Genomic DNA, 57671 nt, shown 5'->3' with positions numbered 1-57671 from the left:
GCACCGGCGCGTGAGGGGCGAGCAGGGCAGCGATCCGGCCGTCCCGGACCACGACCGTGCCGTCGCCGACGCCGTCGGGGGTGACGAGCCGGCCGCCCTCGACGACCAGGTCGGCGGGAAGCTCGGAGAGAAGGTCGGCGGATGCGGGATTCAACGGTTCCACGTCAGACTCACCAGTTCCTTGCAGAGGTCGTTGGTCGGTCCCATCAGGGCGACGGCGCGCGCGTCGCGGCCGTAGCGGTTGATCTCGTTGGAGGCGACGTAACCGGCCGAACCGAGCAGCCGTTCCACCGCGTTGACGACCCGCTCGGCCGCGGAGGAGGCGAACAGCTTGGAGTGCAGCGTGGCGATACCGGGGTCCGGAGCGGTGCGCCGGCCGGTCCGCTCGACGACCGCGCGCGCCGCCTCGACCTCCCCCGCGATGTCCACCAGCCGGTGGCGCACCGCCTGTTGGGCCGTCAGACCGCGTCGCTCGGCGTGCTCGTGCGCCAGGTCCAGCGCCGCCTGCGCCAGGCCGACGGAGACCGCGCCGAGCGTGGCACCGCTGTCCCGGACACCGGCGATGATCGAGGCCGCCGCGCCCACCGGGCCCAGCCGTGCGGTGTCCGGCACATGGCAGTCGTGGACGGAGACGAAGCCGGTCGCCGAGCCGCGCATGCCGGTCAGCCGCAGCGAGGTGTCCGGCTCCAGACCGGCCGTGTCCGCCGGTACGAGGAAGAAGGTCTGGCCCGCCGAGCCGTACCCCGTGTCGGGCGCGGCGGCCGGTGCCGGCTCCTCGGTCTGCGCCAGCACCAGGTAGATGTCGGCCAGACCGGCGCTGGTGGTGAAGGACTTGGCGCCGTCCAGGACCCAGCCGCCGTCCGGTGTGCGGCGGGCGGTGGTCGACAGGTGCTTCTTGTTCGCGCCCGCGCCCGTCTCGCTCCAGGCCGAGGCGGCGAGCCAGTCCCCGTGGGCGAGTTGGGGCAGCAGCCGGCGGCGCAGCGCCGGACTGCCGTGTTCGAGGATGCGCCGGCTGACGGCGTAGTGCTGGAACAGCATGATCGAGGCGGAGGCGTTGACCTGGGCGACCTGTTCGACGGCCGTGTTGAGCCCGTGCGCGTCGGCACCGGTCCCGCCGTACTCGTAGGGGAGGGCCAGTCCGAGCAGACCGGACTCGCGCAGCAGGGCCAGCGCCCGCCGGTCCGGTTCGCCGCTCAGGTCGGCGTCCCGGGCACAGGCCGCGAGGCGCTCGCGGATCGCCGTGCCCAGTCCCGCGGCCGGCCGCGGAAGCGGCGGCCCGGCGAGGGCGGGCGCGTCGGGCACGGTCAGGCTGTCTGCGGAAGCCATGACAACTCCTGGGAGGTGGGGGCGGGCAGGAAGTGGCCGCGGTAGTCGACCTGCTTCTCCGCGACGGAGATCCAGGCGAGCCGTCGGTCGTGCGGACCGCCCGTCGTGCGGGCCGAGGCGCGGACGGTGGCGCCCGGCGTGCGCAGCGCGAGCATGCCGTTCTCCGGCTGGTCGGCGGCGCCGGACAGCAGGTGCGGGAGCGTGCCCGGCACGGCGGCGCCCGCGGCCAGGCAGGTCGCGCCGGTGAGGGCCACGGTGGGGTGCCAGGACGGTACGGAGATGGCGCGCACCGCGAGGGCGCCGGGACCGTCGGGAAGCAGCGCGGCCACCTTCGGGAAGGCCCCGGTGCTGTCCCAGCCCTGTGCGGCGCAGACGGCACGGCGCAGCCGGGACATCCGGTCGAACAGCAGGACGTCGTCGGCGAAGAGGTCCTCGACCGCGCGGACGCCCAGCTCGGCGGCGTTCACGAACAGGTACGGATTGCCCATCGAGACGAGGGAGACCGGCACCGTACGGCCCTCGAAGCGGATGCCGGTGACCGGTTCACCCGTGATCAGGAGCTCGCCGACCGGGCGTGGGGGTGAGCAGAGGAAGTGCGCCGTGAAGCGGGTCCCCCCGTCGGAGGTCTCCTCCGCCTCGCACACCACGTTGTCGCCGTTGTTGAGGACGTTGACCCGGACCCGGCAGCCGGCCACCAGCGGCTGGATCATGCCGGTGCGCGCCGCCGCCTCGACCGCGGCCAGGATGGAGTGCCCGCAGGAGCCCCGCAGGTCGAAGCTGTCGAGACGGTCCGGCATCGACTGCACGAAGCGGTAGTCGAGGTCGAACAGGGGATGCCGGGACGGCTGGACGAGCGCGTTCTTGAGGACGTCCGACGCGCCGTGGTCGGCGAGCGCGGCCCGTAACTCCGTGAGCCGGGCGAGCAGTTCGGGCTCCGAGGACGGCAGGGTGCGCGCGTCCAGGACGGCGGTGGGGCACGGTGTGCCGTGCGCTCGGGCGAGGCTGACGGTCATGCCGCAGCCTCCTGCAGGACCCGCGCCGGCGTGGGCAGCGCGAGCGGGGCCCCGGCCGTCGCTCCGGCCGGCGCGAAGAACTCCTGGCGCCACAGCTGGTGCGACATCAGGGACCACAGTGCCAGCGAGACGGTGTCGCCGGGGCGGGTGGCCTGCTCCTCGAAGAGCGCGTCGACCCGCTCGGGGCGGATGCGCCCGTCGGCGCGCAGCGTCCGCGGGGACAGCACGTCCCGGGCGAGGGTCCACAGCCGCTGGCCGGGCGCGAGCATCGCCGTGACGGGCAGCGTGAAGGGCTGCTTGGGGCGCTCCAGCACGCTGCGCGGCAGCAGTCCCCGAGCGGACCGGTACAGCGCCCGCTTCACGCCGTGGCCGGGCACCAGCCGCTGCGCGTCGGTCAGGGTGGCGGCGAACCGGACGACGGAGGGCTGGCAGAACGGCAGCCGCACCTCGACCGAGCTGGCCATCGACAGGTGGTCGACACGGCGCAGGTGGTAGGCCGGCAGCCGGTAGCGCTGCTCCACCGCGCCGATGCGCTCGAGCCGGGTGCCGGGGCTGCTGCGCAGGATGCGCCGGATGCCGGCGGGCAGCGAGGAGCCGACCGCGTTCACGGCGAAGGCGTACTCGTCGGTGTACAGGCTCTGGCGCAGGGACCGCGGGACGGCGGCGAGGTGGTCGAGGTAGTCGTCGATCCAGTTCGCACCGTGGTGGGCGGCGACCGCCTGGGTCATGCGGGCGTACCCGCCGAAGAGTTCGTCGGCGGCGTCACCGGTGAGGGCGACCTTGAACCCGGCGTCGCGGACCGCGCGGAAGAGGGAGAACGTGGACAGGGTGATCGGATCGGCGTTGGGCTGGCCGAGGTGGCGCACCACGTCGGTCATCAGGTCGGGGAAGGTGGCGGGGTCGATCTCGACCTGGTGGTGGCGGGTGCCGGCGGCGCGGGCGACCTCGGCGGCGTAGGCGCGTTCGTCGCCGGGCCAGGTGCCGGTGTAGGCGATGTTGAAGGTGTGCAGGCTGCCGTGGCCCCCGCTCTCGCGCAGCGCGTGGGCGGCGAGCGCCGTGACCAGGCTGGAGTCGAGCCCGCCGGAGGTGACGGCCGCGACCGGCGCGTCCGCCACCAGCAGGCGGGACACCTCCTCGGACAGCAGGGCCCGCAGCTGCTCGCCCGCCTCCTCCAGGGGGCGGTCCTTGTCGGGGCGCGGGACCCGGTCGTGGGCCATGGGCCGCTGCTTGACGCGCAGTCCGTCGCGGTGGCTGAGCACAGCGGTGGCGGCCGGCGGCATGACCTGTACCCCGCGGAACATGGTGCGGCCGCCGAACGGCGTCTTGGAGGTCAGATAGGCGTCGAGTCCCATCTCGTCCTCCCGCGCGCGCACCCCCTCGAAGCCGAGGAGTGCCGGCAGTTCGGAGGCGAAGTGGAAGCGGCCGGAGCTCCGTTCCCAGTGGTAGTAGAGCGGCTTCATGCCCGAGTCGTCGGTGGCCAGCACCATCCGCGGGGTGCTCCGCAGGTCCATGACCGCGACGGAGTACATGCCGTCCAGGTGCTCCGCGAACCGGTCCCCGTAGGTCAGGTACAGCGCGGGCAGGATGGAACCGTCGCACCGGTCGTCGAAGTGGAAGCCCAGCCCCGTCAGGCGCTCCCGCAGGTCGCGGTGGTTGTAGATCTCGCCGTTGAACACGACGGTGACCCGGCCGAGGTGGTAGGGCTGCGCGCCTCCCTCGGGGTCCATGATGGACAGGCGGTTGTTGCCCAGTGCCCAGTCGGACCGGAACGTGACGCCCCGGGCGTCGGGACCGCCGTGGTGCATCAGGTCGGCGACGCGGCGCAGTTCGCCCTCGTCGGAGTGGATGTTGAAGGTTCCGTATATGCGGCACACGCTGCGTTCACCTGACCTGGGAGGAGTAGCCGGCGGCGGAGTAGAGCGCCGGGTCGTAGGGGCTCGGGCCGCCGCAGGTGACGAAGCGGCGGGCGGTGGGACCGGTGTGCGGGTTGCGGGCGCCGTGCAGCACGCCGGGCGCGGCGTACAGCACGTCTCCCGCGGCGACGTCGATCCAGCGGTCGCGCAGGTACATCTGGCCGACGCCCTCGAAGGCGATGAACGCCTCGTCGCTGTCGGGGTGGAGGTGGACGTTGAAGGTCTCGCCGGGCTGCTGGATCCCGCAGTGCAGGCAGAGCCGGCTGCTGCCGCTGCCGGGCCAGAAGACGAAGTTCATGGTCGCCCGGCGCTCGGCGGCCTCGATCTGCCCCGTCCCGCCGAAGCCGCGCAGCTGGGTGGTGTCGTCCCAGAGGGAGGAGTGCAGGACGGGGGCGCCGCCGACCGGGGCGCCGGCGAGCGGGGTGCGCCACACGTACGCGGTCATCCCGGCGCCGTCGGCGCTGAGGGTGAGCGTCCGTCCGGTCGGGGCGTAGGCGGCCGAACCCCGTTCGACGGGGTGTAGGTCGTCTCCCACGGCGGCGGCTCCGGTCCCGGAGAAGACCACGACGGTGTTCTCCTCGGTCGCGCTGTGCTCGGGGGTGTACGACTCACCGGCGGCGACGCGGACGACGTGCAGGGTGACATGGGTGGCGCCCGCGGCCGGGCTGACCGGGGTCGCCACCCTGGTGCGGGCGGTGGGGTCGGCCCCGGCGGCGGGGAGGAACGTGAAGTCGGCCGCGGTGATGATGCGGGCGTCGCCGAGGGCGGTGGTGGTGGGAGTTTCGGTGGATGGGGGCATGCCGGTGGCTGCTTCCTGTGTTCGAAGGCCGGCGCGGTGGCGTCGGCCTGCCGGTGCTGTGGGGGAGCTCGGGCGGCGGGCGGCAGGGCCCCGACGGGGCCCGCGGCCCGACGACGGCGGGTGCCGGCCGTGCGGTCCGTCGGACGACGACCGGAGGGGTGCCGGTGGGCCGGGGTGCCCCCACTGCGTGTTCGTCGTCGCGGACGGTCGGTTCGACGGAGAGGGGGCGCGGCGGCCGGTGTGGTCGCCGGGGTCCTTCTTCCTTCTCCTGCGGAAGGTTCGCGCGTGGGGTTCCCGGTCGTGTCCTGCGTCGCTCCCGGCCCTGGGGGCGGCTGCGGGAAGAGGGGTGAACACGCCGCACCCGTATGGATGGTGGGCCGTGACCGCGTGACCGCGTGACCGCGTGACCGCGTGACGGCTTTGCGGCGTGACGGCGTGATCGCGTCACGGCGTCCGTGCGCCGTACGCGTGTGTGCGTGCCTGTGGTGCCGGACAGTGGGCAGGTGCCCGGCGTCGGTCTGCTGCCCGGACCCGTGGACGGCGCGCGAAACGCCGCACGGCGCGCCCCCGGGATCGGGAGCGCGCCGTGCGGCGTCGAACGGTGGAGGCCGGCCGTGCGGCCGGTCGGTCAGCAGGCCTCCTGGGGAACGGTCTGCTGGGTCCGGTCGCCACCGGCGGGCGGCGTCGTGGCCGCCGCGGACGGCGCCGTGGCGGTGGTGCGGCGGGACGGCAGCGGCAGCCGGCCCTCGGCGAGGGCGAGCGCGGTGATGACCACGGCACCGCCCACCGGAACGTTCCAGGTCACGGACTCGCCGAGGACGGACGCTCCGACGATGACGGAGAACACCGGGACCAGGTAGTTGACGCCGGACGCCGTGGTGGGACCGGCGTCCGCGATCAGCCGGTTCATCAGCACGAAGGCGATGCCGGTCGAGGCGCCCCCGAGGACGAGGAGGGAGAGCAGCGGCCCGGCGGTGAGCTCGCCCGGCAGGTCCCAGCCGATGGTGAAGGTGGTGATCAGACCGGTGATCACCATGGCGGACGTGAGCTGCGCGGCGGTCACGGCGAGCGCCGGGATCTTGTGCGGGGCGACGAAGCGGCGCAGGTAGACGAAGCTGACGGCGTAGCTGACCGCCGCCCCGACACAGGCCAGTTGGCCGCCGATGGAACCCAGGCCGTGGGTCCGCCAAGGACCGACGACCACGATCAGCCCGACGAAGCCGATGACGAGCCCCGTCACCTTGCGGGCCGTGGGCTTCTCCGCGCGGATGGCGAGGGCCGCGAGCCCGAGCGTGACCAGGGGTGTGGCGCCCTGGACGACGCCGGCGACGCTGGCGGTGGTGTGCTGCTCGCCGACGGCGAAGAGGGTGAACGGCACGACGTTGCCGAACACCGAGGCGACGACGATGTGGCCCCAGACCGCGCGGCCGGGGAAGGCGCCCTTCGTCACGGCCAGGATGGCCGACACCACGAGGGCCCCCACGAGGAGCCGTCCGAAGGCGAGTTGGAGGGGCTCGAAGGCGTCCAGAGACACCTTGATGAAGGCGAAGCTGCACCCCCAGAGGGCGGCGAGCAGCCCGAAACGGGCCCAGTTGACGGAACTCATGCGATGACTCCTGGAAGGTGTCGAACGGGTTGGGTGCGGGGTGAGGTGCGTAAGGACGGGGGAGGAGGGGATGCCGGCCATGGCGTCCGAACATGGCGCCTGAACGGGGCGCCTGAACGGGGCGTCCGGCCGGGGCGTCCGACCGGGGGCGGCGACCGGGGGCGGCGAAGGTGGTTTCGGATGTCTCCTGGGACCGGCGTACGCGCGCGAGGTCCCGGGTGGTCAGGGTTCGTCGATCTCGAACTGGTCGTACTTCTCCATGAGCGCCACCATCTCGGCCCGCGTCGGGACGTTTCCGTCGGCCAGCAGTTCCGCGAGTCCCGTGAAGTAGCCCTCACGGTTCTCCGCCGGCGTGAAGATGATCAGCATCTCCGCCGGAGCGTCGCTGTCGTTGCGGAAGCCGTGCACCGCGTTCTCGGGCACGTGCAGCAGGTCGCCGGTGTGGGCCTTGTGCCAGCCGGTGCCGTCGTGGACGGTGACCTCCCCGGCGAGGACGTAGAACGTCTCGGAGATGCGTAAGTGGTAGTGGGGGGCCGCTCCGGCGGCGCCCGGGAGCATGTGGTGGTGGAAGATGCCGAGGCGGCCGTCGGTGGTCTCGGCGAGCGCGATGTAGCGGGTGGTCGTCGTCTCCCCGATCCGGACCCTGACCGCGTCGCCGAACCTCTTCAGCGTCGAGACCAGCAGGGTCACGAGACCTCCTCCCACATGCTCAGATAGCGCTCGCCGGTGTCGGGGAGGACGGTGACGACGGTCCGGTCGCGGTGGTCGGGGCGGGCGGCCACCAGGCGGGCGGCGTGCACCGCCGCACCGGACGAGACGCCGACGAACAGGCCCTGGCCGGCGGCGAGTTCGCGGGCGGTGCGCAGCGCGTCGGTGTCACCGACCGCGATCACCTCGTCGATCAGCGAGACGTCGGTGGTCGGGGCGACGAAGCCGCCGTTGAGGCCGGGGATGCGGTGCCGTCCCGGCTGCCCGCCGGACAGCAGCGGGGACCCCTGCGGTTCGACCGCCACGATCCGCACGCCCGCGTCCCGCTCGCGCAGGTGACGGGCGATCCCGGTGAGCGTGCCGCCGGTGCCGACCGCGCAGACGAGCGTGTCGGCACGGCGCCCGGTCGCGGTGAGGGCGGCCGTGATCTCGGGGCCGGTGGTGGCGTAGTGGGCCTCGACGTTGTCCGCGTTCTCGTGCTGGCAGGGGAACCAGGAGCCAGGGGTGACCGCGTGGATCTCCTCGGCCTTCTCGATCGCGCCCGGGTAGCCGCGCTCGGCCGGTGTCTGGACGACCTCGGCGCCGAGCGCTGCGAGCAGGCGGACCCGCTCGGTCGTCGCGTTGTCCGGCAGCACGATGACGCACCGGTAGCCGCGGGCGGCGGCGAGGGCGGCCAGGGAGATGCCCGTGTTGCCGGAGGTGGCCTCGACGATGGTGCCGCCCGGCGCGAGATCACCCCGGGCCTCGGCCGCCTGGAGCATGTAGAGCGCCGCCCGGTCCTTGCTGCTGGACATCGGGTTGGCCGCCTCCAGTTTGCCCAGGATCTCCGCGCCCGCCGCCAGCCCGTCGAGCCGGAGGCGGATCAGCGGGGTGGCGCCCACCAGGTCGTCGATGCCGTCGGCGACCGCGGGCCGTTCCAGCGCGGGCCGGGAGGTGTGCGGTGCAAGGGTGCGCATGATGTGATACCTCGTCATATCTGTTGCAGCGGGGGGTGTTTCGGCCAGTGGGGCGGAGGGAGGGGCCGGCGGTCCGGGGTGCGGCACTCTCGGGTGTGATGTCCCGCGCGTGATGTCCCGCGCGTGATGTCCCGCGCGTGATGTCCCGCGCGTGATGTTCCGGGCGTGATGTTCCGGGAGTCATGGCCGGGGCGTGATGCCGGGCTACCAGGAGCCGGCCGAGGCGATGCTCGCGATGACGTCCTCGGACGGACGGCTCGGCCTGCCCTGCGTCGCGGTGGCGGCCAGCATCCGCCTGCCTTCGGGGACGTCCTTGTTGACCAGGGCCTGCGCGCCGATGACCGCGTCGTCGCCGACCGTCACCGGTCCGAGCACGGTGGCGTTGGTGCCGAGGACGACGTTGCGGCCGACCACCGGGTGGCGGCGGGCGCCCTCCGGCCGGTTGTTGTCGCTCCACCAGCCGACCGCGCCGAGCGTCACCTGGTGGTAGATCGTCACGTCGTCGCCGACCGTGCACGTCTCGCCGATGACCACGGCGGCTCCGTGGTCGATGAACACCCGCCGCCCCAGCACCGCACCGGGGTGGATCTCGACCGCCGTCAGCCGCCGCGCCCAGCGGGCCAGCAGCCGGGCCCCCATCCGGTGTCCCCGGACATGCAGCCGGTGGGCGACCCGATGGGTCCACAGGGCGGTCAGCGCCGGATGCAGCGCCGCTTCGAGGCGGCCGCGCACGGAGGGGTCGCGCTCGACGACGACGCGCAGGTCCTCGCCCATCAGGCGCAGCAGGCCGGTGCCGGTGAGGTCGGGTGCGGTGGCGGTCGGCACGGGTCGGCCGGTGTCCGTACCGGCCCGACGGAAGGGCAGTACGGAGGCGGGCTCCTTGGGGGTGGCGGTCACGGGGGCTCCAGTCGGGGGAAGGGCGGCGGCCGCGGACGGGGTCCGGGACGGGTGGGCGGGAGCCGCGTGCTGCTCCCGGTGGGGCGAGGGCCCTGGCGGCCGCCGGTACAGGTCGAGGTCCCGCACAGAGCCTCGCGCGGCCCGTTCCCGATCCCCTCCCGTCCGGTTCCCCGGTCACCGGCGGACGGGAGCCACGATCCGGCCGGGGTCGGGAACGCGCGGGGAGGGAACCGGGAACGGTCGCGGGGACACTCCCGTGGAGCGCCACTCCGCGTCGGCACGCGCGGGGGCACGGCCAGGGAGCCGGTCGGCGCCTTCACGCCCGAGGAAGCAACCACCTATGTACGAACGATCAGTTGTCCGGGGCACGTGGGACATCGGCGGGCTCGACCCCCGCAGGGACCTGCCCGCCGTCGAGGAGACGAGGAGCCAGCCATGAGTGCGACGGCCGACCGCCACCGCGAGCCCGACCCCCCGGACCGTTCTCCGCAGCGGCTGCTGCTGATCCGCCCCGCGCCCCGCCTGGTGCGCGCTGCCGTCGCGGCCGGCTTCGCGGTACGCGTCCTCACGGACCCCCCGCCGCACGGCGGGGACGCCCTGCCGCCCGGCGTGCCCGTGCGGCACGTCGACTTCGCGGACGACGCCGCCCTGGCGGCGATGGTCGAGGAATCGGTACGCGTCCACGGGACCCAGCGGCTGCTCGCGTGCGCGGGCACGGCCGAACTCCCCGCGGTCGCCGACACCGCGGCCCGCCTCGGCGTGACCCCCAACCCGGCCGACGCGGCCCGCCTGCTGGGCGAACCCGCGGCCATGCGGGCCCTGCTCAACGGCAGCCATCACTCGCACGTCCCCGCCGCCCGGGCCCGCACGGCGGAGGAACTGCCCGCCGCGGTCGAGGAGATCGGGGCCCAGGTCACCGTACGCACCCTGCCCGCCTGCCCCGGGATCGCCGATCCCCGCAGCGGTACCGCGGGCCGGCACTCCTACCTGGTGGAGCGCTATCTGGAGGGGCCCGAGTACGGTGTCGTGACCCTCACCGTCGACGGGATGCACCGGGCGGTGGGCGTCGTGGCCCTGCACGGCGCCTGGCACCCGAGCAGTCGCCTCTTCCCCGCGCCGCTGGGAGAACGGGACGAGGCCGAGGTCCGCGCGGTCGTGACCGAGCTCCTCGACCTGGCCGGCTACGAGTTCGGCTACGCCTACACCGTGGTCGTCCTCACGGCCGACGGACCCCGTGTGCTGCGCTCCCGCGCCACCTGGCCGGACGAACCGGTGGCCTCCCTGATCGAGCTGGCGACGGGATTCGACCCCGACGACGAGCTCGTGCAGGCCCTCGCCGGGAAGCCGGTGACCGTGCCCGCGGCCGACCGGTACGCGGCCGTCGCGTCCTACCGGCTGCCGGCGGGGCGGCTGTTGTCGGTGTCCGGGCTGGAGGCGGTGTCCGAACTGCCCGGGGTTCACAGGGTGCACTTCCCGTACACGTCCGGCGACGACATCCCCGCCCACGGCGCGAGCGCGGACGGACAGGTGATGCTGACCGCGCCGTCGGCACAGGAGGCCGCCGAGACGGTCACCGCCGTCGGACGTCTCCTGCGTGCGGAGGTGAGCCGGCGGCCCGACCACTTCTAGGACCGCCCGTCGGCGCGAACCCCGCGCACGATGTCCGACGACCGCCCGCACGGCCCGGCCGGGGCCGCGCGGGCGGTCCTTGTCGATCTCACGGAGGGCCTCACGGAGAGGGCGCGAGACGGGTGTCCACAGCCCTGCCGATCGGGTTCCCGGGCGCTTCCCCGCGCCGCCCGGGGGGCCGGTAACGGACGCGGAACAGGCCGGGAGCGCCGGCCGCGACCTTTCTTTCTGTCAGCACCGCACCGCGACGACAGAAGGCGGACACCATGATCAGCAAGGGCTTCGGAACCTCGGCGGGCTTCTTCGCCTACGCGGCGATCACCCTGGCCGTCGGCGCCGGTATCGCCGTCGGCCCCACGGCCGCCGGCCCGCTCTCGGACGAGGGTCCGAACGCCGTACCGGGCCTTTCGATCCCCTGGGACACCGCGCGGTACGGAGCGTCCCTGACACCCGTCTCCGACGAGGGCCCGAACGTGATCACGGCGGGTGTCGCCGGTGACGAAGGTCCGAACGTGGCGGCCGCGGGTGCCGAGGGCGACGAGGGCCCGAACGTCGTCGCGGCGGTCGCGGCAGGCGACGAGGGGCCCCACGTGATCGCGGCGGGCACCGACGGCGACGAGGGCCCGAACGTCGTCGCGGCCGGCCCCCAGGGGGACGAGGGCCCCAACGTGGTCGCCGCCTGAGCAGGCGTCATGCCGCGCCGGTTCCGCGTGCGCCGGGAGCGGAATCCCCTCCCTCGGACCGTGCGCGCAGCGCGGGCGGCCCGGCGGGAGAGGGTCAGTCCCCCCGGCGCACCCGCCCCGGAATGGCCATGGACCGGAAGGCCTCCTCGGCGGCGGCGCCCTGGTCGGCGGCCCCGGCCGTGTCCCCCAAGGCCGCCAGCGCCTGGGCGATGCCGTCCAGGGCGTAGGCCTCCTCGACCCGATGGCCGAGCCTGGCCGCCGAGGCGTGGGCCTGCCGGTGCAGATCCAGTGCCCGCCGGTGATTCCCGCCGCGCCGGAAGAGCCGCCCGGCGGTGTTCCACACGGTGGCCTCCCGCACGGGCGCGTCCTCCAGGCCCTTGGTGGCCAGCGCCTCCTCCACCCAGTGCGGCACCTGCTGCCGGCGCCCGAGCCGGTCCTCGGCCTCCGCGGACAGGACGAGCTGCAGCGCCCGCTCGGCCGGGGCCAGCACGCCGGGAGTGCGCTCACGGGCCGTGGCGAGGGTGCGGGCCGCCGCCTCCACGTCGCCCATGGCCAGCTGGATCTGCGCGAGGTCGTTCAGGCCCACCATCTCCTTCTCGAACGCCCCGATCCGGCGGGCGAGTTCGATGGAGCGGGTGGCCGCCTGCACCGCCTGCGCGAAGTGACCGCGTTCCATGTACACGCCGCTGACGTTCGACAGGGACTCCGCCTCGGCACGCTCGGCGCCCAGTTCACGCTTGAGGGCGATCGACTGCTCCAGCCGGGGGAGTGCCTCCTGGAAGCGGCCGGTGGTGGCGAGCAACAGCCCCAGCACCCCGGTGTCCTTGGCCTGTCCGCGGAGGTCGCCGAGGTCGACCGCCAGCTGGTGGGCCTCGACCGCGGACGCTATGCCGTCCTCGAACCTTCCGCGCTTCCAGCAGGCGACCGCGAGGTTGGACAGACTCAGCCGCAGCAGATCGGCCTCACCCAGCCGGCGGGCCGCGGCGAGCGCCGTGTGGCACAGCGCCAGGAAGTCGTCCAGTCTGCCGCGGAGGTCGAGATGGAAGACGACGTTCGCGGCGAGCAGGGCGACCTCGCGGTCCAGGCCCCGCCGGAACGCCAGCGCGATCGCCGCGAGGAGGCTGTCCTGCTCGCGCTCGAACCAGTCGCGGGCCGCCTCCGGTGTGGTCAGCGGGGCCAGTTCGGGCTGGAACGAAGGGGCCGGGCGCGTCATCCGCAGCCGGCCGGGGAAGAGCAGGTCGCAGGCGGCGTCCGACGCGGTGATCGAGAACTCCAGCAGCCGGCGCACCGCCCCCTCGGCCTCCTCGCTGAACTCGCCGGTGCCGCCCGAACTCCGGCCCCGCGACAGCATGTGGGCGAAGCTGCGTACGAGGTCGTGGAAGGCGTAGCGGCCCGGTTCGTGCTGCTGCACGAGGTGCATGTCGAGCAGGTACTCCAGGACGTCCTCCGCATCGCGGACTCCGAGATCCAGCAGGGCCGCGGCCGTGTAGACGTCGAGATCGGCGCCCGGGTACTGGCCCAGCAGCCGGAAGGACTTGCGGTAGTCGGCGTCCAGTCCCTCGTACGACAGGCGCAGCGTGACCTCCACGCTGCGTTCACCGGCACTGAGTTCGGCCAGACGGTGCGCGTCGTCGCGCAGCCGGTCCACGAGATACCGCACGGTCCAGCGCGGCCGTTTGCGCAGCCGGGCCGCCGCGATGCGCAGCGCGAGGGGCAAATGGCCGCTGAGGTCGGCCAGTTCGGCGACGGCGGCGGCCTCGGCGTGTGCCCGCCGCTCCCCGATGATCCCGACGATCAGGGCGATGCTGTCGGACGGTGCCATGGTGCCCAGCGACACCGAGTGTGCCGCGTCCAGGTCCACGAGCAGGGCCCGGCTGGTGACGAGGACGACGGTGCCGGTGGGGGAGGCCAGCAGCGGTTTCACCTGGGCCTCGTCGACGACGTTGTCGAGCAGCAGGATCATCCGGTGCTTGGTCATGGTGGAGCGCCACAGGGCGATACGGCCCTGCGGGTCGTCGGGGATGCGTTCGCCCGGGACGCCGAGCATGCGCAGCAGCGCCTCGGCCGCGGCGGCCGGCGCGAGGGGTTCCTCACCGGGGGTGTAGCCGCGCAGGTCGAGGTGGAGCTGCGCGTCGGGGTAGCGCTCCGCGAGCCGGTGGGCGGCGCGGACGGCGAGGGAGGTCTTGCCGCTGCCGCCCATGCCGTCGATGGCGATGATGAGTGGTCCGGAGCCGGTGGCGTCCTCCACGAACCCGAGGAGCTTGTGCAGTTCCTCCTCGCGGCCGGTGAAGTCCCGCAGGTCGTAGGGGAGCGTGGAGCGGCTGCCGGTCACCGCCGCGGTCGCCGCGGCGGTGGCGGGCACGGGCGCGGTCAGTGCCGCGTCGTTGCGCAGGATGGCCTGGTGCAGCTCGCGTAAGGCGTCGCCGGGCTGGATGCCGAGTTCCTCGTCGAGTACGGCGCGGATGGTGCCGTACTCCTCCAGCGCCTCGGCCTGCCGGCCCGACCGGTACAGGGCGAGCATCAACTGGCCGCGCAGCGTCTCGCGCAGGGGGCTCCCGCCGATGGCCTCGCGGATCTCGGCGATCAGTTCGGCGCCCTCGCCGGCGTCCAGCCGGAGGTCGAAGAGCTGCTCCACGGCGGTCATGCGCCGCTCCTCCAGGGAGGCGGAGGCCGCGTCGACGACCGCGCCGCCGCTCCCGGACAGCACGGGACCGCGCCACAGGGAGACGGCCTCGCGCAGCAGCGCGGTGGCCTCGGCGGCCAGTCCGGCGGACGCGTGGTCGCGGGCCCGGCGCAGGGCGTCGGTGAACTGGAGCAGGTCCAGCTGTTCGGTGGTGACGGCGGCGCGGTAGCCGGGTCCGTCCGTGGCGATGAGGTTGCGCCCGTCGGGGATGCGCTGCCGTAGTTCCGCGACGGCCTTGCGGACCTGGTGCGCGGCGGTGGCGGGCGCGTCCTCGTCCCACACCGCCTCGACGAGCCGGTGCACCGGCAGCACGCGCTGCGGTTCCAGCAGCAGGGTCACCAGGACCCGTTCGCTGACGGGCCCTCCGACGTGGACCCGTTCGTCCCCGTCCCAACATTCCAGAGAGCCGAGGATGCGAAAGCGAATCGGCGCTGGCTGGCGCATGGCGCGGGTCCTCTCCTCGGTCCGGGTGCGGCCGCCGTGCCGCCGCTCGCCTGCAGAGCGGACCGCGCGGCCGGACCGGGGACGGCGTCCCGTTCCTTCACGTTCTGCAGGGAACGGCACAGAGCGGCCGTCGTCGACGTTCACATTCTGACTCACGATATGTACAGACGGTCGCGGCTTCGTGGCTCTTACATGTGCCGAAGCAGGCGCGCTGGCGCGTATCGGACAAGTTTCCGCAAGGGTCTGGACCAGGTGTGGACCTGGGACGGGAGCGACGGCCCCGGTCGACCGAGGTCCGGCCGGCGGGTGTCACGGCCCGTGTGCAGCCGCCGCCCGTCGCGGGTGCCCGGCGCGAGCACGCCGATCCGCGGAACGGGACGGTCCCGTACAGGAGTTGTGACCGTGCGTAGTGGCCCGTCGGGGGTGCCGACGGGGCGCGTCGGTGACGGGCGAACCGGGCATGCGTGTGCCTGTTCACGGTGGAGGCGTGCCCGTTTCCTGCCCGATCGCCGCCCGGCCGGCAGGGGCGGGGCGGCCGGGGAAGGGCTCCGCACGGCATCGGCCCGGTGCGGTGCGCGCCTCGGGCGGCGGGTCCCGGCGCCCGAGGCGGGCGCACCGCCGTTCGGGCCCGTGGCGGGGACGGGGGACCAGTTTGTGAACGCGGCGCCCTCCCGCGCCGGGCCCTTTCGCACACGACGAGCGGCCGGCAGCGGTGCGCTGCCGGCCACCCACCGTGTCCACCACGTCCGGTCAACGGGCCCCCGCCGCGGCGGGTTCGGCGCCCGACGGGCGGAGCGCCGGGTCCTCGGCGGGAGCGTCGGCCAGCACACCGCCACGCCCCCAGTGGTCCTGCTCGACGTCCCGCACCAGCACGGTCACGGCCTCTCTCGGGCATCCCGCGATCCGGGCCACCGTCGTGGTCACCTCGTCCACGAGATCGGCTCGTTTCCGTCGGTCGTTGCCCTTCCACCAGTCCACGGTCACCACAGGCACGGATCTCTCCTCACTTCTCGGGGGCCACGAGGCCCTCGGTCGCGGGGAACTGGTCGAATCTGCGGGCCAGTTCCGCCAGCATCTCGGGGGTGGGTTCGGGCGAGGAGTCCAGCAGCTCGCCCAGTTCGCGGAAGTACGTCTCCCGGCCGCCGTCCGGGGTGAACATCACCAGCAGCGTCGCGGGATCGGCGCCGGGGTTGCCGAACGCGTGGGTGGTCCCGGGCGGCACCGTCATGAACGTGCCCGGACCCGCCACACGCCGCTCCCCGCCCAGGGTGAGCAGCACGTCGCCGCTCGCCACGTAGAACATCTCCGTCAGCTCGTTGTGGAAGTGCAGCGGCGCTCCCGGGGCGCGGGGCGGGAGCCGGTGCTCGGTGAGTCCGAAGCGGCCGGCCGTGTCGTCCCCGGTGACGAGGAAGGAGACCGGGGTGCCGCCCACGACGGTGGTGGGGCCCGTACCGGGTTCGATCACACGGGGCAGCGTCACCGCTCGCCTCCGGCATCCCGCTCGGCCCCGGCGGCCGGGTGCGGCGTGAGCGTCCGCAGGGCCACCGCCGCGGCGACCAGGGCGAGTACGGCGGTCAGCGCGTAGGCCCGGCCGAACGCCCCGCTCCCCGGCGCGTCGCCCAGTACGAGCACCAGGACGGCCAGCCCCATGGCGCCCCCGGTGTACTGCGTCGTCGTCAGCACGGCCGACGCGGTGCCCTGGTCGCTGTCCGGTACGTCCTTGGTGCCCGCGATGTACATGCCCGCGAAGGCCATCCCCTGGCCCAGTCCGCTGACCAGCAGGCCCGGCAGCACGGCGGTCCAGTAGCCCGGGCCGCCGGTGCCGAGCCCGAGCAGGGCCAGCCCCGCCGCGCCGACCGTGAACCCGGTGGCGAGGGTGGGACGGATCCCCCAGGAGCCGGCGAGCCGGCCGGTGACGAGGTTGCCCGCCACCACGCTGAGCGCGAGCGGCAGGAAGGCGATGCCGGCGCCGAGCGGGCCGTAGCCCCACATGTTCTGGAGGAAGAGGGTGATCAGGAAGAACTCCGCGCCGACGCTCGCCATGTAGAGCGCCGACATCGCGCTGGCGCCCGCCAGTGAGCGGACCCGCAGCAGGGCCGCCGGGATGAGCGGGGTGGCCGCCGGCCGCCGGTCGTACGCCGTCCAGGCCGTGCCGAGCGCGACCGCGGCGGCGAGGCAGCCGAGGCAGGAGGGGGAGGTCCAGCCGTCGACCGCGGCCTGGGTGAGCGCGGCGACCAGGAAGAGGACCGCGCCGGTGAACAGGGCCGCGCCGGGGATGTTCAGACGCCGTACCGACGTCTGGGCGCGTTCCCCGGTGGGCAGCACCCGCAGGGCGAGGACGACCGTGACGAGGATGAGCGGCACGTTCACGAAGAACACCCACCGCCAGGAGAGGGCGGAGGTCAGCACGCCGCCGATCAGCACCCCGGCCGCGAGCCCCACCGCGCCGATCGCACCCCAGACCGCGAGCGCCCGGGAGCGCACGGGACCGGCCGGGAAGGCGGCCCCGATGAGCGCCAGCATGGCCGGAGTCAGGGCGGCGGCCCCGACGCCCTGCGCGGCACGGGAGGCGACCAGCAGCCACGGGTCGCCCGCCAGTCCGGCCGCCAGCGAGCCGGCGCCGAACAGGCCGAGGGCGCCGAGGAAGAGGCGGCGCGGCCCGGTCAGATCGGCGGCCCGGCCGCCGACGACGAGGAAGCTGGCGAAGAACACGGCGTAGGCGGACACCACCCACTGGAGCCGTTCGGGCGGCAGCCCGAGTCCTGAACCGATGCTGGGCAGGGCCACGTAGATGATCGAGTAGTCGAGTGCCACCAGGAACTGCGCGATGGACAGGGCGAGCAGCGCGGCCTTCATCCGGCCGCTGAATGAGGTGACCTCGGGGGAGGGGGCGGGTGCGTGGGCGTGGGGGGAGGTGCGCGAGGTCTGGACGGTCATGAGAGGGCTCCGGTCGGTTCCGGGCGGGGCCCGGCGTGGTCGGGGGAGGTGACGGTGGTTTCGTGCAGGAGCACGCGGATCACCGAGGGGAAGTCGGTCACGACGTGGTCGGCGCCGGCGGCGGTGAGGGCCGCGGCGGAGTCGACCCCGTAGGAGACGCCCACCGTGCGCAGGGCCGCGGCACGGGCCATCGCCATGTCGGTGACGGTGTCGCCGACGTACCAGGACTCCGCCGGCGATGCGCCGAGGTCGGCCAGTGCGCGCAGCGCCATGTCGGGGTGGGGCTTGCCGCGTTCGACCATGTCGTGGCAGACGACGGTGTCGAACCGGTCGACGACGCCCGTGGCCTTCAGCAGCGCGAGCGCGCCGGCGGAGATCTTGGAGGTGGCGATCCCGAGCAGGTGCCCGGCCGCCCGCAGCCGGTCCAGGCCCTCGGGCACGCCCGGCAGCAGGAGCGCGGGGCCCTGGCTCAGGACGTCCGTGGCGAAGCGGGCGCGGTAGCGGGCGGCGGCCTCGGCCGTCGCCGCGTCGTCGACGGCCACGCCCAACAGGCCCGCGAGGGAGGCTTCCAGGGGCTTCCCGACCGTCGCCAGCACCTGGGACCGGCCGGGCGACGCGCCGAGACCGCGCACCACGTCGCCGATCAACTCGGCGATCGCGGCGGGGGTGTTGGCAAGGGTGCCGTCGATGTCGAAGACGATGGCGGAGGTCATGCGGCCTCCCCGGCCGGTTCCGCGGTGGTGGCGTAGGCGACGGCCAGATGTCCGGCGAGCCGGGCCGTGCTGATCAGGACCTCTCGGTTGGCGGCGGCCGAACGGCCCTCGGTGGCCCGCGAGACGGCCTTCATCAGATACGGGGTGGCGGCGGGACCGCGCACCCCGTCGCCCTCGGCGGCCCGCAGCGCCTGCTGGATCACTCCTTCCATGACCTCGCTGTCGAGGGCGTGTTCCTCGTCGATGGGCGCGGTGATCAGGGGGCCGCCCGGCAGGCCGGCCGCCCAGTGCATCCGCACCGCGCGCGCCACGTCGCCGGGGTCGTCGATCCGCCGCGGGACGCGCAGACCGCTGGAGCGGCAGTAGAAGGCGGGGAAGTCGTCGAAGCGGTAGCCGATCACCGGCACGCCCAGGGTCTCCAGGTACTCCAGGGTCATCCCCAGGTCGAGGATGCTCTTGGCACCGGCACACACGACCGCCACCCGGCTGCGGGTGAACTGCACGAGGTCGGCGGAGATGTCGAAGCTCTCGCCCGCGCCACGGTGCACGCCGCCGATCCCCGCCGTGGAGAAGAACGGGATGCCGGCGAGGTCGGCGGCCACGAGGGAGGACGCCACCGTGGTGGCCCCCATGCCGCCGCCGGCGAGCACGACACCGACGTCCCGGCTCGACACCTTGGGCACATCGGTGCCGACCGCGAACCGCTCCATGTCGTCGGGGGACAGGCCGACGGTGAACCGGCCGTCGTCCAGCCCGACGGTCGCCGGCACCGCTCCCGACTCGCGGACCGCCTTCTCGATGGCCAGCGCGGTCTCCACGTTGCCCGGATAGGGCAGACCGTGCGCGATGACCGTCGATTCGAGGGCGACGACGGGCCGCCTCTCGGCCAGCGCGTCACCCACTTCCTCACTGATGCGCAGCAGGGGGTGCATGAAGGGTCTCCTGAACGGTCGCGGAACGGAGGGGAGGAGCCCGCGGAGTGCGGACGTCCGAGTCACCCGGACTGTCCCTGACTCCGTTCCCGTTCCGTTCCCTGACCGGCGACCACGAGGCCCTTCCGCCCTGCGCGAGGTGCGGCGCGTACCAGGTCGGTCAGTAGCTCAGGCTCGTCGTGTAGGCGCACTCGGTGTAGATGTAGCCGGACCTGAGTTTGGCGGTGTCCGAGGCAGGGGTCTTGCCGAGCCCGCTCTGGGACTTGTGGACGAAGTAGGTGGTTCCCGCGGGCAGGCGGATGGTCTTCTGCGGGTAGTTCTTCCCGCTGTCGCTGCACGGCTTCGAGTTGAACAGGGAACTTCCCAGCGCGGAGTAGGTCGTACAACTGCCGCAGGCCTTGAGGGAGAAGCTCCCGGTCACCGGGCCGGTGTACAGGACGGTGATGTTGTCGGGGCTGTCGTTCTTGACCGTGACGGCGATGCTGCCGCCGGAGCGGGTGGTCGGCAGACGCTTGCCGGCGGCGGGCACCGTCTCGGCGACCTCCGCGGCGATGGCGATCTTCCGGGCGCGGCCGCTGTGCGCGCTGCCGGGGTTGTCCTTGACGAACTTGTCCATGCTGGTGACGGCTTCGCTGAAGCTGCCGTCCTTGTACTGGGCGACACCGCAGTTGTACGTCCCCGACACCGCGCTCCGCTGCGCCCGGTCGGCCGACTTGGCGAGCGTGTCGGCGATTCCGGCCTGCTCTCCCGACACTCCACGGATCTGCGTGGACAGGGAGTCCAGGCGCCGGACGGCCGCACAGGGGTCGCTGCCGCCCACTGCCTTCACGGCCTTGCCCACCTCGGCGTCGACGGTGGGTCCCACCTTCCTGGCCTGCTCGGACTTGGGGAACGTCGCCAGGAGATCGTTGACCTGCGTGGTCCAGGTCTCGCTGCTCATGGACGCCGCCGCGCACGCGTAGAGCGAGGTGGCCAGCCTGTCGTCGGGCCATGTGGACAGGGTCCCGAGGGTCTTCTTGCCGATCGTGCGCGGCACGGTGCGGAGGTACTTCAACGGCGGTACGGCGTCGCAGTAGTTCTGTTCCGCGTAGGGGCCGGCGACGGTGGTGTAGTAGGTCTTGAGCCGGCTCGGCACCTTGGCGGCGGCCCGTGAGTGCGGGTGGTCCGCAGCCAGACCGTGGTAGACGGACAGGGCCTGGCGGTAGTCCGCCTCGGCCACCGCGAAGGACTGCGCCCCGGCCCGGCTCACCTTCTCGTCGGCCCGCGCCAGCCGGTCCAGGAGCATCTGCTCGGTGGCCTCGTCCCGCGCGTGGTCGTACAGGACGGCCCCGCCGGCGGGTACGGCCAGGAGCACGATGCCGAGCACGGCCGCGACCAGGGCGTTCGGCGGCCACGCCAGTCGCGTCCGCAGGCCCAGCCGCGCACCGTGCACGGCCGCGGCCACCAGGACGATCAGATACAGGACGAGCAGCGCGCCCGGGACGCCGTCCGGGTCCGCGGGCAGTGCCACCAGGAGCAGGATGCCCGTCGCGACCAGGCAAGCGATCATCAGGACCCAGCGGCGGACGAGGGCATAGCCGAGACCCAGTCCGCTGAGGTTGAGCAGCGCGACGGCGACGGCGCGCAGCGGGTCCGCCGGAGCGGGCGGCGGTGCGGTCGGCATGGGTGGAACGACGAAGTCCGGATGCGCGTTCTGGTCCCAGGACATGACGGCTCCCCCAGTCAATCAGCCCTGAACTCCCCTGAGTTGGCAGTGTACGGCCGGTGTCCGAGTCAAGACAGAGGGTGAGTCGAAAAGGGGTGCGATTCAAGGCCGTGCCGTGCGGTGTCCGTACGTCGCGTGGAGCGGGTCCGTCGGCAGCGCCCGTTCTACCGTGGCGCCTGACGTTCTACGGCAACGGTGCCCCGCGTACCTGTCAGGTTCGGCTCGACTCCATCACCCGGAGCCAACCTGCGGACACCGCCGCCGCGTACGACGCCCTCCTTCGTCGAGGACGAGGAACGCCTCAAGAAGATCGGCCTCAAGGAGAAGGGCCGCAGTCAGCGGCCCATCCGGCGCTGCTGGTCGAACCGAAGCAACACCCGTACCAGACGCCATACTCCGGCCGCCGTCCCGAGGAGCGCACCAGCCACCAGCGCGTCCTTCCTCGCGGCCCCGGAGATGCCGAAGGCCAGCACGAGGGTCAGAGCGACGGCGAAGACCGCGGCCGCCAGCACGATGGCAGTGACCAGGGCGAAAACGATCTCCACCGTCATTGCGTCCTTTTCCCACCGCGACTCACGGCCCATGTCCATGCCGCAAGTCTCACATCGCGGCGCGCGCTCGGCGGACGCGGATCACGTGACCGTCCAGTCGCGCAGTTGGCGGGCGATTCGGGGGACACCGACAGCTTGGGAGGCCGCGTCGTGTACGAGCGCGACCGCTGCCTTGGGCGGGTAGTCGAGCGGGCGTCCGTTGAGGATCAGATAGGCCTCGGTGGCGTGCCAGGCGAAGGCTTCGTTCGCGTGCTCAAGGCTCGGCAGTCTCGCCAGGGTCTGCAGCAGTGCGGCGGCTTTGAGGTACGGGGAGCCGTAGATGTCGCGTTCCATCGCCTTGGCGTTGACCCGGGCGACGGCGGCGTAGAGCGGGCCGTAGTCGTCGACCTGTGGATCGCCGTCGAGCAGTTCGGCGGCGTGCAGAAGGAAGGTGACGTCGAGCGGGTGGAGCGGTTCCGGCTGGGTCACGCGGCGTGGCCTCGCTCCCGGTCCTCGAGCTCGCGCAGCGCGGCCTGCTCGGCCGCCCGCTGCTCGGGGCCGGGGTCGAGATTGCCGGGCTCGGCCGCGAACGCCGCGCCGCTACGGTCCATGGAGGCCTTGAAGCCGTCCAGGAAGTGCCGTTCCACGGCGGTCGCGCGGTCGTAGGCGGCGGAGAGGATGTACTCCTGCATGCTGACCCCCGCCTGCTTGGCCGCCGCCGCGATGGCGGCCCGCTGCGCAGGGTCGGGAAAACGCAGGCTCATCGCTTTGGGATCGGACATGGTATCTACGGTATCACTGACACCATGGGTGCGTCAGAGGAAGGGTGCCGGAAACCAAGCGGGGCGTCGCGCGGCGGGCCCCACGCCGGACGCGCCGGCCTTGAGCGACCGGATCGTGCTTCAGCGGGAGCAGATCACCGTGATGAGAGTGAAGGAGGCGTAGAACTGGCCCGTGGAGAGGCCGGTGAACCAGCGATGGCCTCGTTGCTGGTCAATGTGATGCTCGTCGATGGCCAGGTGCATGGTGCGGCCCAGCCCCAGGGTGTGGTCGGCGTCGTGAAAGTCCCGGAAGACGGGAGTGGTCGTCACCACGGTGCGGACGTCGAATCCGACGCCGTCTGCGAGGCGGGCCAGGCTGCGTCCGATGGTGGCGTTTCGGACGACGTGGTCGGTGGTGTAGCGGGTGAAGGCTCGGCTGGTGTCGAGGTCTTCGGCGTCGACCACCAGGGTGTCCCAGTCCGGCTCGACGAGACCGACCACTCCTCCCGGGCGGGTGACGCGGTGCAGTTGCGCGAGTACTTCGGCGGGATCGGCGACATGCATGAGGACCCGGTCGATCTTTGCTCGATCCACCGACTCGGCAGCGACGGGAAGGGCGTGGACGTCGCCCTCTCGGATCTCCACCGCCGGCAGTCCGCTGGTGCGTTCCCGGGCCTTGGCCAGCATGGCGGGGTCACGGTCGATGCCGATCACCCTGCCGTCCTTGCCGACTTGCTCGGCGAGCGCCGGAAGGTCCGTTCCCGGGCCGCAGCCCGCATCGAGCACCGTCTGGCCGTGCGCGATGTCCAGTAGATCGATCATCTGCTGTTTGTAGGCCCGACCGGCGTCGCCCGCAGCGGCGCGCAACATGTAGGAAACCTGGTTCGGTCGGGTCACACCGAGTGAGGTCGACATGCCCGCCAGTCAACCATGGTGATCAGTAGCGGCGACGCCAACCGGCTTGATGCGCAGTGAGGTTGAGACATCGGTGAGTCGAGCGTGCTGCGTGTGCGCGCTTTCGTCGCACTTCGTCGGAGCCGACCGCCGGCGTCAGGCCGGGCCGCCGGGCGTCCACGGGCCGGCAGCAATGTGCCGCTCGGCCACGGCCATCAGTGGGGCGGCGGGTGCCGCGGTCGCCTCGTCCTCGGGCTTGGTCACCGCTTCGGCGCAGGGGTGTGCGGCCTGGCATCCCGGGGCAGGGCGCGGCCCCGGGCCCGGATGACGGCCTCGGCCAGTACGGCGACCCCGAGCATGGCGCCGAACACGGCGAGTTGCCGTGGGATGGTGGTGGCGGCGTAGGTGGTCAGCGCGACAAGGCATCCGGCGCACGCTGCCACGCCGCATCCGGCGGCGGCCCTCGCTGCGGGGCGGGCATCGGGAAGTCGGGAAGCGGCGAGGTTCACGGCGGCGAAGACGATCAGGAACCCGGCCGATCCCATCAGGCTGATGCCTTCGATGTCGACCAGGTTGACGACCAGGAGGGTGCCGAGGGTGGTGGCGATGAGACCGCCGATCGGGCGGTGCCAGACCGGCTCGGCGAGGTGTTCGGGCAGTTCGCCGTGGCGGGCCATCAGGTAGGTGAACTTGGCGGTGCCGTACAGGGTGGCGTTGATGGCGCTGGCGGTGGAGACGACCGCGGCGATCGCGATGAGAGAGAACCCTGCCTGGCCCAGCAGCGGCCGGGCCGCGACCGCCAGTGCGTAGTCCCGGTCGTGTGTGATCTGCGATGAGGTGAGGTTGCCGACCGCGACGAAGGCGACCAGCACGTACAGGACGATCACGCTGGCGATGGAGAGGAGATACGCGCGTGGGAGGGTGCGTTCCGGCTCTTTGGCGTCCTCTGCGGCGTTGGCGATCAGTTCGAAGCCCTCGTAGCCGAGGAAGATCAGGGTTCCGGCGTAGACGATGGCGCCACCGTGCGGAAACGCGGACGGTGAGACCCGGGCCGTATCGACGAATGCCAGGCCGCCGATGCAGAAGACCAGCAGGACGGTCACCTTGAAGTAGACGAGCACTGCCTCCGCCCGGCCGACCACCTGGGCACCGGCCAGATTGAGCGCGGCGAAGCAGACCACGACGATGCTGCCGAGCAGGCGGTTCGAGCCGGCGGGCAGACCCAGCAGTGCGGCCAGGTAGGAGCCGAAGGCGACGGCGTAGAGCCCCAGCATCACGAAGTAACTGAGCCACAGCAGCAGGTTGAGAGGTCCGGCCACTTTCGTGCCGAAGGACTGGTCGAGGAAGGCGGCCGTCCCACCGCGGTTGCGGACCCGTACCGACAGCAGGGCGTAGGACACACCCGTCAGGGCCGCCACGATGCCGCCGACGAGGAACGAGAGGTAGGCGCCCGCACCTGCGACCTGCACGGTCAGGCCCAGGACCGAGAAGATGCCTCCACCGACCATGCCGCCGACACCGATCGAAACGAGCGCGGGCACGCCCAGCCCCGCCGACTTCTCTCCCGCGCCTGATACCGCCACCTGACCTCCTCGTGTCACGGCCCACCACGGACCAGGCGTCCCCGGGCGCCGGCCGGTCGTCACACACCGTCGCGAGCGGTCCGGTTGTCGGCCACGACGCACGACAAGTGCCCCACGCCACGAAATCTTCCTCAGCTTAGACTCAGGATTTCGGCGTCTTGGTGCGGTCACCGAGTTGCCCGGGTGCCTGGCGGACGGCTTGACGAACCGGAACGGGCGCATCGGCGCCGAGTGGGGGGTGCTACGCGGGGGAGCAGGCCGTCGACGTACTGACCGGTCGCCGTGGACGCATGGTCACGTTCATCGGTGGCGTAGACGGTGAACGTCCCCGCTCCAGTTCCGGCCGCGCCGCCGGCGGAGGTCACCGAGGCGTGGGAGAACGGCTCGCTCTCGGGTCGCAGCGGGGCTCGAGCGTTGTCAGCCGGCGAGACGTCATGAGCGTGGCGGAATGGGAGTGTTGTCGGTGTCCGGGCGTCAGTGGCGCAGGTGCGGTGACCTGGTCGTTGACGCTGACGGGTGGTGCTCACCCGTTGCCGGCAGGAGTGACGAAGGTCATGCCGTCCCGTTCCTCGTCGACCTGCGGGATCGTCTTCCCGGTCTCTCTGGCGATCCGTACCGCACGCTCACAGAACTCGGCGGCATACACGCGTTGCCCGGATGCCGTGACTCCCCACTTCCCCTGCGGGGAGGTCTCCACGGTTCGAATCAATTCCGGCACTCCCTGGGAAGAGGCGGGTCGCGGCCGTATGTGATTCGAATTGACCGACTTGATGATTATTTCTGGCCTACAGCTTAGGTTATTGAACGTAATTGCCGAGTTGATGGATTTCGGTGCTTGTCACATGAATTTTCGTTACGCTCTGCATTCCTCGGGCGTCCGGAATCAAGCGTTCCTCGTGCCCGCGAGCAAGGGGAAAAGTAGGGGGAAATTCGGCATGGCTACCTTCAATCAGACGGGCCAGACGGTAGGGAATCAGGTCAACGCCGAGACGGTGACCATGAAGGACTTCGGGGGGACCGGAGTCGTGCAAGGGGACGGGTCGGGCGGCGCGGCGTTGCGGGACGCGATCGCCGAACTGCTCGGTGCGGTGGAGGAGTTGCACCGGGAGAAGGGGATCGACGACGAGACGTACGCGGGAGCGGTCGGCACGTTGCGGGAGGCGCAGCAGGCCGAGGCCGCCGAGGCGGGTGAGCCGGCCGCCGAGCAGGCCAAGAAGCGACGGCTCGCCGTTCTGGTCGAGCGGGTCAAGGAGACGCTCGCCGGGGTGAGCGCGCTCGCTCCGCTCGTCGGGCACGTAGAGGGCCTGGTCAAGGTGTTGTTCGGGGGGCAGGCATGACCAGTTACGACCAGCGGGGACAGCACGTTGGCGGTCAGTTCAACGCGGACACCATCGGCACGGTCAACTTTCACTTCGGCAAGGACGAGAACCACCGCTACCTGGGCATCCAGGCGCTGCAGGCCCGGCTGTACCCGGAGGCCGAGGCCCGGTTCAGGAAGGCGATCGAGCTGGGCGACGCGGACGGCGACCTCCGCTACTACCTCGCCCTCGCCATGCTGGCGGGCCGCACCCCGCGCACCGTCGACGGGCCGACGATCCGTTCCATCGAGGAGCAGCTCCAGGCGGCGGTGCGCGCAGCCGGCGCCCGCCCGCACGCCTACGCGCTGTGGGCCGTCATACGCGAGGACCACTACGAGGGCCAGGGACGCGCGTACGACCCGCCGACCCCGCGCGAGCTGATGGCCTCCGCGCACGACGCCGACGTACGGCACATCATGGAGATCGTCACGCTGGTCGAGGCGACCGAGTCCGCCGTGTGGCGGGCTCTCGTCGAGCGCGTCGGGGTGGCGCCGCTGCCGCAGTCGGGCCGCAACCGCGAGCCCCGGGGCCGTAACACCGAGCGCGCCAAGCTCATGCGGAAGTACTTCACGCCGGTGCCCGAACCGCTGGACGCGAGCACCGATCAGGCGCTGATGCTGGGTGGCGGCGGTGGCGCCGTGATCGGACTGGTCACGCTGGTCGCGGCGTCCGGCGGGGGCGCGTTCCTCGGCTTCCTGCTGCTGGTCGCGGGCGCGATCGTCGGGGTGAAGGCGGCGGGCCGCTACCTGGAGAAGAAGAAGGAGTTCGACGCGGCATGGGAGGCGAGCCATCCGCGGCCCACCGACGAGCAGGTCGCGCAGTGGTTCGACGAGGACAAGGCGTTCGTGGCCCAGCACGCCCACCAGCGGCTGAACATCTCCGGGCTGAGGCTGGTGACCCGTCTGGTGCCGCTGTACGGCCAGGACGCCAGCTCCGAGATCCAGGTCGGCGGGGACGGCATCGTCCGCTTCTCCCGCTACCGGGCCGTCCTGGTCGCGATGACGGAGTCCCATCTCAGCGCCTGCCTGTGCACCTGGGACTTCGTCACCGGCGAACTGCTGGAGGACAAGACCTACGAGTACTACTACCGCGACATCGTCTCCCTCACCACGCACACCAACCACCGGTCGGGCAACGCCCTGCGCGGCGATCTGAACGAGTCGTCCAGGAACGGCAGGAACAGCAGGCGCTATCAGGTCACGCAGGCCCGTGAGTTCCGGCTGGAGGTGGCCAGTGGCGGCGGCATCGAAATCGTCACCCATGTGAGCATCGCCATGGAGGACGGCTCGGAGGAGGCGGACTTCCAGTCGCCCACCATCCCCGAGTCGGGCGAGGGCGATGCCCTCAAGGCGATCCACGCCCAACTCCGGCTGCGGAAGGGGGAGCGCTGACGCCGGCCGCTCCTGAAGGGCGAGCGCTGAAGATGACGGCGTAGCGGGTGCGGCGAGGGCGCTTCCATGTGGCAGCACATGGAAGCGCCCTCGCCGCGGGTGCGGTGCCTACTCGGTGCTGTCCTGCGTTGTTTTGGTGCCGTCCTGCGTCGTTGCGGCGGTCCGCTGCGCGGCGACGAGCGGGCGCGGGCAAGGTCGGGGTGGCGGACCGTGAACAGGGTTGGGAGAGCGATGCCGGCGATGGTCAGGGTCGTGCGGGCGGTGCTTGTCCGGCTGATAGCGGGGCAGCAGGGGCGAGCCCACGCCGGTGACGGTGAAGGCGGTCACCCACACCACAGTGATGGTCTTGCGCACGCTGAGGAGCGGCGGGCTGTTCCAGGGTTCGGCAGGAACCTGCGTCCGGGTCGCGGACGAGGGCTTTTTCGCCGTTGCCGCCTTGAATGCGCAGGATGACGGATTCGCGAACCGTCCTTCAAGCGCATCGGCCCGAGGGCGTGCCATGCCATCCAGGACGGGGGCGGCCACGCCGCCGAGGACCGCGGGCCGCGGACCGCGGACCCGCACCGCCCTGAAGGGAGATGCCGTGGTGCGTGCCGGGAGGCGGAGTCCGGCAGGCTCGCTCTCGGCCGGAATTCAACGACCGGACACTCTGTCAAAAGCCGCACTCCTGCGCAGAACGCCTGCCATGTCGAGGGCCGGCTTCTTTTGAGGTATTGCGAATGTCCGAACAGGCGGCGATGGGCACTTTGCCATCGACTATTTTTGGACAACCAATTCGCCCGTCTTTCGCGTGCGACGGCTCGCAGTCGAAAGAATGTGGCGTGGGTCACTGTTGACCACTCAATCAGTAGGCATCTAAAATGGGCACAAATGAGCTACTGCTGAGGCGGTCGCATAAATCGACATTTTCCCCGACTGTTCCTTCGCGTGCATCTCACGCCTTTTGTGGCGTGCGGGTATCGCAATCGAGACCACTGGAAGCCTGCGGTACTGTTCGCAAATCGGCTCGGCAAAAGAAGAGTCACACCGGATCGTCGATCGGCCCGTTGTGGTTTCGCCGAGGATTTCCTGTTGGATGAATTGCCGTCGACGCGCGCATACCGGATGCCGGGCTGAATTGCTCGAAAGCGGGCACGGTGGGCATGCCCGCACGTGATGGCGCGAACTATGAGGTTTGAAAACGCAGGATCCCGTTTTCGTCGCGTTCTATTCTCGTGAGGGGTAATCCGTGCCTTCCTCCAGCATTGCAGTCCCCCATCACTCCGGCACCGCCGGCTCTCCCGCGCCCCTGTCGCTGGCTCAGGAGCGGCTGTGGGTCATGGCGCGCATGGACGGTGACGCCAGTGCCGCCTACAACGAACCGATGCCCTTCGACATCCGGGGGCCGCTGGACCGGGACCTGCTCCTCCAGGCGCTGCATCTGCTCGCGGCCAGGCACGAGGCCCTGCGCACCCGGCTGGTGCCGTCCGGCGGTTCGGCTCTTCAGGTCGTCGATCCGCCGCAGACCGGGTTCCCGGTGCGCTTCGTGGATCTGGCCGGAGTTCCGGACGCGGCCGAGCGGTTCGCGCGGACACGGCGGGAAGTGGAGGCCACCCCGTTCCGTCCGGGTGAGGAGCCCATGGTGCGCGGCTGCCTCGTGGCGCTCGAACCGGACCATCACGTCCTGCTGCTGACGGCCCATCACATCATCTTCGACGGCTGGTCGCGCTCTTTGCTGCTGCGAGAACTGGGCCTGGTGTACACCGCGCTCCGGCAAGGCGACGATCCGTCGCTGCCCGAACTGACATGGCAGTACAGCGACTACACCCGCTGGCAGTGGGAGTGGATGGCGGGGGAGGAGCCCGCGGCGCACGCCGACTACTGGTCCACCACCCTGGCCGGTGCCCCGGCCGTGCTCTCCCTGCCCACCGACCGGCCACGCCCGCCCGAGCAGGATTTTCGAGGCGACCGGGTGCCCGTGACCGTCGGTGCCGACCTGACACAGGCCCTGCGCGACCTGGCCGCCGACAACGATGTCTCCTTGTACGCGACCGTGCTGGCCGGCTGGTCGGTGCTGTTGTCCCTGCTCTCCGGGCAGGATGACATCGTTGTCGGCGCTCCCACGTCGAACCGCCGCCGCGGAGACGTCGACGGCCTGATCGGCTTCTTCGTCAACACCCTCGCCCTGCGCGCGGACCTGTCCCGCTCCCGCAGCGTCAGCGACGTCCTGCGACAGGTGAACCAACGCATCCGTGATGCCCTCGGACACGTCGACCTGCCCTTCGAGCGGGTCGTGGAGCTGGTGAACCCACCGCGCAGCCCTGCCTGCACGGCGCTGTTCCAGACCATGTTCGCCTGGGTCCCCTCGATGCGGAGCGAGCTCGAACTCCCGGACATGAAGGTGGAGTTACGGGAGGACGCCGCTCACGTCCCCGCGAAGTTCGACATGGTGCTGGCGCTGGCCGACGAGGGCCTGCACCTCACCGGGGAGATCGACTACGCGGTGGCGCTCTTCGACCGGGCGACCATGGAACGGTACGTACGCCAGTTCCTGCGCGTGCTGCGCCTGATGACTCAGCGGCCCGGAGCCGCGATCGCCGACCTGACATTGCTGGACGAGGACGAGCAGCGGGAACTCCTCGCGGCCTTCAGCACAGGGCCCGCCGCCGCACCGGGCGCACCGCACCGGCCCGGCCTGCTGGAACGGTTCGCGGTGCAGGTCCGCGAACGGCCCCGGCAGCCGGCGGTGGTGGCCGGTGACACGGAACTGGACTACGCGACGCTGGACCGCCGGGCCAACCGCCTGGCCGGCGCACTGATCGCCCGCGGTGTCGGACCTGACCGTGTGGTGGGCCTGCACACCGGACGCACCGCCGAGCTCGTCGTCGGCGTGCTCGGCATCCTCAAGGCCGGGGCCGCCTACCTGCCCCTCGACCCCGGACAGCCCCCTGAACGGCTCGCTGCCATGGTGCGTGACGCCGCACCGGCACTCGTGCTGACCGATCAGGCGGACACCACGCACGACGGCCGGCTGTGGGAGAACCTCGCGAAGGTGGAGGCCGGCGCGCCGCACGACGACGCGCCGGGCATCGACGTGGACCCCACCCGGCTCGCCTACGTCATCTACACCTCGGGATCGACCGGGCGCCCCAAGGGCGTGGCGGTGACGCACGGCAGCGTCGTCAATCTCTTCGACCACTGGCGCGACCTCATGGGGGACGCACCCGGGGAGGCGTCATCGGCCTGGTCGAGCATCGGCTTCGACGCCTCGGTGCACGAACTCCTCATGCCGCTGACCACGGGAGCGGTGCTCCACATCGTTCCCGAGGAGCTGCGCGGCGACCCCGGGGCGCTGATGGGCTGGTTGCGCGACCACGAGGTCACCCAGGCCTTCCTGCCTCCGTCCTACGTCCTGTGGATCGACGAGGATCCCGCCACGCGACTGGCCGGGCTGCGCCTGCGCCAGCTCCTCACCGGAGTGGAGTCCCTGCCGGAGGGCGCCCTGCACCGCATGCGCGAGCTGCTGCCCGGTCTGCGCATCTGCTTCGGCTACGGCCCGACCGAGGCGACGCTCTACTCCACCGCCTACACCGACCCGCAGCCGTACGAGCGGTCGTGTCCCATCGGGCGACCGCTGCGCGGCACCCGCCTGTACCTGCTCGACGACCGCATGCGCCCGGTGCCGATAGGGGTTCCCGGTGAGGTCTACCTCGGCGGAGCGAGCCTGGCCCGCGGATATCTGAACCGGCCGGACCTCACCCACGAGCGGTTCCTCCCCGACCCCTTCGTGCCCGGCGAACGCGTCTACCGCACCGGCGACCTGGCACGCTGGCTGCCGGACGGCAACGCCGAGTACGTCGGCCGCCGCGACGACCAGCTCAAGCTGCGCGGCTTCCGCATCGAACCCGGCGAGGTCGAGGCGGCGCTGCTCGCGGTGCACGGTGTACGCGAGGCCGTGGTACTGGCAGCCGCCGACACAGCGGGCGGCCCCCACCTGGTCGCCGGGGTGGCATGCGACGCCGGGGAGCCCCGGACGCCGTACGAATGGCGCGCGGCCCTCGAGGACCGCCTGCCGGACTACATGATCCCCGCCGTGGTCGCCGAGTTCGGACGGCTGCCGTTGAACCGCAGTGGCAAGGTGGACCGGACAGCGGTCCTGCGGGCCGCGGCGCAGGCCCGTACCGGGCGGGTCAACACGGCCGCTCCCCGCGACCACGTCGAGATGGCGCTGTACCGGATCTGGCGGCGGGTGCTGCTGCACCCGGACGTCGGGATCGGTGACAACTTCTTCGAGCTCGGCGGCACGTCGATCGCGGCGATCAAGATGGCGTCCGCCGTCGAGGAGGAACTCGGCGTACCGCTGCCGGTCCGGGACGTCATGCTGCATCCCACCATCGAGGCACTTGCCGAGCGGGTGCGCGGCCGCGCGACCGAGGCCGCCCGGCCTGCGGAGCACAGCAGCCTGGTGGAGTTCCGCAGCGGCGGCGGACGGCGGCGCGTGGTGTGCGTGCACCCCGCCGGCGGCACAGCCTTCTGCTACCTGCCGCTGTCCACGGCGCTGCCCGACGACGTCGGCGTGGTGGGACTGCAGGCGCCCGGCATCAACCCGGGCGAGTCCACCCTGCCCGGCGTCGAGGCGATGGCCGAGGAGTATCTGCGGCTCGTCGACCCCCGGCCGGACGAGGCCCTGGTGCTGTGCGGGCTCTCCTACGGCGGCCTGATCGCGTACGAGATGGGACGCCGCCTGGTGGCGGCCGGGCACGAGAGGGCGAGCGTGGTCCTGCTCGACACCCACGGCGCCGAGGACGCGGAGCAGCGCGACGCGATCACGCCGGTCGGCATGACGGAGTTCCGGCAGAAGCTGGTCCGCTTCAACGGCATGTACCCGGGCATCGACGACGACCAGGTCGCCCGGTACCTGACCGTCTACAACCACCACCGCGAGACGGCGCGCGCCTACGCCGTGCCCGATTCGCCGGCCCGGGTCGTCCTGATGCAGGCGACGGCCGTGGAGGACGAGGGCGGCGCCGACGCGGCGGCCCGGCTGCGCGCGTTCTGGCGCAGCCGGGTCGGCGGTGGACTGCTGGTCGAGCCGGTGGCCTGCGGCCACTGGGACATGTTGGAGAGCGACGAACTGCCGCGTGTCGCCACCGTCCTCGCCGCCGAACTGGACCGGCTGCAGACCGGCCTCGGCGAGGCGGCGGCGGAGCGCACGGCCTTTTCCGTCAGGTCGGAGGCCCGATGAAACCGCGCGTCGAGACGTCCCCCACCGCCGTCGCCGAGGACCCGGGCACCCAGGCGGGACTCGCCCTGGAGATACATCGCCAGGCCCTGCGCACACCGACGGCGGACGCGGTCGCCGACGGCGACGTACGGCTGGACTACGCGACACTGAACACCGCGGCCGCCGCCGTGGCGGGGGCACTTGCCCGCCACGGCGTGCTGCCCGGGCAGACCGTGGCGGTGGCGCTGCCGCGCTCATGGCGGCTGGTCTGCGTGATGCTGGGCATTCTGCGGCTGGGCGCGCAGGTGGTGCCGCTGGACACACAAAGCCCCGCCGAACGCCGCCACTTCATCCTGCGGGACTCCGGGGCGGCGGCGCTGGTGCACACCGCTCCCGAGCGTGCCACCGGACTTCCGCAGGGCACGAAGGCGCTCGCCGTGGACACGGTGCTGCCCGAACTCCCGGATGCCGCGGACACCGTGCAGCCGCCGCGGCCCGCCGGTGAGGTGTCCTTCCTGTTCTACACCTCCGGAACGACGGGACGGCCCAAGGGCGTCCAGGTCGGCGACGCGGGGATCATGCGGCTCGCGCGTCCCGGCTACATCCGTGTCGGGCCAGGACTGCGCTACGCCTGCCTGGCGAACCCGGCGTTCGACGCGCTGAGCTTCGAGGTCTGGGTTCCCCTGCTGACCGGCGGCTGCTGCGTGGTCCTGCGCGACGCGGACGTACGGGTTCCCGAGCGGCTCGCGGCGGCGCTACGGCACGAGCGGGTGGACACCGTCTTCATCACGACCGCGCTGTTCGACGCGGTGGTGACGGCCGTGCCGGACTGCTTCGCCGGGGCCGGTGAGGTTCTGGTGGGCGGCGAGCAGCTCGACCCCCGGGTGATGCGCCGCTGGTACCGGCACAACGCCGGCAGCGGCACCCGCCTGTTCAATGTCTACGGGCCGACGGAGTCCACCACCTTCGCCCTGTGCCATCCGATCCCGCGGGACTTCGACGGTGACGTGGTGCCGATCGGCCGGCCCCTGCCGCAGACCGGCGGCGTCCTGGTCGTGCCGGGCACGGAGAGGGTCGCGGCGCCCGGCGAGGTCGCCGAACTCCTGCTGAGCGGTGCCGGACTCGCGGTCGGCTACCGCAACCTCCCCGAGGAGACCGAGCGGCGCTTCGTGCGGCTTCCCTGGCTCGACGGAGGAAAGGACCGGTACTACCGCACCGGCGACCTCGTCCGGGCGGATGCCGAGGGCCGGGTGGAGTACGTCGGACGCACCGACCGCCAGGTCAAGGTCCGCGGCTTCCGGATCGAGCCCGGCGAGGTGGAACGGCATGTTCTGTCCCATCCGGCGATCCGGCGGGCCTACGTGTGCACGCGGCGTGCGGGCCAGGACGGGCCGCACGAACTGCTGGCATTCGTCGTCCTGCAACAGGACCTGTCCTGGGAGGAGTTGGACGGCCACCTCGCGGCCCACCTTCCCGTCTACATGCGCCCGCACCAGATCCATCGCGTGGCGGAGCTGCCCCTCAACGCCAACGGCAAGGTCGACCAGGCCGCGCTGCTGCGGCAGGCAGGCCGTCCCTGGCGGCCGGCCGCGAGCGGCAGACCGGCCGCGACGGAGACGGAGCGCGCGGTCGTCGCGTTGGCCGAGGAGATCCTGGCCACCGCCGGCCTCGGCCCCGAGGACCGGTGGATCGCGGCCGGCGGTGACTCGCTGAAGGCCCTGCGGTTCTGCTTCGCCGTACGGCGGCGGTGGGGTCGCCACCTGACGCAGGCGGACGTCCTGCACGGCGACCTGGCGGCGATCGCCCAGGCCGTGACCGCGCCCGGCCCCGGCGAGGAGAACGCCTGCCCGGCACCGGTGGTCGCCGGTGCCCACTCGGCGCCCGCCACCAGCGAGCAGCAGCGGCTGTGGCTGCTGCAGCGCCGCGCAACGGGCTCCCGGGCGTACTCCGTCAACCAGGCCTTCCGCCTGGACGGGCCCGTCGACGCCGCTGCGCTCCGGCAGGCGCTGCGGAGCCTGGTGGCACGCCACGCGGCACTGCGGACGGGCTTCACCCTCGGACCGCGCGGACTGCGGCAGACGGTCGGCGAACCGTACGATCCCTGGCAGGAGCCGGCCACGTGGCAGGCCGGTGACGAGGAGGAGGCGCGCGCCTTCGCCGCCGCCTTCTTCGACGAGCCGTTCGACCTCGCCGTGCCCCGCATGCTGCGGGCCTGCTGGCTGCCGCGCGAGGGCGGCGGAACGCTCCTGCTGCACCTGCACCACATCGCCGTCGACGGCTGGTCGCTCGGCATCCTGCTGCGGGATCTGTCCACCTGCTACGCCGAGACCACCGGCTCCGTCACCGCGACCGACCCGAACACGGCTCCGGCTCCGACCCCGCTGGACTTCGCGGCCTGGCAGAGCGACTGGTTCACCACCGCGTCCTACCGCGCACAGCGCGACGAACTCCTGGCGCACTACCAGGACTTGGCGGAGCCCCAGGAGACGCTGCCCGCCGAGAACGCGCTTGCGGCCCCCCGGGCGCGGCTGCTGCGCACGACGCTCGACGTCGAACGCCGGGCTCAGGTGGACCGGGTGTGCGCCGAACTCGGGCTGACCCGCTTCCAGGTCCTGCTGAGCGTGTTCTCCTGGAGTCTGTACGGTGTGACCGGCCTGGTCCGCCCGCGTATCGCCGCGCCGGTCGCCAACCGCCCGGTGCGCGAGTTCGAGGACAGCGTGGGCATGATGGCGAACACCGTGCTGCTGCCCGTGACCGTCGTGCCCGGTGAAGACCTTCGCGCGCAGCTCGCCCGCACCGGGACCGGCACCGGGCAGGTGCTGCGGCGCCAGGACGTGGCGCTCGCGGACGTTCTGGCCGGCTGGGACGCCGTCGGCGACAGCACCCCGTTCGACTTCCTGTTCGTCCTGGAGAACACCGACTTCGGGGCGCTGCGGCTACCCGGTTGCGCCCAGCGCCCCCTGTGGTGGGCCGCGTCGGAGGCCAAGTGCCCGATGACGGTCTCCGTCGTCGAGCACCCCGACGGCCTCGACGTGCTGTGGGAGTACGCCGAGGACCGCTTCACCGGCGAGGCCGTCGAGGCGATGGCCGAGCTGCTGCGGCGGGGCGTGGACGCGCTGGCGTCCGGCGGCCGGTCCACCGCGCGGGAACTGGTGGCACCCTACCGGCGGTCCCTGCCGGTTCACGGGCGCGGGCCCGCCCCCACACCGGGCTTCACCACCATCGCCGAAGGCTTCGCACGGCAGGTCGCCCGCACCCCGGACGCCCCTGCGGTGGCCACGGCGGACGGAAGCACCCTGAGCTACGCCGCGCTCGACGCCCTCGCGGCAGACCTCGCCGCGGACCTGGCCGGCCACTACCCGATCCCGGCCGACGGCAGCCCCTGCCGCGTGGCCCTGTACCTGAACCCGTCCGCCGAGCACGTCGTCGCCCTGCTCGCGCTGGCGCGCCTGAACGTCACCGCCGTACCGCTCGACCCGTCGTACCCGGCCGACACCCTGCGCCGCGTACTGACCCGGGTCGACCCGCTGTGCGTCCTGGTCACACCCGACGGCGCGCCGGCGCTGGACACACTGCTCCCGCACGGCACGGTGCGCCACCTCGTCGTCCTGCTGGATCCGCCGCCGCGGCAGGGCGGTGTCGCGAACGCCCCGTACGACGGACGTACGCACGACGGCGCCCGGCCGCTGTACACGCTGTTCACCTCCGGCTCCACCGGCGTCCCCAAAGGCGTCCAGATCTCCGACCGCACGCTGTGCGACCTGATCCGGTGGCAGTCCGGCCCCGGCGGCCTCACCGCCCCGGCCGTCACCCAGCAGTTCTCGATGCTGGCGTTCGACGTGTCCTTCCAGGAGATCTTCGGCACCCTGTGCACCGGCGGCACCCTCCAGCTCATCCGCCCCGAATGGCGTCAGGACGCCCCCGCGCTCCTGGAGCGGCTCGAGGCCGCGGGCACCGAGCGGATCTTCATGCCCTACGTGGCCCTGCAACTGCTCGCGGAGTACGGGGTACGTCTGGGCAGGTTCCCGTCCCGGCTGCGTGAGGTGATCACCGCGGGCGAGCAACTGGTGTGTACCGACACCGTCCGCCGCTGGTTCGCGGCACTGCCCGGCGCCCGCCTGTTCAACCACTACGGGCCGACCGAGACGCACGTGGTCAGTGCCCTGTGCCTGGAGGGCGACCCGCAGCGGTGGCCCGAGCGGCCCGCCATCGGCCGCCCCGTGGCAGGCGCCGAGCTGCGCGTGGTGGACGCCCAGGGCGACCCGGTTCCGCCCGGGTGCACCGGCGAGCTGCTGATCGGCGGCACCATGACCGCCCGCTGCTACCTCGACGAACCCGGTCTCGACGACACCCGCTTCGTCGAGCCGCCCGGCGAGGGCCTGTTCTACCGCAGCGGGGATCGGGCGTGGTTCGACCACGAGGGCCTGCTGCACTACGCGGGCCGCGACGACCAGCAGATCAAAGTGAGCGGGCACCGGCTGGAACTCGGCTCCGTCGAGGCGGCCCTGCTGCGCCATCCGGCGGTGGCCAACGCCGTCGTCGCGCGTGACGGCGACCGGCTGACGGCCTGTCTGGAGCTGCGTGGTGAGCCCCCGTCCGCCGACGACCTGACCTCCCATCTCTCGGCGCTGCTGCCGTCCTACGTCCGCGTGGACCGCTTCCGGAGACTGCGGACGATGCCCCGCACCGCCAGCGGCAAGCTCGACCGGATGGCGGCGCTCGCGGCACCGGGCGAGGAGCTGCGCCGTCCGGCGGTCACCCGCACCGCGCTGTCGGCCCAGGAGGAGCAGCTCACCGCCGCCTTCGAGACGGTCACCGGGTCGACGATCGGACCGGACCAGACCTTCTTCGAGGCGGGTGCCTCCAGCCTCGCTCTCATGCGCTTCCACCTGCACTGCGCCACCGAACTCGGTCTGCGCTTCAGCGTCACGGACCTCTTCGAGCACGTCACCGTCCGCTCCCTGGCCCGCCACCTCGGCCCGGACGGCCTCCCCGGCACCCGGACACCCGCCGAACGGACCACGCGAGAGGGCGGATTGCCGAGTCCCGGCGAACCGATCGCGGTCGTCGGCATGGCGGTACGGGTGCCCGGCGCCCCGGATCTGGCCGGCTTCTGGGACCTGGTGGTGGCGGGCGGCACCGGCATCCGGAGCGTCGACGCCCCGGACGGCGTCGTCGGCGTGCACAGCACGCTCGACGGGATGTTCGACTTCGACCCGGGCCACTTCGGCATCAGCCCGCAGGAAGCGCGCCTGATGGACCCCCAGCAGCGTCACCTGCTGATGGCCTGCGTGCAGGCCCTCGCACACGCGGGCGCCGCGGACACCTCGACGATGCGCGTGGGGCTGGTGGCCGGTGCGGGGGAGAACACCTACTTCCAGTCCATGCTGCGCGAGGCGGACCCGGGCCGGCTGCCCGACGGCTTCCAGCTCGCCCTGCACCATGAGAAGGACTTCCTGGCCACCAAGGCGGCCTACCACCTCGGGCTGACCGGTCCCGCCTTCAGCGCCCAGACGGCGTGCTCCAGTTCCCTGGTCGCCGTGCACCTCGCGGCGGGCCTGCTCCGGCAGGGCGAGGCCGAGGCGATGCTCGCCGCAGGCGTGCTCGTCGACCCCGGCCTGACCGGCGGCTACCGCTACCGCCCGCAGCACATCTTCTCCGCGGACGGTGCCTGCAGGCCCTTCAGCGACGACGCGAGTGGAACGGTCGGCGCGAGCGGCGCCGGCGCCGTCGTCCTCAAAACGCTGCGGCAGGCACGGCGCGACGGCGACACCGTCTACGCGGTGATCACGGGTTCCGCGATCAACAACGACGGCGCGGACAAGATGAGTTACAGCGCACCGTCCCTGGCCGGGCAGCGCGAGGTGATCCGCACCGCGCTGGCCCGCGCCGGACGCACCGGCGCGGACGTCGGCTACGTCGAGGCCCACGGAACCGGCACCCGGCTGGGTGACCCCGTCGAGGTCGGCGCGTTGCGCCAGGCCTTCGACGTGAGCGAGTCCGGCCGCTGCGCCCTCGGCTCCGTCAAGAGCCAGATCGGGCACCTGGGCGCGGCGGCCGGTGTGGTGGGCCTCGTACGGGCCGTCCTCGCCGTCCACCACGGGAGCATCCCGCCCCACCTCAACTTCCGCGCCTTCAACCCGGAGATCGGCCCCGACCCCACGCCCTTCCACGTCCCGGCCCAGGCCGGTCCCTGGCCCGAGGGACGTGAACGGGTCGCCGCCGTCAGCAGTTTCGGGATCGGCGGCACCAACGCCCACGTCATCGTGGAACAGGACACCGGGACCGGCACCGCCGCAACCGGCGACGTCCCCGCGTGCCTGGTGCTGTCCGCCTCCAGCGCGGACGCCCTCGCCGCCGACGCCGCCCGGATCGCCGACTACCTCCAACTGCGGCCCGAGCGCTACGAGTCGGTGCTGCGCCATCTGCAGGCCGGACGTGCGCCCCGACGCCTGCGGACCGCGGCTCCCGTCGCGGAGGCCGCGGCCGCCGTTCGGTGGCTGCGATCGGTGGCGGCCGGGGAGACACCGTACGGCTTCGCGGACCAGGAGGCCGCCGCGGTGCCGGCTGCCGGCCGCACGGCGCGCGACATCGCGGAGGACTGGACGGCCGGAAGGCCCGTCGACTGGCAGCGGGGTCCGGCCCCGGCGCCCTGGGACTTCCCACCCCCGTCCTTCGCGCTCGCGCGGTACGACTTCGACCGCGGGCCCAGCGCTGCGGACACGAAACCCCAGCGGCTGTCGCCGGCCGACTGGCTGCACCAGCCGCACTGGGTCCGGCTGCGCCACGCCACCGCCCTGGCCACCACCGCACCGGCCGACCGCGCGCCCGTCGTGGTGTTCGTCGCGCAGACCCTGCCGCGGACGGCGATCGCCCCCTTCGAGGCCGTGGCCTCACGGGTGGTGCGGGTGCACCCGTCCAGCGGCTTCGCCCGTAGCGGACCCGACGTCTTCGCGGCCGACCCGTCCGACCCGGCGTCGTTGCGCCTGCTGCTCGACGCGCTGTCCGAGGACGGCGCCGACGACGCCCTGACCGACGTGGAGTGGGTGCACGCGCTGCCGCTGGCCGTGAAGGGCCCCATCGGCCCCGATACGCTCGAACACGCCCGCCATGCATGCCTGGACACCACCGCGGCCCTGGCCCAGGCGCTGGCCGGCCGGTCCGCCTCCCCCCGCGTGTGGTGGCTGTCGTACGGCGCGCGGCCCGTGCTCGGGACGGTGGACCGGCCCGAACTGGCCCTCCTGGCAGGGCCGGTGGAGGTGGCTCCCCAGGAGGGCGCCCTGGACGGCCACTGGCTGGACCTCCCCGACGGCGACCTCACCCGCTGGGCCGGACACGTGGCCTCCGCCGTTGCCGAAGCACGCCGAAGCGGCCGTACCGCCGATCCGGCACTGCCCCGGCAGCTGGCACTGCGCCAGGGCCACTGGTGGCGGCCGGGCACCACGCCGGTCTCGGCGCCGCCCGCGACGAACACCCTGGCACCGTCCGGCGAAGACACGGTCCATCTGATACTCGGCGGCACGGGCGGCATGGGCCGCGCCCTCGCCTCCTGGCTGCTGGAACACTCCCGCGGCCGGGTGCTGCTTCTGTCGAGGAACCCAGGGCTGCCCGAGGAGCTGACCCGCTGGGCCGACCGCGTCGATCTGGTCGCGGCGGACCTGGCGGCTGCGCCGGTGCACGAGGTCGTGGCGGCCGTCGCCGAGCGAACCCGACGGCTGGACGGCGTGATCCACGCGGCCGGGACGGGTGCCGGTGCACTGCTCGTACGCCGCGACGCCACGGCGATGCGCGAGGCGACCGCGGCCCGGGAGAACGGCGCACTCGTCGTGGAGCACCTGATCGAGACCTTCCGGCCGGAGATCGCGGTGTACTGCTCCTCGATGTCCGCCCTGCTCGGCGGCGTCGGCCAGAGCGACTACGCGGCCGGCGCGAGCCTCCTCGACGGCTTCGCCCACCACCGTGCCGGGGAAGGGGAGACGACGGCCCGGATCGGCATCGACTGGGACGTCTGGCGGGAGACCGGAATGGCGACCCGGGTCCTCGACACGGACAGCCGCCACCAGGCCCATCTGGAGGTCGGTCTGACGGTCGAGGAAGGCAAGGAGGTCCTTGCTCGGGCCCTGGCCGTGCGACTGCCGCAGCTTCTCGTGTCCACCACCGACATCGCTGCCTCGCGCACGTTCTACGCCCCCTCCGCCGACGGCCCGGCGCAACCGCTCACCGCCCGGTCCGGGCCCGCCCACGACGCGGACGGCGAGGCGGGCCGGGCCGACCGGGACGGCGCCGGGGAACGTGCCGCCGCCCTGTCCCGCGTCATCCAGGACCTGCTCGGCGTGGACGATCTGGACCCGGACGACTCCCTGTACGACCTCGGCGCCGACTCGCTGACCCTGATCAGCCTGATCGCCCGGATCGAGGACGACTACGGCGTCGCCTACGACCTGGGGTCCTTCAGCCACCGGGTCAGCCTCAACGAGATCCTCAAGCACATGGACGCGGCCCTCACCCCCGCGGAGCCCACCGCCCGGACGCCCAGGAACGTCGATCCCCGGGTCGTGCTCGACGTCTGGCAGGAGGGAGCCGGCCCGGCCGTCCTGTGCCTGATCCATCCGGTGGGCGGGGACATCCAGGTGTACCGGTCCCTGGTGACAGCACTCGGGCCCGCGCCGACGGTCTGCCTCATCGCCGATCCGGCACTGCGTGACCCCGGCACGCCCGCGTGGACGCTGGCCGAGCGTGCCCGTCACTACGACGCGGCACTTCGCGACCGCTTCGGCGGCCCCGGCCACCGCCTCCACCTGGCCGGATGGTCCTACGGTGCCCGGGTGGCCATGGAGATGGCAGGCCTCGCCGAGGCGGCCGGGCAGCCCCTGGAGGCGCTCCATCTGCTGGACCCGCCGCCTCCGCGGGCGGACGCACTGGTCGCCGCCTACGACGAGGCCCGTCTCGAGAAGGTGTTCGCCGCCGAACTCGGCGCCGGGAACTCATCGTTGCCGGCACCACACGCGCAGGCGTACGCCGAGAGACTGGCCGACCGCTGCCGGGCCAATCTGCGCAGCCTGGGCGAGCACCGGGTGCGGCCCCTCGCCCTCACCCCCACCGTCCTGTGGCTGGCCGAACACCCCACGCCGGGCCTGCCCGCACCCGGCGGCGCGCAGGAGACGGACCGGCAGTGGACAGCCTGTCTGCCCCCCACCGCCGTACGGCGGTCCCTGCCCACCGACCACTACGGCATCGTCGCGCCACCCCATGTGAACGAGGTGGCCGAAACCATCACGGCAACGCTGGCCGATCCGGCAGCCGATGCCCGGACCCCACGCGAGCCAGGATCGGAGCACGCCCGGTGAACCCCTATCGATCCCTGCCCCTGCGGTCGTTCTGGCGGCCCGCCGTCGCCGAACCGGACCCGCTGGACATCGAGGACGTCTGGACTCCCAAGTTCGTCCTCGGCCAGGACGACCCGGTCGTCACCGCGGGCTCCTGCTTCGCCGCGCAGATCGGCCGGGCCCTGCTGGATTCGGGCATGAACTGGCTCGACGCCGAACCCGCCCCGCCCGGCCTGACCCGGCAGCAGCGTCAGGACCGCGGCTACGGCGCCTTCTCCTTCCGCACCGGCAACATCTACACACCCGCGGTCCTGCGCCAGTGGCTGTCGTGGGCCCTCGGCCACCTGCCGCCGCCCGAGGAGGCCTGGCCCGACGGCGACCGCTGGGTCGACCCCTACCGCCCCGCGATCGAGCCCGAGGGCTTCGCCTCGCCGGCCGAGATGCTGCGGTCACGCGAGGTCACGCTGGCCGCCGTCCGCACGGCCGTCACCACCGCCGGATGCCTGGTGTTCACCATGGGACTCACCGAGGCATGGCGCGACGCCGCCGACGGCACCGTCCACCCCACCTGTCCCGGCACCGTCCGCGGCACCTTCGACGCCGAGCGGTACACCCTGCACAACTTCACCTTCGCGGAAGCGCACCGGGACATGGCCGAGGCGATCGCGATGGCACGTGAGGTGAACCCCGGCCTGCGCATCCTGCTGACGGTGTCACCGCAGCCGCTGACCGCGACCGCCACCGGCGGCCACGCGCTGACCGCCAACGGCTACACCAAGTCCGTACTGCGCGCGGTCGCCGGTCAACTCGCCCTGGAGGACCCGGACATCGACTACTTCCCGTCCTACGAGCTCATCACCGGCCCGGTCTTCACCGGCCGGTTCTTCGGCCCGAACCAGCGCACCGTGACCCCCGAGGGAGTCGCCTTCGTGATGCGGCACTTCGTGGCAGGACTCCACCGCCGCCCCACGCGACCGCGGCCCGCCCGCGACACCGTCACCCGCCCAGGAGAGGCCGCCTGTGAGGACGCCGTCCTTGACTACTACAGCCCCCGCTAGGTTCCTGCTGCTCGGCGACTCCCACGCGGGACCGATCGGACGTGCGGCGCGGCAGTCCGGTATCCCCTTCCAGGGCGGCCCCATCGGTGCCGGCCGGGAGTTCACCGACCGCTTCTTCACCACCCGCGACACCCCCGGCGGCACCGACGTCGTCTTCCGGTCCGACGAGGCCGAGGAGCACTACCGCCGTTTCCTCCAGGAGCTCGGCGTCGACGTCCTCGCCGGGCTGGGCGTCCCGCTGGTCGCCACGTTCGGATTCTGCGCGCACTTCGTCGCGCTGCGGGAGAACTGGGACCTCTACCGCGACCGTTCGGGAGCCGTCCCGCCGGGTTTCCTCGCCGCCCCCCTGTTCGGCGCCATCGTGCGCGCCGTTGTCCGCGACGCCCTCGGCTTCTACGAACACGCCGTGGGCCTCGGACTGCGCGTCCTGGCGGTGATGCCGCCGCAGCGGATCCCCGGCCAGTCCGATCCGGCGGTGTTCATGGCCGCCCAGGAACGCATCCGGCTGGCCGTGTCGCAGCGCGGCGTCGAGGTCGTGGACCTGCGCGGCAGGACCACCGGTCCGGACGGCCTGCAGCGCCCCGAACTGTGTGAGGCGGACGACGAGATCCACGGCAACCTCGCCTTCGGCCGCATCGTCCTCGCCGAGCTGCTCGACCGCGGCCTGTAACCCAACCCCCTGTGGAGGATGTCATGGAGTCCTACGAACGCGACGCACTGGAAGCGGTGACCACGCGTCCCCTGCACCCCTACCGCACGATCACGGTGGAACGGATCACCCCCGTTCTGGGCGCGGAAGTCTCCGGCGCCGACCTGTCGGAAGACCTACCGGCGGAGCAACTGGACGAGATACGCGCCGCGTTCCGCGATCACCACGTCCTGGTCTTCCGTGATCAGACGATCACCGTCGAGGACCACAAGCGTTTCGCCGCCGCCTTCGGCGAGCTGCGTCCCGTCAATCCACCGCCTCCCGAGGGCGACCCCTACATCCTGGAGATCCGCACGACCGCGGCCGCGGCGAACGTGGCGGGCAACGGCTGGCACGCCGACGGCACGGCCGACGCCGAACCCTCGCTCGGGTCGATGCTCTACCTCACCGAGATCCCCCAACCGGGCTGCGGAGGCGACACTCTCTTCGCCAACATGCACCTCGCCTACGCCATGCTCTCGCCGGCCATGCGCTCCCTGCTGGACCCGCTCACCGCAATCCACGACGGCGCCCAGGCCCTGGCGGGTTACACCCCGCCCCCGGACTACGTCATCCCCAGGAGCGAGCACCCGCTCGTCGCCCGTCACCCGGAGACCGACCGCAAGCTGCTCTACGTCAACAAGGCCTACACCAGCCGTATCCCGCAGCTCGCCCCGCAGGAGAGCCAGGCCCTGCTCGCCCTGCTCTTCGACACCATCGCGTCCAGGCCGGTCCTGCACTGCCGCGTCCGCTGGACCCCGGGCACCCTCGTCTTCTGGGACAACCGCTGCGTCCAGCATCATGCGTCCTACGACTACTATCCCTACGCCCGATACGGTCGGCGCGTCGCGATCAACGGCGGCCCCGTCAAGGGCTGACGTCGCCTCCCGCGCTCACCTGCTCACGCGTGCGCGCCCGACCGCGTCGACGAGGCCGTCCCGGAGGCGTGTACGGGCCTCCCGGGCGGCCGACCCGTCGGTGTCGGCCGGCCCGCTGTAGGCGGCGATCCACGCCCGCACCATCGCGAAGGGCCAGGCGCGGGCGTAGTCCTCCGCATCGTGGGAGGCAAAGGCCGCGCTGTACGCGGCGGCGTTCGCGAGCGCGTTGGCCTCCGCGTGCACGCGCTCGCTCACCTCCGTGTTCAGGCGCGCGTAGGTCTCGCCGTAGTGTTCGGCCTCGCCCTCGAACCAACCGCGCGAGCGCGCGAAGGAGGCCGCTGCCGACGAAGCCCGAGAGTGCACCTGTTCGCGGGGATAGGCAAGCCGGTACACGTCGGCCAAGGCCGGTTCCAGCACCGCCGACCAGGCATGTTCGCCGATGGCTTCACCGGCCGCCGCGCGTGCGTGCACCGCGCGCACGGCATCGTGCGGCGCCGCATCCACGCCGCGCCGGCCCGTCGCCTCACCGATCAGGTCCGCGACCGCACCTGCATGCCAGTGGTGCACCGCGACGAACGGCACCTCGGCAGCGGTGTACGGCAGCCCGGAGCGATGTGCCGTCGGTTCGTGGAGTGCCTCGCACACCTGATCCAGCCAGTTCGGTACCGGCATGGGCTGAAGGGACTCCGACGGGTCACGCGGTTCGGTCATCCCAGCCTCCGCAACTGACGGCCCCGTAGCGGAACCAGACGTTTCATCAGACGGCACATTCTGCCGTGACGACCGACCTTTCCGCAGGACGACAGCCTCGGTCTCCAGCATGGCCGGCCTTCCCAGTGCGGCGCGTCCAGGGTCTTGAGCAGCCCAACGCAACAGAACTTGGTCTAGACCTTGACAGGTCCAGACCATTTCGCTTCAGTTTGAAGTCACCCCGCTCACCCCCCTCGAAGGAGTGGTCGCATGTCCAGACGGCGCCTCATGGCGTTCATCGCCGCACTTGCCACCGCGGTAGGGCTTGTTCTCCTGGGGCCGATGACGACAACCGCATCGGCCGCCACCTGCGCCGCCAGCTGGAACTCCTCCTCGGTCTACACCGGTGGCATGAGCGCTTCGTACAACGGGCACAACTGGCTGGCCAAATGGTGGACCCAGGGCGAGACGCCGTCGACCGGCGGTTCCGGAGTCTGGGCCGACCAGGGCTCCTGCACGGGCGGCTCGGGCGGCAGCGGCGGGGGAAGCGGCTGCAGCTATCCGGCCTGGGTCGCGGGCCGTGCCTACGTGGCCGGCGACATCGTTCAGTACACCAACGGCAACTACTACAAGGCATCCCACGACAACCCGGGCTACGACCCGACGATCAGCACCTGGTACTGGGACCCGTACAGCTGCACCGGAGGCGGCGGTACCAACCCTCCGACCAATGGATCGTTCGTGGTGAGCGAAGCGCAGTTCAACCAGATGTTCCCGAACCGGAACTCCTTCTACACCTACAGCGGTCTGACCGCGGCGCTCAGCGCGTACCCCGGCTTCGCCACCACCGGCAGCGACACGGTCAAGAAGCAGGAGGCGGCGGCCTTCCTCGCCAACGTCAGCCACGAGACCGGCGGCCTCGTCTACATCGTCGAGCAGAACACCGCCAACTACTCGCACTACTGCGACACTTCCCGGTCCTACGGCTGCCCGGCGGGCCAGTCCGCCTACTACGGACGCGGTCCGATCCAGCTCAGCTGGAACTTCAACTACAAGGCGGCCGGTGACGCCCTGGGCATCGACCTGCTGAACAATCCCAACCTGGTGCAGACCGACTCGGCCGTCGCCTGGAAGACGGGCCTGTGGTACTGGAACACCCAGACCGGGCCGGGCACCATGACGCCGCACAACGCCATGGTCAACGGCGCCGGATTCGGCGAGACCATCCGCTCGATCAACGGCAGCATCGAATGCAACGGCGGCAACCCCGCACAGGTGCAGAGCCGGATCAACGCCTACCAGAACTTCACCTCGATCCTCGGCGTCCCCACGGGCGGCAACCTCAGCTGCTGAACACCCGCCGGCACGCCGTGCCGTGGGCGATGCGGTCCGTACGATCGACGGCCCCCCTCTCGCCCTCGGCCCGGTGTGCCGCCACTCCGGCGGAATGTTCGATCCGCTGCTCTCCTGCTAAGCAAGCCCCGGCGCGTCGTGGTGGCTGATCACCCGGCGGCCGCGTGTGGTCCTCGTGCACAGCGCCCCGCCGGTGACCTTCAGGTGCCCGCCCGAGACGGGGACGCGCCCACGGGAGAGCGGTTTCTGCGACGCGTTCCGGGCGGTTCGGCGGCAAGGGCGGCGACGCCGACGTCATCTGTTGCCGGTTTGGTGGTGTTCGCGTAGGACCTGCTGCCGTCATGTGCCAGAAGTGAACTGTGTTGGGTCTGTGAAGAATTGACGGACGCTGTGAAAGGTGACAAGAATTCAGATTGCTCCGCCGGGCTACTGCCGAGCGGAGCGACGAGAGCGTCACGACCGTGCACGCAGACAGCGCGTCCTCGACCGTCTTCCCTTCGTGCACCTGTCGTCCGCGCTCGGCCACCTCCCACACCTTCACCCTGGTAGAGGCTCAACTTGTCGCGTTCCCAAGGAACAAGAACTCTCGCCGTACTGGCTGCAACCGCTTTCACCGCCGTCGCCTGTCCCGTGCTCGCAGCCGGTACGGCCAGCGCCGCCTCGTCCGGCGCGTGCCCGTCGGCGACCGTCCAGTACCGCATCGTCGGCGCCGACGGAAACGTCGTGGGCGCGGACTGGACCTCGCAGGGCGGGCTCCATCTCTGGGACACCGCCCCGGGCACCGTCGAGGTCCGGCTGGCGCCGGGCCAGACCGTCGGGGACGGCTGCACGTACCCTGTCTCCCTGGCCGAGTACACCACCGAGGGCCCCAACTGGTACACCTCCGGCCACCAGACCCTGGTCGACAAGGCCACCGTCCACCTCACCGCCGCCGACATCCCCGGCGCGCAGGACGCGAAGCGGTCCTGGCAGAAACTGACCGTGAAGGCGCCGGACTGCTACGGCCAGATCGACCTGTACGGCGACGACGTCACCTACGACGGCGGGACGGGCGAGGGCCATGGCCCGGCCCCCTACGAGCCCGGCGGCGTCGTCACCCCCTACCACCTGATAGCGGCGTGGAACGGCGGGGAGAAGCCGTGCACGCCCGCTACACCGGAATCGCCGGGCGGCCCTTCCCCGTCGAAGCCGGTGCCAAGCACCCCGACGACCCCGTCGGGCAGCACGCCGCCCAAGGAGCCCACGACTCCGCCGACGACGCCTGCCAAGACACCCCCGACGCCGCCGACGACGCCGGATGTGCCGCCGCAGCAGTCGGTACCGCCCACCACTCCGCAGCCGACGCCCAGCGAGAGCACGCCCCCGCTGGCGGAGACCGGATCCAGCGCGCCCGTCGGCCTGATCGCGGGTGGCGCGGCCCTGGTGCTCGCGGTCGGAGCCGGCACCGTGTACGCGGCCGGGCGCAGTCGCCGCTCATGACACGGACGCACTCGCCGCGCCTCGCGCGGTAACGCTCTCACGGTTCCGTCCCGGTAGAGGGCCTGGACGGGGCCGTGTTCCGCGAAAGCGCCGTGGCGGACGCCGGCCTGACGGCGTGGCCGCAACCGCGATGGCGACGGCGGGATGCACGTCGCCCGCCCCCCAGCTCGACCATGCCGGTGTTGATCCTGGCACCGGCTCGACCGGCTCGACCGGCTCGACCGGCTCGACCGGGTCGACCGGGTCGACCGGGTCGGCTGCCGGGCCGGTTCATCTTCATCGGCCGGCCTCGTGGTCAGACCTGCTCGGTGGGGCGGACGAGCAGTTCGGCCACGGCCACGTGGCGGGGGCGGGTGACGATGTAGCCGACGGTGTCGGCGACGTCCTGGCTCTGCAGGCGGTCGATGTCGCCCAGCGCGGCGACAATGTGCTGCTGGATGACGTCCGGGTTGTGCGTGCGCAGTTCCGTGTCGACACTGCCCGGCTCCACGACGGAGACCCGCACGTGCTGGCGTGCCAGCTCCTGGCGCAGCGCCTCGCTGAAGGCGCCGACACCGAACTTGGTGGCGCAGTACACGGCGGACATGGCGAAGGCGCCGCGTCCGGCGAGGGAGCCGATGTTGACGATGTCGGCGACCCGGCGCGGCCCGCCCGTGGCGGCCTTGACCAGATGGGGTAGGGCCGCGTGAGCGGTGTACATCAGGCCCATGAGGTTGATGTCGATCATGCGCCGCCAGTCGTTGAGGTCCGCGCCGGGCGCGGGCCCGAGCAGCATCAGGCCGGCATTGTTGACCAGTGTGTCCAGGCGTCCCAGGTGCTCGACGGTCCGCTCGACCGCGTCCCCGGCGGCCTGGGCGTCGGTGATGTCGGCGGGCACGACCAGGGCCGTGCCGCCGGCGTCGGTGATGTCCCCGGCGAGGCCGGTGAGCCGGTCTTCGCGTCGGCCGACCAGAGCCACGGAGGCACCCTCTCGGGCGAGTTCCAGGGCGGTGGCGTGACCGATACCGCTGGAGGCCCCGGTGACCAGGGCGACGGTTCCGTCAAGACGACGAGTCATGGTTCAAGCCTTTCGATCAACGGCCACGCTGCTGCGGGCCGTACGGAACAAGGGGCGGCTTCCCTGACGGGGGTCACACGGGATAGGCCGCGGTCCTACTGGTGGGCGGTCAAGTCCGCGGTGCCGACACGCGGCGTTTCCGGCCGCCGGGCCTTCGCGGCGACGGAGCCCGAATTGTCCGAGCGCCCCGCTCAGCCGAACGGGTGGGGTCGATTGCAAGGCAGGCGGGAGGGATGTTGACGCTGCAGATGATCCGTTTTGAATCTGCCTCAAGGCCAGGACGGATCGAGCTCGGTGCGACGGTCACGACGATCGCCCACGGGGCTCCGGACGGACAGTGCAGCATCGCCACCGTCCATCAGGAACCTGGCGTCGCGCTTTTCGACACCACATAACCGCCTGGCCGTGGAGGGGGCGCTGTGCGGGTTTGGTGGTGCGTTGTGCCATGTCCCCAACGCTAGGGACGCGGCACCCGGAGGGCATGGGGCACCGGTCGCATAGACTTGCCTGATCCTCTCAAGCATGGAGGGTGTCATGCTGGACCGCCTCGCCTCGGCCATCGACCGGCACTTCGTGGGAGTGGGCTCGGCGACCGCCGTCCCCCGGCTCACCCTGGTCGCGCTCGACCAGACCGTCGAGCCCACCGACCGGCTGGAGGATCCGATGCTCTGCTTCGTCGCCGCCGGCAGGAAACGCACCACCGCGGGCGAGTTCGCCCATGTCGCTCACGCCGGCGAGATGCTGTTCACCACCATCGCCCTGCCCGTCACCGTCGCGGTGGAGAAGGCGCCCTACCGCTCCGCCGTCCTGCGATTCGACAGCCAGGCGCTCACGGAACTGCTCGTCGAGCTGCACGAGACGGGACCGGCCACCCCATTGACGGTCGAAGCGCAGGTGGCCGCGTCGATGACACCGGAACTCATCGACGCGCTCACGCGCTATGTCGAGCTCCTCGACACCCCCGACGACATCCGCCCCCTCGCGGCCCGCGTCGAGAGCGAGATCCTCTACCGGCTGCTGCGCAGCTCCCTCGGCCCCATCCTGCGCCAGTGGTCGCTGGGCGACTCGACCACGTCTCGGGTGCGTGAGGTGGCCCAATGGATCTGTGCCCGCTACACCGAGCCGCTCAGCATCGACAAGATCGCGGCCATGGCACACATGAGCCCCGCCAGCCTGCACCGGCACTTCAAAGCAGCCACCGGCATGAGCCCGCTCAGGTACCAGAAACACCTACGGCTGCAGGAGGCACGGCGGCGCCTGGTCGCCGGAGGCGCCACCGCGGCCCAGATCGCGCAGGCGATCGGATACGCGAGCGCCACCCAGTTCAACCGTGAGTACCGCAGCACCTACGGCCTCCCGCCCGGCCAGGACGCGACCCGCCTCCGGGCCCGCCTCACCCGCACCGCTACTGCCGTACCCCAGCAGGCATAGGGCCTGGCAGTCAGACGCTCTTGTACCAGCGTGGGGGTGTGGACCGGATCCCCGGCCTGGTGGCGCCACGACACCCGCCTCAGGGGTCCACGTGGGTGGCGTCGAGTCGGCCGTAACGGCTCGCTTGTCAGTGCTGCCTGGCATGGTTCGGATCATGTTCGAGGGCCTTGATGACATCGACTGGTCGTTGCTGGAGCACGCGTACGGCGCAGCCGGGGAGATACCGGCGCTGCTGAGGGCGCTGCGCTGCCCGCACATGGAGGAGCGCCGCAAGGCCCTCGACCGCTTCTACAGTGCCGTCCACCACCAGAGCAGCGTCTACCCGTCCACCGCGGCCAGCCTGCCCTTCCTGTTCGAGCTGGCCGTCGACGGCGCCACACCCGACCGGGCCGCCGTGGTCGCATTGGTGGTCAGCATCGGGCGGGAGTCCCTCGAGCAGGGCTTCGCGGACGACGGCACGGAGATCGAGTACTACCCGCCGACGGGCTGCGTGCAGGCCGTCACGTTCCTGCGCGCGCGGGGCGTGGAGTTCGCCGAACTCGCCGGCGACCCGGACCCGAACGTGCGCCTGGCCGCGATCCCCGGGCTGGGGCTGTTCCTCGACGATGCCGGCCAGGCCACCGCCCTGCTGCGCGCCCGGCTGACCGCCGAGCGCGGTGTCGCGGCGCGTCTGCGGATCCTGGACGCGGCGGCCACCCTGGCGCTGCGCATGCCCGCGGCCTCGTCAGACGTGATGGATTGGCTCACTAGGCTGGCCGCCGACCCGGCGTGGGGGCCGGTGACCCGGCTCGCGGCCCTGATCCAGCGGGCCCGCTGCGCGCCGGGCCAGATCGGCGACGACGTCGTACCTGCCGCTGTCGCCCTGTTGCACAAGAGCGCCCGAGACCTGCCCGTGCAGCCGATCAGACCGGCCCCGAGCCGTCCCCCGGTCCCCACCCAGGGAGTTCCGCCCCAGATCGTCGCCGCCTTCGAGGATCTCGACCACAGCGCGCAGATGTACGCACCGACCACCGGCCTGCTGCGCACTTTCCACGAAGCGCTGGGGGGCCGGGTGGCTGAGCGCACCGCGGTGCTGGCCGAGCAGCTGGCCAGCCCCGACCCCGGCACGCGCCTGGACGCGGTCCGGATGAGCGGGGAGCTGATGCGGACCTGGCGTGGAGACCACACCCGCCTCCTGATGCTGGTCGCCGGCCAACTCACCACGCCGGACCTGGAGGTGGCCAGCGAGGCCGCGGCCGTCCTGGAGGTCTGTCACCCGATCGCCGACCCGGCCCGGGAAGCACTCGCCGCACACATCGACGCCCAACGTACGGCCCACGGCACGAACGTCTGGGCCACCCCCGATGCACGGCTGCGCAAAAGCCACCAGGCGGCCGCACGGGCCCTGGCACGCCTTGGTGACATACGCGCTCTGCCGAGTGTGCTGGCCGCATTGGACAGCGGCGTCGATTCCTGGCGCGCCATCCAGGTCGCCCGGCATCTGCCGCACGCTGCGGACGAGTTGGTGCCCCGGCTCCGCGGCCACCTGCGACGCCTCGACCTCTCCCAGGAGTGGACCAGGATGAGCGCCAACGCGATCCTGGCCGCCTTGGCCGCGCTTCGCGACCCGGCTGCGATCGATACGGTGGTCGTCGCGCTCGGCGCCGCTGTACGCCATGAGCAGCACGGCGTCACGGCATCAGCCCTGAAGGCATTGCGGGCGTTCGGTCCGGCGGCAGCCGGCGCACGCGAGGCTATCCAGTCGCTGACCACCCACACCGATGCGCACGTACGGCCCGCCGCCGTCACCGCACTGTGGGCCGTCGGCGGCGACCTGGCCGAGGTCTTGCCGCTCCTGCTCGACCTCCTCGATGACCCGATCACCTTCCGCGTCAGCGAGGCGGCCGATGTGCTCGGCAAGATCGGGCCGCCCGCCTCCGCCGCGCTGCCACGTCTGCGGGGTCTTTTGACGCACGGCTACGAGTGGGTGCGGGTGCCTAGCGCGGCCGCGCTGTGGGAGATCGGCGGCGAGGACGAGGCGCCGGCCGTCCTGGACGTCCTGCTGCAAGCTCTCGCCCAGAAACCGGCGACGGCCAACGCGGTCGTGGCGTGCCTGGACCGGATGGGCGCCCTGGCGGCACCGGCACTGCCCCTGCTCCGCGAGCAACTGGCCCAGCCGGAGCGCGGCGACGGACTCCAGAGGCTCGAACACGACGAGGAACTCCAGCGGGTCGCCCGCACCCTCATCACCCGGCTCGATCGTCCCGCGCCCCCAGTGCCCACCCCGCGCTTCAGATAGGGCAGGCGGTGCGGTCGTCGGCTATCGGGCGGGTTGGGCGACAGTCAATTCCCCATCCTCACCGTCATGTTTCCCATGGAGGCGGTGGTCGTGAACGGCGCTAAGGAAGGGCGGTTGCCGCCTTGGGGGCGGCGGCCATCCGCAGGCCGACTTCCACGAGCGCCCAGCCGAGACGGGTACGGAGGTCCCGGGGGTGCCGGGCCGCTGCGGCGCGACGGTACGCGTCCGCTTCGGCGCGGAGTTCGGCGGCGCGGGCATGGTGCAGGGCAAGATAGGTCTCGGGGTGCATCGGGCTGTGGCCTTTCACTCCGTGGTGAGGGGGAAAGCATGGGTGTGGATGCGTACCTGGGCGGTGTTGGCGTCGTCCTCGTCGGCGGCCCGGTCGCGGTAGGCGTCCACGAGCGCGTGCATCTTCTCGACGAGCTCCTGGGTCAGTTCGGGCGTCAGCCGTAGCGTCGCGCTGCTCATGTCCCAGGTGCGGTTCCATTCCTCCGGCCATGCCTGGCGGTTGCCGAGCCAGGTCGACAGGTCCCGGGTCTGGGCGGTGGCGACCTCATGGAGGTACATGTCGGCGGCCCCGCGCACGTCCGGGCTGGCGTCCGTGAGCAGTGCGTCGTCGAAGCGCAGGCCCTTGTGGACCGCCTTCCACCACCGCTCCCGGCCCTTGCCGCGTTCCGGGGCGTCCTCGATGAAGCCGTGAAAGGCGAGCTGTCGCAGGTGGTAGCTGGTCGCGCCGCTGGACTCGCCGAGTCTTTCGGCGAGTTGAGACGCGGTGGCCGGGCCGCTGAAACGCAGTGCGTCCAGCAGTTGCATGCGCAGTGGGTGTGCGAGCCCGCGCAGGGATCGGGCATCGAGATTGCGCACATGCGAGTCCTGGGGCTCGTTCATGGTGACAAAGATAGCGATGCAAAAGAATGCTTGCAACGGAGTCTTTGCATCTGAGTCCGAACCGTCCTACCGCATCAGCAGAGGCAATTTCCGCTCGGCGAAGCCCGCGCCGCCGTCGCTGTGGGCGGCGACGTCGAGATCGTGAGTGATCCCGTCGGTGGGGTCGTTGACCGTTCCGGTGGCCGTCCGGGTACCTGTTCGCCGGGACGGACCGTCAGGCCGGGTCCAGGAGCGCCGCGGCGCGCGGGTCGGGGATCGGTTCGGGGCGGGGAGTCGCCGGGACGAAGACCGGAGCGTCCTGCTGGTAGAACATGTCGATGTCGGCTTCCTCGCCACCGACGATCAGCGTGTCCCACGCACCGCTCTCCTGGAGCGTGCGCAGGGTCGCGGGCGCCAGAGCGGAGAGGTGGGCCCGGAGCGCGTCGTCGTCGGGGAGGCCCGGCAGGCGGGGTGCCAGCCGCTCGCGGATCGTCCGCATGCGATCCAGGAGGATCTCCAGGTCGGCTTCGGCCGACGTTGAGGCCGGCGCCGAGGCCGCAGCCGGGCCGAAGGGGTGGCGGCTCGCGGCGCCCGACCCCGACGGTGCTGTGGCCTCCATGCTGCCGTCGATGATGTCCTTGATCGCCCGGGTGACACCCCGCTCGTCCGTCGTGACCATGGCGTTCCACGCCCGGCTCTTGTGCCGGTACTGAAGCATCGACATCGCCGCCTCGTGCCGGATGAAGTCCGCGTCGCGCAGCGGCCGACCGCGCCAGACCCGGCTGAGGGAGCGGGCCAGCGAGACGGCCGAGGCCAGACCGCTGTTGAGGCCCCGCCCGGGCCAGAAGTGGATGGCGTTGGCCGCGTCCCCCAGGAGGAACCCGTACGTCCCCGGACGGTCCGCGGTCGGGCGGGTGAGCTGGGCCGTGAACCGCGGGCGCTGCACCATGTCGAGGCGGAACGAAGTGATCGCGCTGAGGTCCTCCTCGGGTACGTCGAACAGCCGCAGCCCTTCAAGGATCCGCTTCCACAGCGGCGAGCCGCGCAGCAGCGCCGGAAGGAACAGCGTGCCGTGGGTCGGGCAGACGAACTCGTTGTCCTCGTGGCGGCTCATCACACACGGCCGGGCCGCGATGCACTCCTCGAAGACCTGGCGCACCGGGTCGATGCCGATGACGTTGCGTGCCTCCTCTCGGGTGAGGCGCATGTTCAGAAAGCCCTCGCCGCGCAGCGAATTGAGCAGGAACCGGTTCTGCGCCACGGTCAGCAGCACGCTCATCGGGTCCGACAGACGGGACTTGACCTTGAGTCCGAGCACCACGTCCTGGATGTGCTCACCGTCGAGGGAGTAGATGGAGGCGTCGGCCGAGCCGAAGCGGTCGGCGAAGTGCTCACGGGTACGCGATCGGCCGCCCTCGCTGATGACCAGCACATGGTCGCGGGCGATCAGTTGTTCCTGCTCGGTGGCGTCGAACCGCTTGGGCACCAGCCGGATCGCGGACTTGCGGTTGGCCAGTTCGAGCAGCTGGTCCTCGATGTAGGCGATGCGGATGTTGCGCGGCGGCCTGCCGTCCACGGAGTCCGGGCCCAGCGGCCACATCTCGGAGAACTGGCCGCTGTCGCCGAACATCGCCGACCGCATCTCCTCCGGCAGCGCCAGGTACTGCCGGCTCTGGACGGTGACGACCTGCTGGCGGCGGACGTTGCCCTGGGTGGCGTCCTTCCAGACCACGGACGTGCCGTTGCGGACCCACCGGCCGTCGTAGACGGTGATCGCGACCCGTCCGGGTAACGCCTCCTCCAGCATCAGGGCGAAGGCGAGGCCGACGGGCCCACCACCGGTCACGGTGACCCGGAGGATCCCCGGGTCCACGACCGCGTCGGCGCGCGGCAGGGCCATTTGGGAGAGGTCCATGACCGTCTCCACGGCTTCCTGCGTCTCGAACAGGAACGTCTCGTCGCCGATGCGTATGGTGTCGCCGGGCGCCAACTCATGACGTTCCACCCGTTGTTGGTTGACGAAGGTGCCGTTCCGGCTGCCGCGGTCGTGGAGGACGTACGCGCCGTTCTCCGTGACGATCTCGGCGTGGAAACGGGAAGCGCTGACGCTGACGATGATGACGTCGTTGTCACTCTTGCGCCCGAATGTCAGCGAAGCGTCTCCGAGGACCACGCTCTGACCGGTGAAGGGACCGGTGCGTCCAACGATGACCGACAGCACGGAAACTCCTTGGGGGAAACAGATTGGTCCAAGTATGAACGAAACGTTGCCTCGTCACGCGCTGTTCGGTCGGCAAGTGATGGAAAAAGCCACAGAGTTGGACTTCGTGTCGAACGGCGACTTGATCTCCACGGCCATCGTGCTCTTCAGTATCCCGCCCTGCGCCCACGTCGACAGGCGCACGGTCTCCTTCTTGGTCGTCGGGTCGCCCTCACGGAACGACAGGGTCCGCCACTCTCGGTCCACCACCGCTCCGTCGTCGGAGACCCACCGGTAGGAGAACTGGACCGGGGCCCGGTCCGTCCTGAACGTCGCGGTGAACCAGGGAGCCTGGCCCTCTCCCGGCGGACAACTCCCGTCGTACGTGGTGGAGTCGCCGGTGACGGCCACCGACACCGGCTTGGACGCGCTGCCGGCGGTCCCGGTTCCGGCGTCCTTGGTGCCTTTGTCGTCCTGGTTCGTGAGCGTGTAGGCGAGGCCCGCACCGAGCAGGACCAGTACGGTCGCCGCCGCCCCGATCAGATAGGCGCTGCGGCGGCCGCGCCGGGCGGAGGCGGGCGTGGAACCGGTGTCGTGCCCGGAGCCGGCTGCCGGAGCCGGTGCCACCGCCCTGGACCCGAATCCCTCGCTGCTCGGCGGAGGCCCGAACGCACCCAGCGGTGCGGCCACGGGTGTGGGTGCGGTCACCGGAGCAGTGGCAGCCCCGTCGGCCGCGGGCGCCTGTGTCGCGGTGGTCGCGGTCGCCGTCGCGTCGGCAGGGGTCTTCTCCGTGGTCGTGACCGGCGCGGTGACCGCGGCCGTGACGCCCTCCGTGGCAGAAGCCGTAGCCGTAGCCGAAGACGTAGCCGAAGCCGTGGTCACCACCGTGGTGTCGGTCCCTGCCCCAGATGGCGCCGCCAACGCTCGTGCGGCCAGGGCGAGTTCACGCTCGGCCTCTTCGGGACCCATCCGCTCCTCGGGACGCTTGCGCATCAGTCCCTCGATGACCGACGTCAGCGGTCCGGCCCGGTGCGGCGGCGGAAGCTCGTCGTCCACGACGGCGCGCAGCGTCGACAGGGCGGACGTCCGGCGGAACGGCGAACGTCCCTGCACGGCCGTGTAGAGGAGCGCCCCGAGAGACCACAGGTCGGAAGCGGTGCCCGGCGTTCGGCCCAACGCCCGCTCGGGAGCGAGGTATTCGGGGGATCCGACGACCTCGCCGGTCATCGTCAGCGCGGTGTCGCCCTCCACGGTCGCTATGCCGAAGTCGGTCAGGACCACGCGCCCTTCGTCGGCGAGCAGCACGTTGGCGGGCTTCACGTCGCGGTGCAGTACACCGGCTCCATGGGCGGCGCGCAGTGCGGCGAGCACCTCGACGCCGATGCGCGCGACCTCCGTCGGCGCCAGGGCGCCCTCGGCGCTGATCACGTCGGCGAGGGAGGGGCCGGGGACGAATTCCATGACGATCCACGGCCGGCCGTCGAAGGTCACGACGTCGTGGACGGTCACGACACCACGGGCGTTGACCCGTGCCGCGGCCCACGCCTCCCGCTCCAGCCGGACGTGCATCTGCCTGCTGCGCTCGGCGGGCAGCTCGATGGAGGCACGGACCTCCTTGACCGCGACGTCGCGGTGCAGCACTTCGTCGCTCGCCCGCCACACGGTGCCCATGCCGCCCTCGCCGAGCACGGACAGCAGTCGG

General features: G+C 71.9%; 42 protein-coding genes (2 of these 42 only partly in view). 13 read left to right on the top strand and 29 right to left on the bottom strand.

Annotated elements, in window-relative coordinates; all coding sequences use genetic code 11:
* From ACIRPX_RS18705 to epsC, 9 genes are all read right to left on the bottom strand, one after another.
* Nucleotides 1-163, bottom strand: the 5' end (the start) of a protein-coding gene (locus ACIRPX_RS18705) for a dihydroorotase family protein (RefSeq protein ID WP_404195358.1). 1253 nt of this gene lie to the left of the window's left edge; only the first 163 of its 1416 coding nucleotides appear in the window; it begins with the start codon at nucleotides 161-163; its stop codon lies off the left edge, out of view.
* On the bottom strand, nucleotides 151-1326 hold the full coding sequence (locus tag ACIRPX_RS18700; protein WP_404195355.1) for an acyl-CoA dehydrogenase family protein: 1176 nt from the start codon (nucleotides 1324-1326) through the stop codon (nucleotides 151-153). The genes ACIRPX_RS18705 and ACIRPX_RS18700 overlap by 13 nt, the downstream gene beginning before the upstream one ends.
* Nucleotides 1305-2339, bottom strand: a complete 1035-nt coding sequence (locus tag ACIRPX_RS18695) for a PrpF domain-containing protein (protein WP_404195352.1) — start codon at nucleotides 2337-2339, stop codon at nucleotides 1305-1307. Before ACIRPX_RS18695 ends, ACIRPX_RS18700 begins: the two co-directional genes overlap by 22 nt.
* Entirely contained in the window at nucleotides 2336-4213 is a 1878-nt protein-coding gene (asnB, locus tag ACIRPX_RS18690; protein ID WP_404195350.1) for an asparagine synthase (glutamine-hydrolyzing), read from the bottom strand. Before asnB ends, ACIRPX_RS18695 begins: the two co-directional genes overlap by 4 nt.
* A gap of 7 nt (nucleotides 4214-4220) precedes the next feature.
* Nucleotides 4221-5051 (bottom strand): cupin domain-containing protein, encoded by an 831-nt coding sequence (locus tag ACIRPX_RS18685; RefSeq protein WP_404195347.1) that lies wholly within the window; start codon nucleotides 5049-5051, stop codon nucleotides 4221-4223.
* Between the two features lie 628 nt (nucleotides 5052-5679).
* Nucleotides 5680-6657, bottom strand: coding sequence for a DMT family transporter (locus tag ACIRPX_RS18680; protein WP_404195345.1), 978 nt, complete (start codon nucleotides 6655-6657; stop codon nucleotides 5680-5682).
* 222 nt (nucleotides 6658-6879) lie between these two features.
* Nucleotides 6880-7347 (bottom strand): cupin domain-containing protein, encoded by a 468-nt coding sequence (locus ACIRPX_RS18675; RefSeq protein WP_404195343.1) that lies wholly within the window; start codon nucleotides 7345-7347, stop codon nucleotides 6880-6882.
* On the bottom strand, nucleotides 7344-8321 hold the full coding sequence (locus tag ACIRPX_RS18670) for a PLP-dependent cysteine synthase family protein (protein ID WP_404195341.1): 978 nt from the start codon (nucleotides 8319-8321) through the stop codon (nucleotides 7344-7346). Before ACIRPX_RS18670 ends, ACIRPX_RS18675 begins: the two co-directional genes overlap by 4 nt.
* A 204-nt stretch (nucleotides 8322-8525) precedes the next feature.
* Nucleotides 8526-9107, bottom strand: a complete 582-nt coding sequence (gene epsC / locus ACIRPX_RS18665; RefSeq protein WP_404195415.1) for a serine O-acetyltransferase EpsC — start codon at nucleotides 9105-9107, stop codon at nucleotides 8526-8528.
* A 546-nt stretch (nucleotides 9108-9653) separates the two neighbouring features.
* On the opposite strand from epsC, the gene ACIRPX_RS18660 reads away from it, so the two are divergent.
* The gene (locus tag ACIRPX_RS18660; protein WP_404195338.1) at nucleotides 9654-10847 is read left to right on the top strand and encodes a hypothetical protein; all 1194 of its coding nucleotides are present in this window, start codon (nucleotides 9654-9656) and stop codon (nucleotides 10845-10847) included.
* 266 nt (nucleotides 10848-11113) lie between these two features.
* Nucleotides 11114-11530: a hypothetical protein gene (locus ACIRPX_RS18655; protein ID WP_404195336.1), complete on the top strand. Its 417-nt coding sequence runs from the start codon at nucleotides 11114-11116 to the stop codon at nucleotides 11528-11530.
* A 94-nt stretch (nucleotides 11531-11624) separates the two neighbouring features.
* On the opposite strand, the gene ACIRPX_RS18650 is transcribed toward ACIRPX_RS18655, so the two are convergent.
* From ACIRPX_RS18650 to ACIRPX_RS18590, 13 genes are all read right to left on the bottom strand, one after another.
* A complete protein-coding gene (locus ACIRPX_RS18650; protein WP_404195334.1) occupies nucleotides 11625-14657 on the bottom strand; it encodes a BTAD domain-containing putative transcriptional regulator in 3033 nt (1010 codons plus the stop codon).
* A 750-nt stretch (nucleotides 14658-15407) separates the two neighbouring features.
* Nucleotides 15408-15650, bottom strand: a complete 243-nt coding sequence (locus ACIRPX_RS18645; RefSeq protein WP_404195331.1) for a 4-oxalocrotonate tautomerase family protein — start codon at nucleotides 15648-15650, stop codon at nucleotides 15408-15410.
* Between the two features lie 10 nt (nucleotides 15651-15660).
* On the bottom strand, nucleotides 15661-16137 hold the full coding sequence (locus ACIRPX_RS18640; protein ID WP_404195329.1) for a cupin domain-containing protein: 477 nt from the start codon (nucleotides 16135-16137) through the stop codon (nucleotides 15661-15663).
* Entirely contained in the window at nucleotides 16134-17594 is a 1461-nt protein-coding gene (locus tag ACIRPX_RS18635; RefSeq protein ID WP_404195326.1) for an MFS transporter, read from the bottom strand. Before ACIRPX_RS18635 ends, ACIRPX_RS18640 begins: the two co-directional genes overlap by 4 nt.
* Nucleotides 17591-18307, bottom strand: a complete 717-nt coding sequence (locus tag ACIRPX_RS18630) for an HAD family hydrolase (protein ID WP_404195324.1) — start codon at nucleotides 18305-18307, stop codon at nucleotides 17591-17593. Before ACIRPX_RS18630 ends, ACIRPX_RS18635 begins: the two co-directional genes overlap by 4 nt.
* Nucleotides 18304-19239 carry a pseudouridine-5'-phosphate glycosidase gene (locus ACIRPX_RS18625; protein ID WP_404195321.1) on the bottom strand — a complete coding sequence of 312 codons (936 nt, stop codon included), beginning with the start codon at nucleotides 19237-19239 and terminating at the stop codon, nucleotides 18304-18306. The genes ACIRPX_RS18630 and ACIRPX_RS18625 overlap by 4 nt, the downstream gene beginning before the upstream one ends.
* Before the next feature lie 160 nt (nucleotides 19240-19399).
* Entirely contained in the window at nucleotides 19400-20947 is a 1548-nt protein-coding gene (locus tag ACIRPX_RS18620; RefSeq protein ID WP_404195319.1) for a hypothetical protein, read from the bottom strand.
* Between the two features lie 332 nt (nucleotides 20948-21279).
* Entirely contained in the window at nucleotides 21280-21534 is a 255-nt protein-coding gene (locus tag ACIRPX_RS18615) for a DUF6332 family protein (protein WP_404195316.1), read from the bottom strand.
* A gap of 42 nt (nucleotides 21535-21576) precedes the next feature.
* Nucleotides 21577-21963: a fic family toxin-antitoxin system, toxin component gene (locus tag ACIRPX_RS18610; RefSeq protein WP_404195314.1), complete on the bottom strand. Its 387-nt coding sequence runs from the start codon at nucleotides 21961-21963 to the stop codon at nucleotides 21577-21579.
* Nucleotides 21960-22256: a DUF1778 domain-containing protein gene (locus tag ACIRPX_RS18605; protein WP_404195311.1), complete on the bottom strand. Its 297-nt coding sequence runs from the start codon at nucleotides 22254-22256 to the stop codon at nucleotides 21960-21962. Before ACIRPX_RS18605 ends, ACIRPX_RS18610 begins: the two co-directional genes overlap by 4 nt.
* Before the next feature lie 120 nt (nucleotides 22257-22376).
* A complete protein-coding gene (locus tag ACIRPX_RS18600) occupies nucleotides 22377-23150 on the bottom strand; it encodes a methyltransferase domain-containing protein (protein WP_404195308.1) in 774 nt (257 codons plus the stop codon).
* Nucleotides 23151-23389: 239 nt separating this feature from the next.
* Nucleotides 23390-24712, bottom strand: a complete 1323-nt coding sequence (locus ACIRPX_RS18595) for an APC family permease (RefSeq protein WP_404195305.1) — start codon at nucleotides 24710-24712, stop codon at nucleotides 23390-23392.
* A gap of 523 nt (nucleotides 24713-25235) precedes the next feature.
* Nucleotides 25236-25421, bottom strand: a complete 186-nt coding sequence (locus ACIRPX_RS18590) for a hypothetical protein (protein WP_404195303.1) — start codon at nucleotides 25419-25421, stop codon at nucleotides 25236-25238.
* Nucleotides 25422-25647: 226 nt separating this feature from the next.
* Between ACIRPX_RS18590 and ACIRPX_RS18585 the strand changes: the two genes are divergently transcribed.
* Nucleotides 25648-26049: a hypothetical protein gene (locus ACIRPX_RS18585; protein WP_404195301.1), complete on the top strand. Its 402-nt coding sequence runs from the start codon at nucleotides 25648-25650 to the stop codon at nucleotides 26047-26049.
* Complete coding sequence (locus ACIRPX_RS18580) at nucleotides 26046-27461, top strand: hypothetical protein (RefSeq protein ID WP_404195298.1); 1416 nt, start codon at nucleotides 26046-26048, stop codon at nucleotides 27459-27461. The genes ACIRPX_RS18585 and ACIRPX_RS18580 overlap by 4 nt, the downstream gene beginning before the upstream one ends.
* Before the next feature lie 108 nt (nucleotides 27462-27569).
* Here the strand turns inward: ACIRPX_RS18580 and ACIRPX_RS18575 are convergent, their stop codons facing one another.
* Nucleotides 27570-27986: a hypothetical protein gene (locus tag ACIRPX_RS18575; protein ID WP_404195296.1), complete on the bottom strand. Its 417-nt coding sequence runs from the start codon at nucleotides 27984-27986 to the stop codon at nucleotides 27570-27572.
* A 703-nt stretch (nucleotides 27987-28689) separates the two neighbouring features.
* On the opposite strand from ACIRPX_RS18575, the gene ACIRPX_RS18570 reads away from it, so the two are divergent.
* From ACIRPX_RS18570 to ACIRPX_RS18550, 5 genes are read left to right on the top strand one after another with little or no spacing between them, the layout of a single operon-like run.
* Entirely contained in the window at nucleotides 28690-32685 is a 3996-nt protein-coding gene (locus ACIRPX_RS18570) for an amino acid adenylation domain-containing protein (RefSeq protein WP_404195292.1), read from the top strand.
* Entirely contained in the window at nucleotides 32682-42011 is a 9330-nt protein-coding gene (locus tag ACIRPX_RS18565; protein ID WP_404195289.1) for an amino acid adenylation domain-containing protein, read from the top strand. Before ACIRPX_RS18570 ends, ACIRPX_RS18565 begins: the two co-directional genes overlap by 4 nt.
* Nucleotides 42008-43048, top strand: a complete 1041-nt coding sequence (locus tag ACIRPX_RS18560) for a GSCFA domain-containing protein (RefSeq protein ID WP_404195286.1) — start codon at nucleotides 42008-42010, stop codon at nucleotides 43046-43048. The genes ACIRPX_RS18565 and ACIRPX_RS18560 overlap by 4 nt, the downstream gene beginning before the upstream one ends.
* Nucleotides 43026-43718: a hypothetical protein gene (locus ACIRPX_RS18555; protein ID WP_404195283.1), complete on the top strand. Its 693-nt coding sequence runs from the start codon at nucleotides 43026-43028 to the stop codon at nucleotides 43716-43718. The genes ACIRPX_RS18560 and ACIRPX_RS18555 overlap by 23 nt, the downstream gene beginning before the upstream one ends.
* A 23-nt stretch (nucleotides 43719-43741) precedes the next feature.
* Complete coding sequence (locus ACIRPX_RS18550) at nucleotides 43742-44614, top strand: TauD/TfdA dioxygenase family protein (RefSeq protein ID WP_404195281.1); 873 nt, start codon at nucleotides 43742-43744, stop codon at nucleotides 44612-44614.
* A gap of 15 nt (nucleotides 44615-44629) precedes the next feature.
* On the opposite strand, the gene ACIRPX_RS18545 is transcribed toward ACIRPX_RS18550, so the two are convergent.
* A complete protein-coding gene (locus tag ACIRPX_RS18545) occupies nucleotides 44630-45325 on the bottom strand; it encodes a SpcZ (protein WP_404195278.1) in 696 nt (231 codons plus the stop codon).
* Nucleotides 45326-45574: 249 nt separating this feature from the next.
* Here ACIRPX_RS18545 and ACIRPX_RS18540 point away from each other — a divergent pair, with 249 nt between their 5' ends.
* Nucleotides 45575-46657, top strand: a complete 1083-nt coding sequence (locus ACIRPX_RS18540) for a glycoside hydrolase family 19 protein (protein ID WP_404195276.1) — start codon at nucleotides 45575-45577, stop codon at nucleotides 46655-46657.
* A 630-nt stretch (nucleotides 46658-47287) separates the two neighbouring features.
* The gene (locus ACIRPX_RS18535) at nucleotides 47288-48136 is read left to right on the top strand and encodes a hypothetical protein (protein WP_404195274.1); all 849 of its coding nucleotides are present in this window, start codon (nucleotides 47288-47290) and stop codon (nucleotides 48134-48136) included.
* A gap of 295 nt (nucleotides 48137-48431) precedes the next feature.
* Here ACIRPX_RS18535 and ACIRPX_RS18530 read toward each other — a convergent pair whose 3' ends face one another.
* On the bottom strand, nucleotides 48432-49193 hold the full coding sequence (locus ACIRPX_RS18530) for an SDR family NAD(P)-dependent oxidoreductase (RefSeq protein WP_404195271.1): 762 nt from the start codon (nucleotides 49191-49193) through the stop codon (nucleotides 48432-48434).
* 522 nt (nucleotides 49194-49715) lie between these two features.
* On the opposite strand from ACIRPX_RS18530, the gene ACIRPX_RS18525 reads away from it, so the two are divergent.
* Together ACIRPX_RS18525 and ACIRPX_RS18520 are read left to right on the top strand one after the other, a co-directional pair.
* Nucleotides 49716-50624 (top strand): AraC family transcriptional regulator N-terminal domain-containing protein, encoded by a 909-nt coding sequence (locus ACIRPX_RS18525; protein WP_404195268.1) that lies wholly within the window; start codon nucleotides 49716-49718, stop codon nucleotides 50622-50624.
* 154 nt (nucleotides 50625-50778) lie between these two features.
* Nucleotides 50779-52902 (top strand): HEAT repeat domain-containing protein, encoded by a 2124-nt coding sequence (locus ACIRPX_RS18520; protein ID WP_404195265.1) that lies wholly within the window; start codon nucleotides 50779-50781, stop codon nucleotides 52900-52902.
* 100 nt (nucleotides 52903-53002) lie between these two features.
* Here ACIRPX_RS18520 and ACIRPX_RS18515 read toward each other — a convergent pair whose 3' ends face one another.
* From ACIRPX_RS18515 to ACIRPX_RS18500, 4 genes are all read right to left on the bottom strand, one after another.
* Entirely contained in the window at nucleotides 53003-53191 is a 189-nt protein-coding gene (locus ACIRPX_RS18515) for a hypothetical protein (protein ID WP_404195262.1), read from the bottom strand.
* Nucleotides 53192-53205: 14 nt separating this feature from the next.
* On the bottom strand, nucleotides 53206-53790 hold the full coding sequence (locus ACIRPX_RS18510; protein WP_404195260.1) for an ArsR/SmtB family transcription factor: 585 nt from the start codon (nucleotides 53788-53790) through the stop codon (nucleotides 53206-53208).
* Between the two features lie 214 nt (nucleotides 53791-54004).
* Nucleotides 54005-55990 carry an FHA domain-containing protein gene (locus ACIRPX_RS18505; RefSeq protein WP_404195257.1) on the bottom strand — a complete coding sequence of 662 codons (1986 nt, stop codon included), beginning with the start codon at nucleotides 55988-55990 and terminating at the stop codon, nucleotides 54005-54007.
* Nucleotides 55991-56044: 54 nt separating this feature from the next.
* Nucleotides 56045-57671, bottom strand: the 3' portion of a protein-coding gene (locus tag ACIRPX_RS18500; protein ID WP_404195254.1) for a serine/threonine-protein kinase. 62 nt of this gene lie beyond the right edge of the window; the window shows 1627 of its 1689 coding nt (coding positions 63-1689); the start codon falls outside the window, past its right edge; it ends in the stop codon at nucleotides 56045-56047.

The organism is Streptomyces sp. NPDC101225, assembly GCF_044767585.1.
In the GTDB taxonomy this organism is placed as follows: Bacteria; Actinomycetota; Actinomycetes; order Streptomycetales; family Streptomycetaceae; genus Streptomyces.
The sequence above is the reverse complement of the archived record's forward strand: the minus strand, read 5'-3'. Positions and strand labels throughout refer to the sequence as shown.

What these genes read in the sequence shown, in the direction of transcription:
- ACIRPX_RS18540 (WP_404195276.1), top strand. Translation starts at nt 45,575, where the DNA reads ATGTCCAGACGGCGCCTCATGGCGTTCATCGCCGCACTTGCCACCGCG.
- ACIRPX_RS18635 (WP_404195326.1), bottom strand. Translation starts at nt 17,594, where the DNA reads ATGACCGTCCAGACCTCGCGCACCTCCCCCCACGCCCACGCACCCGCC.
- ACIRPX_RS18515 (WP_404195262.1), bottom strand. Translation starts at nt 53,191, where the DNA reads ATGCACCCCGAGACCTATCTTGCCCTGCACCATGCCCGCGCCGCCGAA.
- ACIRPX_RS18650 (WP_404195334.1), bottom strand. Translation starts at nt 14,657, where the DNA reads ATGCGCCAGCCAGCGCCGATTCGCTTTCGCATCCTCGGCTCTCTGGAA.
- ACIRPX_RS18520 (WP_404195265.1), top strand. Translation starts at nt 50,779, where the DNA reads ATGTTCGAGGGCCTTGATGACATCGACTGGTCGTTGCTGGAGCACGCG.
- ACIRPX_RS18660 (WP_404195338.1), top strand. Translation starts at nt 9,654, where the DNA reads ATGAGTGCGACGGCCGACCGCCACCGCGAGCCCGACCCCCCGGACCGT.
- ACIRPX_RS18550 (WP_404195281.1), top strand. Translation starts at nt 43,742, where the DNA reads ATGGAGTCCTACGAACGCGACGCACTGGAAGCGGTGACCACGCGTCCC.
- ACIRPX_RS18545 (WP_404195278.1), bottom strand. Translation starts at nt 45,325, where the DNA reads ATGACCGAACCGCGTGACCCGTCGGAGTCCCTTCAGCCCATGCCGGTA.
- ACIRPX_RS18585 (WP_404195301.1), top strand. Translation starts at nt 25,648, where the DNA reads ATGGCTACCTTCAATCAGACGGGCCAGACGGTAGGGAATCAGGTCAAC.
- ACIRPX_RS18600 (WP_404195308.1), bottom strand. Translation starts at nt 23,150, where the DNA reads ATGTCGACCTCACTCGGTGTGACCCGACCGAACCAGGTTTCCTACATG.
- ACIRPX_RS18525 (WP_404195268.1), top strand. Translation starts at nt 49,716, where the DNA reads ATGGAGGGTGTCATGCTGGACCGCCTCGCCTCGGCCATCGACCGGCAC.
- ACIRPX_RS18625 (WP_404195321.1), bottom strand. Translation starts at nt 19,239, where the DNA reads ATGCACCCCCTGCTGCGCATCAGTGAGGAAGTGGGTGACGCGCTGGCC.
- ACIRPX_RS18605 (WP_404195311.1), bottom strand. Translation starts at nt 22,256, where the DNA reads ATGTCCGATCCCAAAGCGATGAGCCTGCGTTTTCCCGACCCTGCGCAG.
- ACIRPX_RS18615 (WP_404195316.1), bottom strand. Translation starts at nt 21,534, where the DNA reads ATGGACATGGGCCGTGAGTCGCGGTGGGAAAAGGACGCAATGACGGTG.
- ACIRPX_RS18530 (WP_404195271.1), bottom strand. Translation starts at nt 49,193, where the DNA reads ATGACTCGTCGTCTTGACGGAACCGTCGCCCTGGTCACCGGGGCCTCC.
- ACIRPX_RS18630 (WP_404195324.1), bottom strand. Translation starts at nt 18,307, where the DNA reads ATGACCTCCGCCATCGTCTTCGACATCGACGGCACCCTTGCCAACACC.
- ACIRPX_RS18620 (WP_404195319.1), bottom strand. Translation starts at nt 20,947, where the DNA reads ATGTCCTGGGACCAGAACGCGCATCCGGACTTCGTCGTTCCACCCATG.
- ACIRPX_RS18565 (WP_404195289.1), top strand. Translation starts at nt 32,682, where the DNA reads ATGAAACCGCGCGTCGAGACGTCCCCCACCGCCGTCGCCGAGGACCCG.
- ACIRPX_RS18680 (WP_404195345.1), bottom strand. Translation starts at nt 6,657, where the DNA reads ATGAGTTCCGTCAACTGGGCCCGTTTCGGGCTGCTCGCCGCCCTCTGG.
- ACIRPX_RS18695 (WP_404195352.1), bottom strand. Translation starts at nt 2,339, where the DNA reads ATGACCGTCAGCCTCGCCCGAGCGCACGGCACACCGTGCCCCACCGCC.
- ACIRPX_RS18700 (WP_404195355.1), bottom strand. Translation starts at nt 1,326, where the DNA reads ATGGCTTCCGCAGACAGCCTGACCGTGCCCGACGCGCCCGCCCTCGCC.
- ACIRPX_RS18685 (WP_404195347.1), bottom strand. Translation starts at nt 5,051, where the DNA reads ATGCCCCCATCCACCGAAACTCCCACCACCACCGCCCTCGGCGACGCC.
- ACIRPX_RS18510 (WP_404195260.1), bottom strand. Translation starts at nt 53,790, where the DNA reads ATGAACGAGCCCCAGGACTCGCATGTGCGCAATCTCGATGCCCGATCC.
- ACIRPX_RS18655 (WP_404195336.1), top strand. Translation starts at nt 11,114, where the DNA reads ATGATCAGCAAGGGCTTCGGAACCTCGGCGGGCTTCTTCGCCTACGCG.
- ACIRPX_RS18580 (WP_404195298.1), top strand. Translation starts at nt 26,046, where the DNA reads ATGACCAGTTACGACCAGCGGGGACAGCACGTTGGCGGTCAGTTCAAC.
- ACIRPX_RS18670 (WP_404195341.1), bottom strand. Translation starts at nt 8,321, where the DNA reads ATGCGCACCCTTGCACCGCACACCTCCCGGCCCGCGCTGGAACGGCCC.